Source organism: Vibrio sp. Hep-1b-8, from assembly GCF_006124995.1.
Classification (GTDB): domain Bacteria; phylum Pseudomonadota; class Gammaproteobacteria; order Enterobacterales; family Vibrionaceae; genus Vibrio.
In genome coordinates this window covers 57,672-115,342 of the sequence record NZ_QEWN01000129.1, presented here as the reverse complement: position 1 = coordinate 115,342, position 57,671 = coordinate 57,672, and the positions used below count along the sequence as shown (strand labels likewise).

Annotated in this window: 47 protein-coding genes and 1 pseudogene (2 of these 48 cut by a window edge); 25 read left to right on the top strand and 23 right to left on the bottom strand. The window is 45.6% G+C overall.

The window, feature by feature from the left end:
- Together lrp and DA100_RS17700 are read left to right on the top strand one after the other, a co-directional pair.
- Window positions 1-84, top strand: partial view of a leucine-responsive transcriptional regulator Lrp gene (gene lrp, locus DA100_RS17705; RefSeq protein ID WP_004414493.1) — the end only. 411 nt of this gene lie to the left of the window's left edge; the window shows 84 of its 495 coding nt (coding positions 412-495); its start codon lies beyond the left edge, outside the window; its stop codon occupies window positions 82-84.
- A gap of 181 nt (window positions 85-265) precedes the next feature.
- Window positions 266-3,175: a DNA translocase FtsK gene (locus DA100_RS17700; RefSeq protein WP_138973339.1), complete on the top strand. Its 2,910-nt coding sequence runs from the start codon at window positions 266-268 to the stop codon at window positions 3,173-3,175.
- Window positions 3,176-3,579: 404 nt separating this feature from the next.
- On the opposite strand, the gene dsbB is transcribed toward DA100_RS17700, so the two are convergent.
- Together dsbB and nhaB are read right to left on the bottom strand one after the other, a co-directional pair.
- Window positions 3,580-4,101 (bottom strand): disulfide bond formation protein DsbB, encoded by a 522-nt coding sequence (dsbB, locus tag DA100_RS17695; protein WP_138973338.1) that lies wholly within the window; start codon window positions 4,099-4,101, stop codon window positions 3,580-3,582.
- A gap of 95 nt (window positions 4,102-4,196) precedes the next feature.
- On the bottom strand, window positions 4,197-5,786 hold the full coding sequence (gene nhaB / locus DA100_RS17690; protein ID WP_138973337.1) for a Na(+)/H(+) antiporter NhaB: 1,590 nt from the start codon (window positions 5,784-5,786) through the stop codon (window positions 4,197-4,199).
- Window positions 5,787-6,471: 685 nt separating this feature from the next.
- On the opposite strand from nhaB, the gene fadR reads away from it, so the two are divergent.
- The gene (gene fadR, locus DA100_RS17685) at window positions 6,472-7,311 is read left to right on the top strand and encodes a fatty acid metabolism transcriptional regulator FadR (protein ID WP_138973336.1); all 840 of its coding nucleotides are present in this window, start codon (window positions 6,472-6,474) and stop codon (window positions 7,309-7,311) included.
- A 62-nt stretch (window positions 7,312-7,373) separates the two neighbouring features.
- Here the strand turns inward: fadR and DA100_RS17680 are convergent, their stop codons facing one another.
- Both DA100_RS17680 and DA100_RS17675 read right to left on the bottom strand, forming a co-directional pair.
- On the bottom strand, window positions 7,374-8,546 hold the full coding sequence (locus DA100_RS17680) for a DUF1887 family protein (RefSeq protein ID WP_138973335.1): 1,173 nt from the start codon (window positions 8,544-8,546) through the stop codon (window positions 7,374-7,376).
- 144 nt (window positions 8,547-8,690) lie between these two features.
- Entirely contained in the window at window positions 8,691-10,682 is a 1,992-nt protein-coding gene (locus DA100_RS17675; RefSeq protein WP_138973334.1) for a methyl-accepting chemotaxis protein, read from the bottom strand.
- A gap of 223 nt (window positions 10,683-10,905) precedes the next feature.
- On the opposite strand from DA100_RS17675, the gene hinT reads away from it, so the two are divergent.
- The 7 genes from hinT (at window position 10,906) to DA100_RS17640 (ending at window position 16,976) form a co-directional block, all read left to right on the top strand.
- Window positions 10,906-11,256, top strand: coding sequence for a purine nucleoside phosphoramidase (gene hinT / locus DA100_RS17670; RefSeq protein ID WP_138973333.1), 351 nt, complete (start codon window positions 10,906-10,908; stop codon window positions 11,254-11,256).
- Window positions 11,257-11,366: 110 nt separating this feature from the next.
- A complete protein-coding gene (locus DA100_RS17665; RefSeq protein ID WP_138973332.1) occupies window positions 11,367-12,761 on the top strand; it encodes a hypothetical protein in 1,395 nt (464 codons plus the stop codon).
- A complete protein-coding gene (locus DA100_RS17660; RefSeq protein WP_138973331.1) occupies window positions 12,758-13,147 on the top strand; it encodes a YcfL family protein in 390 nt (129 codons plus the stop codon). Before DA100_RS17665 ends, DA100_RS17660 begins: the two co-directional genes overlap by 4 nt.
- 37 nt (window positions 13,148-13,184) lie before the next feature.
- Window positions 13,185-13,775: a penicillin-binding protein activator LpoB gene (gene lpoB / locus DA100_RS17655; protein WP_138973330.1), complete on the top strand. Its 591-nt coding sequence runs from the start codon at window positions 13,185-13,187 to the stop codon at window positions 13,773-13,775.
- Between the two features lie 27 nt (window positions 13,776-13,802).
- Window positions 13,803-14,657, top strand: a complete 855-nt coding sequence (locus DA100_RS17650; RefSeq protein ID WP_138973329.1) for a phosphotransferase — start codon at window positions 13,803-13,805, stop codon at window positions 14,655-14,657.
- Between the two features lie 100 nt (window positions 14,658-14,757).
- Window positions 14,758-15,297, top strand: a complete 540-nt coding sequence (gene ycfP / locus DA100_RS17645) for an alpha/beta hydrolase YcfP (RefSeq protein ID WP_138973328.1) — start codon at window positions 14,758-14,760, stop codon at window positions 15,295-15,297.
- A gap of 389 nt (window positions 15,298-15,686) precedes the next feature.
- On the top strand, window positions 15,687-16,976 hold the full coding sequence (locus DA100_RS17640; RefSeq protein WP_138973327.1) for an NAD(P)/FAD-dependent oxidoreductase: 1,290 nt from the start codon (window positions 15,687-15,689) through the stop codon (window positions 16,974-16,976).
- Between the two features lie 54 nt (window positions 16,977-17,030).
- Here DA100_RS17640 and DA100_RS17635 read toward each other — a convergent pair whose 3' ends face one another.
- The 4 genes from DA100_RS17635 to DA100_RS17620 are packed head-to-tail and all read right to left on the bottom strand — an operon-like array spanning window position 17,031 to window position 22,461.
- Window positions 17,031-17,567, bottom strand: coding sequence for a GNAT family protein (locus DA100_RS17635; protein WP_138973326.1), 537 nt, complete (start codon window positions 17,565-17,567; stop codon window positions 17,031-17,033).
- A 36-nt stretch (window positions 17,568-17,603) separates the two neighbouring features.
- Window positions 17,604-18,371, bottom strand: coding sequence for a peptidoglycan binding protein CsiV (locus DA100_RS17630; protein ID WP_138973325.1), 768 nt, complete (start codon window positions 18,369-18,371; stop codon window positions 17,604-17,606).
- A 50-nt stretch (window positions 18,372-18,421) separates the two neighbouring features.
- Entirely contained in the window at window positions 18,422-21,883 is a 3,462-nt protein-coding gene (gene mfd / locus DA100_RS17625; protein WP_138973324.1) for a transcription-repair coupling factor, read from the bottom strand.
- 11 nt (window positions 21,884-21,894) lie between these two features.
- Window positions 21,895-22,461, bottom strand: coding sequence for a PilZ domain-containing protein (locus DA100_RS17620; RefSeq protein ID WP_138973323.1), 567 nt, complete (start codon window positions 22,459-22,461; stop codon window positions 21,895-21,897).
- A 181-nt stretch (window positions 22,462-22,642) separates the two neighbouring features.
- On the opposite strand from DA100_RS17620, the gene lolC reads away from it, so the two are divergent.
- From lolC to lolE, 3 genes are read left to right on the top strand one after another with little or no spacing between them, the layout of a single operon-like run.
- Window positions 22,643-23,851, top strand: coding sequence for a lipoprotein-releasing ABC transporter permease subunit LolC (lolC, locus tag DA100_RS17615; protein ID WP_171052251.1), 1,209 nt, complete (start codon window positions 22,643-22,645; stop codon window positions 23,849-23,851).
- On the top strand, window positions 23,844-24,530 hold the full coding sequence (gene lolD / locus DA100_RS17610; protein WP_138973321.1) for a lipoprotein-releasing ABC transporter ATP-binding protein LolD: 687 nt from the start codon (window positions 23,844-23,846) through the stop codon (window positions 24,528-24,530). The genes lolC and lolD overlap by 8 nt, the downstream gene beginning before the upstream one ends.
- Complete coding sequence (gene lolE / locus DA100_RS17605) at window positions 24,531-25,775, top strand: lipoprotein-releasing ABC transporter permease subunit LolE (protein WP_138973320.1); 1,245 nt, start codon at window positions 24,531-24,533, stop codon at window positions 25,773-25,775.
- A gap of 109 nt (window positions 25,776-25,884) precedes the next feature.
- Here lolE and DA100_RS17600 read toward each other — a convergent pair whose 3' ends face one another.
- Entirely contained in the window at window positions 25,885-26,415 is a 531-nt protein-coding gene (locus DA100_RS17600) for a DUF2062 domain-containing protein (RefSeq protein ID WP_138973319.1), read from the bottom strand.
- 8 nt (window positions 26,416-26,423) lie between these two features.
- Here DA100_RS17600 and DA100_RS17595 point away from each other — a divergent pair, with 8 nt between their 5' ends.
- The 5 genes from DA100_RS17595 to kdsB are packed head-to-tail and all read left to right on the top strand — an operon-like array spanning window position 26,424 to window position 32,371.
- Entirely contained in the window at window positions 26,424-28,664 is a 2,241-nt protein-coding gene (locus DA100_RS17595; RefSeq protein ID WP_138973318.1) for a DNA internalization-related competence protein ComEC/Rec2, read from the top strand.
- 33 nt (window positions 28,665-28,697) lie between these two features.
- Window positions 28,698-30,446, top strand: coding sequence for a lipid A ABC transporter ATP-binding protein/permease MsbA (msbA, locus tag DA100_RS17590; protein WP_138973317.1), 1,749 nt, complete (start codon window positions 28,698-28,700; stop codon window positions 30,444-30,446).
- A gap of 2 nt (window positions 30,447-30,448) precedes the next feature.
- Complete coding sequence (lpxK, locus tag DA100_RS17585) at window positions 30,449-31,459, top strand: tetraacyldisaccharide 4'-kinase (RefSeq protein WP_138973316.1); 1,011 nt, start codon at window positions 30,449-30,451, stop codon at window positions 31,457-31,459.
- Complete coding sequence (locus DA100_RS17580; protein ID WP_138973315.1) at window positions 31,440-31,619, top strand: Trm112 family protein; 180 nt, start codon at window positions 31,440-31,442, stop codon at window positions 31,617-31,619. The genes lpxK and DA100_RS17580 overlap by 20 nt, the downstream gene beginning before the upstream one ends.
- On the top strand, window positions 31,619-32,371 hold the full coding sequence (gene kdsB / locus DA100_RS17575; protein ID WP_138973314.1) for a 3-deoxy-manno-octulosonate cytidylyltransferase: 753 nt from the start codon (window positions 31,619-31,621) through the stop codon (window positions 32,369-32,371). Before DA100_RS17580 ends, kdsB begins: the two co-directional genes overlap by 1 nt.
- A gap of 31 nt (window positions 32,372-32,402) precedes the next feature.
- On the opposite strand, the gene DA100_RS17570 is transcribed toward kdsB, so the two are convergent.
- The 3 genes from DA100_RS17570 to DA100_RS17560 form a co-directional block, all read right to left on the bottom strand.
- Entirely contained in the window at window positions 32,403-33,941 is a 1,539-nt protein-coding gene (locus tag DA100_RS17570; RefSeq protein WP_138973313.1) for a SpoVR family protein, read from the bottom strand.
- A 9-nt stretch (window positions 33,942-33,950) separates the two neighbouring features.
- A complete protein-coding gene (locus DA100_RS17565) occupies window positions 33,951-35,222 on the bottom strand; it encodes a YeaH/YhbH family protein (protein WP_138973312.1) in 1,272 nt (423 codons plus the stop codon).
- A 113-nt stretch (window positions 35,223-35,335) separates the two neighbouring features.
- On the bottom strand, window positions 35,336-37,270 hold the full coding sequence (locus tag DA100_RS17560; protein WP_138973311.1) for a PrkA family serine protein kinase: 1,935 nt from the start codon (window positions 37,268-37,270) through the stop codon (window positions 35,336-35,338).
- Between the two features lie 201 nt (window positions 37,271-37,471).
- Here DA100_RS17560 and DA100_RS21415 point away from each other — a divergent pair.
- Window positions 37,472-37,549, top strand: a pseudogene (locus DA100_RS21415) (MipA/OmpV family protein); the annotation flags it as partial.
- 56 nt (window positions 37,550-37,605) lie between these two features.
- On the opposite strand, the gene DA100_RS17550 reads toward DA100_RS21415, so the two are convergent.
- The 3 genes from DA100_RS17550 to pflA form a co-directional block, all read right to left on the bottom strand.
- The gene (locus DA100_RS17550) at window positions 37,606-38,106 is read right to left on the bottom strand and encodes a YfbU family protein (RefSeq protein ID WP_138973310.1); all 501 of its coding nucleotides are present in this window, start codon (window positions 38,104-38,106) and stop codon (window positions 37,606-37,608) included.
- A gap of 122 nt (window positions 38,107-38,228) precedes the next feature.
- Window positions 38,229-38,828: an energy-coupling factor ABC transporter permease gene (locus tag DA100_RS17545; RefSeq protein ID WP_240800955.1), complete on the bottom strand. Its 600-nt coding sequence runs from the start codon at window positions 38,826-38,828 to the stop codon at window positions 38,229-38,231.
- A 138-nt stretch (window positions 38,829-38,966) separates the two neighbouring features.
- Window positions 38,967-39,707, bottom strand: coding sequence for a pyruvate formate lyase 1-activating protein (pflA, locus tag DA100_RS17540; RefSeq protein WP_138973308.1), 741 nt, complete (start codon window positions 39,705-39,707; stop codon window positions 38,967-38,969).
- A gap of 225 nt (window positions 39,708-39,932) precedes the next feature.
- Here pflA and DA100_RS17535 point away from each other — a divergent pair, with 225 nt between their 5' ends.
- Window positions 39,933-41,813, top strand: a complete 1,881-nt coding sequence (locus DA100_RS17535; RefSeq protein WP_138973307.1) for a methyl-accepting chemotaxis protein — start codon at window positions 39,933-39,935, stop codon at window positions 41,811-41,813.
- Window positions 41,814-41,819: 6 nt separating this feature from the next.
- On the opposite strand, the gene DA100_RS17530 is transcribed toward DA100_RS17535, so the two are convergent.
- The 3 genes from DA100_RS17530 to DA100_RS17520 form a co-directional block, all read right to left on the bottom strand.
- Window positions 41,820-42,827: a lipid A-modifier LpxR family protein gene (locus DA100_RS17530; protein WP_138973306.1), complete on the bottom strand. Its 1,008-nt coding sequence runs from the start codon at window positions 42,825-42,827 to the stop codon at window positions 41,820-41,822.
- 179 nt (window positions 42,828-43,006) lie between these two features.
- Window positions 43,007-45,283 (bottom strand): formate C-acetyltransferase, encoded by a 2,277-nt coding sequence (gene pflB, locus DA100_RS17525; RefSeq protein ID WP_138973305.1) that lies wholly within the window; start codon window positions 45,281-45,283, stop codon window positions 43,007-43,009.
- Between the two features lie 324 nt (window positions 45,284-45,607).
- Window positions 45,608-47,155 carry a DUF3360 family protein gene (locus DA100_RS17520; protein WP_138973304.1) on the bottom strand — a complete coding sequence of 516 codons (1,548 nt, stop codon included), beginning with the start codon at window positions 47,153-47,155 and terminating at the stop codon, window positions 45,608-45,610.
- A gap of 671 nt (window positions 47,156-47,826) precedes the next feature.
- On the opposite strand from DA100_RS17520, the gene DA100_RS17515 reads away from it, so the two are divergent.
- From DA100_RS17515 to DA100_RS17500, 4 genes are all read left to right on the top strand, one after another.
- Complete coding sequence (locus DA100_RS17515; RefSeq protein ID WP_138973303.1) at window positions 47,827-48,597, top strand: ABC transporter ATP-binding protein; 771 nt, start codon at window positions 47,827-47,829, stop codon at window positions 48,595-48,597.
- A 67-nt stretch (window positions 48,598-48,664) separates the two neighbouring features.
- On the top strand, window positions 48,665-49,435 hold the full coding sequence (locus DA100_RS17510; protein ID WP_171052250.1) for an ABC transporter substrate-binding protein: 771 nt from the start codon (window positions 48,665-48,667) through the stop codon (window positions 49,433-49,435).
- Window positions 49,436-49,522: 87 nt separating this feature from the next.
- Window positions 49,523-50,263, top strand: coding sequence for an ABC transporter permease (locus DA100_RS17505; protein ID WP_138973301.1), 741 nt, complete (start codon window positions 49,523-49,525; stop codon window positions 50,261-50,263).
- 3 nt (window positions 50,264-50,266) lie between these two features.
- Window positions 50,267-50,944, top strand: coding sequence for an ABC transporter permease (locus tag DA100_RS17500; RefSeq protein ID WP_138973300.1), 678 nt, complete (start codon window positions 50,267-50,269; stop codon window positions 50,942-50,944).
- 82 nt (window positions 50,945-51,026) lie between these two features.
- Here DA100_RS17500 and DA100_RS17495 read toward each other — a convergent pair whose 3' ends face one another.
- Together DA100_RS17495 and DA100_RS17490 are read right to left on the bottom strand one after the other, a co-directional pair.
- Window positions 51,027-52,709: an aspartate:alanine antiporter gene (locus DA100_RS17495; RefSeq protein ID WP_138973299.1), complete on the bottom strand. Its 1,683-nt coding sequence runs from the start codon at window positions 52,707-52,709 to the stop codon at window positions 51,027-51,029.
- A gap of 188 nt (window positions 52,710-52,897) precedes the next feature.
- Window positions 52,898-53,164 carry a GrxA family glutaredoxin gene (locus DA100_RS17490; protein WP_138973298.1) on the bottom strand — a complete coding sequence of 89 codons (267 nt, stop codon included), beginning with the start codon at window positions 53,162-53,164 and terminating at the stop codon, window positions 52,898-52,900.
- 266 nt (window positions 53,165-53,430) lie between these two features.
- Between DA100_RS17490 and DA100_RS17485 the strand changes: the two genes are divergently transcribed.
- On the top strand, window positions 53,431-54,684 hold the full coding sequence (locus DA100_RS17485) for an iron-containing alcohol dehydrogenase (RefSeq protein WP_138973297.1): 1,254 nt from the start codon (window positions 53,431-53,433) through the stop codon (window positions 54,682-54,684).
- A 33-nt stretch (window positions 54,685-54,717) separates the two neighbouring features.
- Here the strand turns inward: DA100_RS17485 and DA100_RS17480 are convergent, their stop codons facing one another.
- The 3 genes from DA100_RS17480 to DA100_RS17470 form a co-directional block, all read right to left on the bottom strand.
- Window positions 54,718-55,572 carry a MurR/RpiR family transcriptional regulator gene (locus DA100_RS17480; RefSeq protein ID WP_010320194.1) on the bottom strand — a complete coding sequence of 285 codons (855 nt, stop codon included), beginning with the start codon at window positions 55,570-55,572 and terminating at the stop codon, window positions 54,718-54,720.
- A 285-nt stretch (window positions 55,573-55,857) separates the two neighbouring features.
- Complete coding sequence (gene panP, locus DA100_RS17475; RefSeq protein WP_138973296.1) at window positions 55,858-57,510, bottom strand: pyridoxal-dependent aspartate 1-decarboxylase PanP; 1,653 nt, start codon at window positions 57,508-57,510, stop codon at window positions 55,858-55,860.
- 144 nt (window positions 57,511-57,654) lie between these two features.
- Window positions 57,655-57,671, bottom strand: partial view of a hypothetical protein gene (locus DA100_RS17470; protein ID WP_138973295.1) — the 3' end only. 496 nt of this gene lie beyond the right edge of the window; only the last 17 of its 513 coding nucleotides appear in the window; its start codon lies beyond the right edge, outside the window; the stop codon is at window positions 57,655-57,657.

The following is a 57,671-nucleotide window of genomic DNA, read 5'->3' as shown; positions in this document are numbered from 1 at the left end:
TTACCAGGTGTTAACGACACACGAACATACGTGGTAATGGAAGAAGTCAAACAAACCAACCAGTTGGTGATCAAAACTCGATAGTTCTGACATGATCTCAAGCCTAAAGTCCTAATAGCTTTCGATATTCTGACTTTAAGCAATTGGGTTTTTGCGCCTGATATGGTTAAATCGATAGTCCGAGTAGCGTTGCTGCTCGGACTATTTTTTTCTTACCGATCAGAGCCTCTTCGCTCATTGGTGTTTCACATAGATAAAGTTGGTTATGTTTAAAGAAACCAAAAATAAAGTACATACGATCATTAAGACGGGTGAGGAATCACCGACGTCCCGCCTCAGCGGTCCACAACGCCTTCAGGAATGTAGCTTGATCGTGATTGTTTTAATTTCGATATTCCTATCAGTGGCACTGACGACCTTTAGTGCCGCCGATCCTTCGTGGTCGCAAACCGCATGGGGGGGAGAGATAGATAACGCTGGTGGGCTCGTGGGAGCTTGGTTGGCGGATACGCTGTTTTTTGTTTTTGGTTCTTTAGCTTATGTGATTCCATTTGTGGTGACGGCAACGGCCTGGGTCATGTTACGCAAACGCGAAGAAGGTGAAACGCTCGACCTCATGCTTTGGGGGGCTCGATTGTTAGGTCTCACGGTCATCATTTTGACCAGCTGTGGTTTGGCGGATATCAACTTCGATGATATCTGGTATTTCTCCTCTGGCGGGGTGATCGGTGATGTCTTGACCAGTCTTGCCCTTCCGACACTGAATGTTTTAGGTACCACTTTGGTCTTTCTTTTCCTGTGGGGGGCAGGGTTTACCTTGCTCACGGGTATTTCATGGCTGTCGATAGTTGATTGGCTCGGAGAGAAAACCATCCAACTCATTACTCTGTTGGTTAACAAGATGAGAGGTCGTCAGGATGAAATTCTCGAAGCGGAACTCAATCATTACGAAAGTGCCGATTCTCTATCTATTGACCCTGAAGAAGCCCAACCACAAGCCCAGCCAGCAACGCAAAGTGAAAGACGCTTTAATATCCATATGCCAGAGATGGCAACGGTCAAAACCGTAGAACCTGCGCCTCAACCTCAGGTTCGTGAGACAGCAGAACCAGAGTGGCAAACGGCGGTTGAACCATCGATGGAATTCTCCGCAATGACCAATCATGCGGAGGTAGAACCGATCGACCCAGCACCAACGTTTGAAAGAACCAAGCAACTTGGTGCTACGATTGAAGAGTTAGAAAATGCTGCGCGTAGCGTTGATGATCTTGCGCCAAGCCCAGAGGTTACCGCGAGTGTGGAAGAGCAACTCAGTGTTGTTTCCGCACAAGAGTCAGCACCATTACCGTCAGAATCATCGAATCAAGAGAGGGTTGATCTGCCTTGGCACACTGACTTGGTTGAAGAAGAGATTATTCAGCCTTCAATTAGCGATTCTGACTTGGCACAAATCTCTTCTGAAATTACCCCTGACGAAGAGTATCAGGAACCTGTTATTTCATCCTTTGATGTCGTTGAAGATTCTGCGGCTGAAATGGTTCATCCAATAGAGGCAGAAGACATTGCTGATAAAGACGCGGCGGCTCTGCACAACCTAGTTGAAGAAGCGAAAGCAAAAGTGGTTGCACAGCAGAATCCATTTTTGGTTCAGCACGAGCCAAATCTGCCAAAACCTCTTGAGCCGATGCCAACTCTTGAGCTGTTGTATCATCCAGAAAAACGAGAAAACTTTATTGATCGCGAAGCGCTGGAGAATATCGCTCGTCTGGTAGAAGCCAAACTGGCAGACTACAAGATTCAGGCAACCGTTGTTGATATCTTCCCAGGCCCTGTCATTACAAGATTCGAACTCGATCTCGCACCGGGTGTGAAAGTAAGCCGAATCTCTAGTTTGTCGATGGACTTAGCTCGTTCGCTATCTGCGATGGCGGTTCGTGTTGTCGAAGTGATTCCAGGCAAACCTTATGTTGGTTTAGAGCTACCCAACATGAGTAGACAGACGGTTTTCTTCTCGGATGTGGTTGGCAGCCAGCAGTTTATTGAAGCCAAGTCTCCAACGACGGTTGTACTTGGTCAGGACATTGCCGGAGAGGCCGTGGTTGCCGATCTGTCTAAAATGCCACACGTTCTGGTGGCGGGTACCACAGGTTCCGGTAAGTCCGTGGGTGTCAACGTCATGATTCTCAGCATGCTATATAAAGCCACACCTGAAGAGGTTCGCTTTATCATGATTGACCCTAAAATGCTGGAATTATCCGTGTATGAAGGGATCCCGCACCTCCTTTCAGAAGTTGTTACCGACATGAAAGACGCATCCAACGCACTCCGCTGGTGTGTGGGTGAGATGGAACGACGCTATAAGCTGATGTCGTTACTCGGAGTACGTAACATTAAAGGTTTCAACGATAAGCTAAAAATGGCAGCAGAAGCGGGGCATCCGATTCACGATCCGCTTTGGCAGCCGGGCGACAGTATGGATGAACATGCTCCGCTATTAGAAAAGCTACCATATATTGTTGTTATCGTTGATGAATTTGCTGATCTTATGATGGTAGTCGGCAAGAAGGTTGAAGAACTGATTGCTCGACTTGCTCAGAAAGCCCGTGCAGCCGGTATTCACTTGATTCTGGCGACACAGCGTCCTTCCGTTGACGTTATCACCGGCTTAATTAAGGCCAACATACCAACACGTGTGGCATTCACCGTTTCGACTAAGACGGACTCTCGTACCATCTTGGATCAGGGTGGCGCAGAGTCGCTACTTGGCATGGGTGATATGCTCTACTTGCCTCCAGGTTCTAGTCACACTGTACGTGTTCACGGCGCATTCGCCTCGGATGATGATGTTCATGCGGTAGTGAACAACTGGAAAGCGCGCGGTAAACCAAACTACATTGATGAAATCACTAATGGCGATCAAGGGCCTGACGCGCTGTTGCCGGGTGAGAAATTGGAAGATGATGAAGAGATGGATCCACTGTTTGACCAAGTCGTCGAACACGTGGTTCAGTCACGTCGTGGCTCAGTTTCAGGGGTGCAGCGCCGCTTTAAGATTGGCTATAACCGAGCGGCTCGAATTGTCGAACAACTTGAGGCACAAGGTATCGTCAGTGCGCCAGGTCACAACGGCAACCGTGAAGTGTTGGCACCAGCTCCCGGTAGGGAAATGAACTAGCGGGCGTCGCCCGCTGTTTAGAGAAGGCGAGAACGCTTCGCTCCGAGAGTTTAGAACGGGCTACGCCCTTCGAGAACACTTCGTTTCGAGAATCGAGATCGGACTCCGTCCTGCGAGAGGTTGGGGTTGGTAGAACGGTGAAAGAACCGTTAGTACAAAGGTGTTGACAGGACTTGTTCCCTGGAAGGGATAATAATCCAGCTCTCCAAATAAAAAGGGTTGACGCTCTCACGCCAACCCTCCAAACTTTCTCTAGTTCTCTAGTTCTCTAGTTCTCTAGTTCTCTAGTTCTCTAGTTCTCTAGTTCTCTAGTTCTCTAGTTCTCTAGTTCTCTAGTTCTCTAGTTCTCTAGTTCTCTAGTTCTCTAGTTCTCTAGTTCTCTAGTTCTCTAGTTCTCTAGTTCTCTAGTCTATATTCTTCGCCAATTGCGCAACCACTACAACAGCCAACGCCACTAAGTTTGCAGCAAAAATCACCACTAGCCACTGTGGCATTGATAGAGTCAGGAATTGCCACACCACCTTGCTGCAGTCACCGTAAGCTTCAAACATCCATGGAACCCACTTGTTGAGCGGTGCCCAGTCTGGGAAGGTCACAAACAGGTCACAGGTAGCGAATGGTGATGGATTAAATTGGTAATCAACGTGCTGTAATGCCAAAGTCAGACCTTTGTATGAGCTCGCGCCCCATGTTGCAAGGCCTAGCCAACGAATAACAGGGTTGTTTGGGGCAATTAAACCAACTAATGCTGCTCCACCAATGCCGAGCATTGCAACTCGCTCATAGATACACATCACACAAGGTGAAAGCATCATCACATGTTGAAAGAAGAGGGCGCATGCTTCAAAGAAAACAACGAAGAGTAACAGCAACAACCAAGACAGTCGTCTTTGTGAAAATGTTTTGATACTGGAAAGAATGTTCACACAAATATCCTGTAGTAATAAAAAAGCTCTGAGTTATCAGAGCTTTTTATCGCGGAAAAGTTTCTCTATCAACAAAAACTTTTACTATTTAGTGATTAGTGTCCAGAAGATACTGCTGGAGCAATATCACCCACGTGAGGCATAATCCAACCAGCGTCGTAGAACCAAGCGGTCATTGGTTCTACCAAGAACACAATACCTGCTAAACCAACCAGTGCTAGCACTAGGGTATAAGGCAGTGCCATCAGCACCATACGGCCATATGAAAGGCGGACTAGAGGAGCTAATGCAGACGTCAGCAAGAACAGGAATGCTGCCTGACCGTTAGGGGTAGCAACTGATGGTAAGTTCGTACCTGTGTTGATTGCAACCGCTAGTAAATCAAACTGCTCGCGAGTAATAACACCTTCGATAAGAGCCGTCTTAACTTCGTTGATGTACACCGTACCAACGAATACGTTGTCTGATACCATCGACAGCAAACCGTTCGCCACGTAGAACAGAGCCAACTGAGCTCCCTTGTCTTCAACATGAAGTACCGCGTCAATCACTGGCTTGAATAGTTGCTGGTCAATGATTACCGCTACGACAGCGAAGAATACCGCGAGTAGTGCTGTGAACGGCAGAGCCTCTTCGAACGCTTTACCCATAGAATGTTCTTCAATTACGCCCGTAAACGCAGTTGCGAGGATAATCACCGAAAGACCGATCAAACCTACTGCTGCTAAGTGAAGCGCTAGACCTACAATCAACCAGACAGCGATGATGCCTTGGATCCATAGTTTGGCAATATCTTGGTTTGTACGTTTTTTGCGCTCTTCGTTGTCGAAGTCGACTAGGATCTGACGTACGTTTTCAGGCAAGCGTGCGCCGTAGCCAAAAACTTTGAGCTTCTCGACTAATACACAAGTCACCATACCGCAGATGAAAACCGGCGCCGTCACTGGCAGCATGCGAATGATGAACTCACCAAATTGCCAGCCTGCTTGGTCGGCAATGATTAGGTTTTGCGGTTCGCCAACCATGGTCATTACACCACCAAGTGCCGTACCGACACCTGCGTGCATAAGCAGTGAGCGAAGGAAAGCGCGGTAGTTTTCTAAGTCATCACGAGTTAGCTCGGAGAGGTGATCATCTTGAGTATGGTCGTGTGATGCATGCGGGCCTTGTCCTGATGCGACTTTGTGGTAGATAGCGTAGAAACCCACTGCAACGCTGATAACAACAGCGATAACGGTCAAAGCATCAAGGAATGCCGATAAGAAAGCCGCCGCGAAACAGAAGGCTAGCGATAGCATGCTCTTAGAGCGAATACCAAGCAGTATCTTAGTAAAGATAAACAGCAGTAGCTGCTTCATGAAATAGATACCTGCAACCATGAAGACCAGCAGCAACAGTACTTCGATGTTGGCGACAAGTTCGTGCTTAACCTGCTCTGCGCTCGTCATACCGATAGCAACCGCCTCGATTGCCAACAAGCCACCAGGCTGAAGTGGGTAACACTTTAATGCCATGGCAAGCGTGAAGATAAACTCAGCGACGAGTAACCAACCAGCGACAAATGGGTCGACGAAGAAGAAAACGAGAGGGTTAATGATTAAGAATGAAATGATGGCAATTTTATACCAATCTGGGGCTTTACCAAGAAAGTTCTTAATAAATGCATTTCCGAGTGACATCGGCATGATTCAAATACTCTTATATGTTGTTATGAATAGACACTGCACGTGCTTGTATCTATTAACCAGCAGGCTACTTGTTCTGTCTAGAGGGGGAAATACCCCTAAATAGGAACCAACCTGATTCAACAGTGACTTAGAAAAACAACATCGAGATCACGTTCATGTGGTCTTGCCAAGTCACTCCCTGAGAAAAACAAGCACTCCTTTACTTTGGTCGCCACTGTACTCTTCGAAGAAATTTAGTCAATGGGAAAAATAACGCTAGCGTTTTTATCAACAAACTTTTGTTTAAAAACGCGATCAAAGTGGCGTAAACACAGGATGAGAGTTGTGAAAAACAAGGTTTAATGAGAGCTGACGTATGAAAGCTTAGAATAAGAAAGAATATGTAATAATAATGAATGAAAATTACCTGTAAAGATTGCAATTATTAAATCTTAAATTTTGCGGATGGAGGCGGATATATAAGGGGTGATCAATGTTTATAATATGTTAAAATTGAAAATTCCGCTATTTCGTTGACCAATGTTTGTCAATGAATTCTGTATATATTTAGAGCTATAGCTCTATTGTGGTTTTGACGCACGTTTACTGAGTGTTTACAGAGTGATGGTTTCCGATATGTTAGAACTAGTGGTATGATGAGTTTCATTAGACCCATAAAAATACAAGATTGGATAAGTTATAAATGGTCATTAAGGCAAAGAGCCCAGCAGGATTCGCAGAAAAATACATTATTGAGAGTATTTGGAAAGGGCGTTTCCCTCCAGGTTCTATTCTACCAGCCGAACGTGAGCTCTCTGAACTGATTGGTGTTACACGCACTACTTTACGTGAAGTACTGCAACGCCTTGCACGTGATGGCTGGTTAACCATTCAACACGGTAAACCGACACGTGTAAATCAATTCATGGAAACGTCAGGCTTGCACATCCTCGATACGTTAATGACGTTGGATGCAGATAATGCGACCTCGATTGTTGAAGACTTGCTTGCAGCACGGACAAATATCAGTCCAATCTTTATGCGCTATGCATTCAAAGCGAATAAAGAGAGCGCGGAAAAAACCATCTCCAACGTAATCAATTCATGTGAAGCACTGGTTGCCGCGGAATCTTGGGATGTGTTTATGGAATCATCTCCATACGCAGATAAAATCCGTCAACATGTAAAAGACGATGGCGAAAAGGATGAAGCGAAACGTCAGGCAACTTTAATTGCTAAAACGTTCAACTTCTATGATTACATGTTGTTCCAACGCTTGGCGTTCCATTCAGGTAACCAGATTTATGGTCTGATTTTCAATGGCTTGAAAAAACTGTATGACCGAGTGGGCAGCTACTACTTCTCAAACCCAGAAGCACGTGAACTTGCACTGCAATTCTACCGTGATTTGCTCGAAGTCTGTGAAACAGGCAATCGCGAGCAGATTTTAGTTGTTGTTCGTCACTATGGTATTGAAAGTGCGCAAATCTGGAATCAGATGAAGACCACCTTACCAACGAACTTCACAGAAGATGATTGCTAATTCAGTTGTTTTCGACAAAATTGAAAAAACCGCCTAAAAGGCGGTTTTTTGTTTTTGTGGCTCTAGCAGTCAGAGCACTGATCGTCGCTACCACCCGCTTCGGTAAACCACTCAGTCAGGTGACGTTTTAGATCTTTTAGCTCGTCTGGACCAATCAGAGCTAAACCAAGATCCTCAGCGCGAGTAATGTCATTATGTCTTAGTGGACGGAAGCTAACCAGCATGGCGCGAGCTTGTAACCCGCCCAATAAATCACGCAATGATTCAAGTTTGTAAAGAGTGTCATCACCATCGTCACGCATTCCCTTCGTCTTACATTCGATGATGTGTAGCTTGTTATTCACTACCGACGCGACATCGAGCTCATTACGTACTTCTCTATCGCCGAGCTGACGATAAACCTGTACGTTCAGTGAATGGTCTTGGATAGTAGGCATATCTTGCTGAATCTGACGAACGGTACTGTGTACTAAGGTTTCTAGCCATTCACCATTAGAGAAACGACGGGCATCCTCATTGGCAAACGTTAAGACGCCGTTGTCATAAGTGGCAATTTCTGCCGCGACAAGATCAGAAAGAAGCATATTGAGCTCACGATAACCTTGCTGTTTTTCCGATAGCTCCACATCTAAACGTTGCTCTTTACGACAGGTCGTCGCGAGGTAGTTAAGCGTCGCGAGACCAGGACCAAGTTCTAAAGCGTTGCTAGCCCATTTCTCACCAAGCTGATAAAGCTTTTGGTCAAGCTGTTCCGGTAGATGGTGGTCGTTGAATTCTCCACGAGCGCCAAAAACAGTGAGGTAATCATCAATGGTAATTCGATCTTGAACTTGGTTGTCGTCGAGCCCGTCAGGATATAGCCAGCACAAGCGATCGCTGTTTGGTTCTACAACAAAAATTGGCCAGTGATAAGTACGGAAAATTTCGTAGACAGAGAGTAGGCGATGACGTAATCCACAACTGGCATTGAGCTTAACCTGCTCACCACGAGCTTTGAGGTTTTCGGCTAACTGAGTGATGGACTGTTTTATCTTGGAGGTGTTTGCAACATTTGGAATTTCAAAAAACTCAGAGGTAATGTTACGTTTTCCCAGCACGCTATGAAGGCGGTGATACATATCTTGTTGGGCTTTGATGCCAATAAAAACGATGTGGTCACTGATGGTGCGATGGTCTAGAAGTGGGGTCACCAGACGGATAGGATCTTGGTCTATGATGCCAACATGAACTGCCATATATATTCCTCATGTTAGGCTTGCGAAAAGGTAAATGAAAAGTGGACAAGCCTTACTAACCATATAATGACATGGGGTATAAAAAACAAGAGCGACTAAGGAAAATAGTCGCCCAAACTCAATAAATTACACTGAGCTGACTTACTAGAGCTTAAATCGGTGCACCAGTTCGCCTTGCTGGTTAGCCAGAGTGGAGAGGTTCTGACTGGTCGCGGCTATCTCGGCCATTGCTTGGTAGCTCGAATCGGCGATAGCGTTTATCTGTTCGATGTTTCGAGCAATATCATGGGTGGTTTCGCTTTGCTCGTTGGCGGCTTGAGCAATGTGACCACTCATCTGACTGATTTCCATGATCAAGCCTTGAATCTCTTCCATTGCGCTATTGGCGCTGGATGCTTGTTCAACCGACAACACCATATCATCCATACAGCTCTGAATAACTTTGTTCGCCGAGCTTGAACTGCCTTGAAGGTTGCTGATCATGTTTTCTATTTCAGAGGTCGACTCTGTTGTTCGTTGAGCCAACACACGGACTTCGTCTGCTACCACGGCAAAGCCACGTCCTTGCTCACCCGCTCGCGCCGCTTCAATCGCAGCGTTGAGAGCCAATAAGTTGGTTTGTTCAGCAATATTGCGAATAACATCGAGGATGCTACCAATTTTACCGCTCATGGTTTGTAGATCTTTCACGGCATCCACTGACTGATTCAATTTGGTTTCAAGCTGATTAATCGTAGTGATATTGCTGCCCATGATTTGGCGACCAGATTCTGCGGAAATCTCTACTTTCTCAACCATTTGTTGTGAGTTTTGCGCACTTTGAGCGACTTCTTGGACAGAATGCGCCATTTCAGTCATCGCTGTCGCAACATTGGCTGTTTGCTCACGCTGTTGGCTGAGTTGACTTTGTGCTTGTGTCGAAGTGGTTTGGTTTGTCTCTGCGGTCTGGGTCAGATCATTAGAGGCATCATTAAGTCGAACGAGGATGCCATGCAGGTTCTCAGCCAGTGAATTGATATGGCTACTAACCTTGCTGAACTCATTATTGTAGCGGGTGTCGATTCGCTGCGTCATATCGCCTTGGGTCAATGACTCAAGTGTGACAAGAATTCGCGTAAGAGGCTGACGTACACTTTGGGCGATGTGATAACCGATACCAATTGCCATTACAATAACCACGGCGCCAATCGAAATTGAACGTAATACGCCTTGTTCATAGACTTGACCCGCTTCCTCAAGTGAGGCGGTTAAACCTTGTTGAGCAATTTCGGCGAAAGAGGTCAGTAAGGCCATGGTAGCGTCGACTTGTTCTGTCAGATTGGTAATGTTGGCATAAAGTGCATCTTTGGCTATTAGGTAGGTACTGTGTTGATCAAGTACCCCGCCTTTTTGACCCACGTCGCGAGTAAATTGTTGTACAGACTCGTCGAAGGCATTTTTAATCTCAGGCATCTGAGCAGTCAGGCCTCGATATGCATAATTGAGGTGAGTGACGGCTTTCTTGTTTTTTGCCACAGCTTGGTTAACCAACTCGGTATCACTGCTGGCTAACGCGTCTGATGTCGTGAGCTCGGCATCCTTGAGTTTGGTGAAGTAGCTCTTAGCCATGACTTTTACGGAGATACTACTTTGGTCATCAACGTACTCCTTCATGCCAAGAGTTAATTCCGAATGTAAACGTTGGAATTGGCGAGTGGACTTTTGAACTTGGGCTTGCGCTTCAAACATCGCGCGGTAGTTAGCCATTGCTTGTTCGGCTTCGGCGAAGTAACCCTGTTCCATCTCTCTCAACTGAACGAGCGATTGCTCCAATTCAGTCTGACCGCTACTTACTTTTTGTAACGCGTCGAGTTGTTCGCTGTAGGCCTGTTTGGTCGCGACAAATTGTTCAGCCAACTGATCCATACGTTCGAAGCTTTGAGTCGTCAAAAAGTCCTTGAAAAGTTTGTCAGCAGACAACAGAGCGACGCTAGTATTGTTGGCTTGTGAGACCAAGGGTAAAGAAGTGTTGGACACCTCTTCGAAATTTTTATGAATTTGCTGCATTCCCCGCATCATCATTAACGTGGTAATGATGAACAAAACAATGATCAATGCAAAGCCCGCGTACATACGCCTAATTACTGAGCCTTTCATAGACCTCTCCCTAAATTAATAAAGTCTTAAAAAAGTAACAAAAAGGAGGGCATTGTATTGATTACGAGACGCGCATTTTATGACGCACAATACAAAATTAGATACGGTAGTTTATCCGTACGCCGTTTAAGAGAAGTGAACACTGTTTTTTATTGTGATCTTGCGAAGCTTGACGCATACTCGAAAGCATTCATTTAATAACACCATAAAGATGGAGTGCTTCATGGCTGAAGAAACCATTTTCAGTAAAATCATCCGCAAGGAAATTCCAGCAGACGTCGTTTATCAAGATGATTTAGTCACTGCGTTTCGTGATATTAACCCACGTGCGCCAAGTCATATCCTTATCATTCCAAACAAGCTTATTGCGACAGTGAATGACGTCGCAGATGAAGATGAATTGGTAATGGGGCGCATGTTTACGGTCGCGCGTAAGCTTGCAAAAGAAGAAGGTATTGCCGAGAACGGTTATCGTCTCATCGTAAACTGTAACGCACACGGTGGTCAGGAAGTTTATCATATCCACATGCATCTAGTCGGCGGTCGCCCGCTAGGCCCAATGCTGATGAGCTAATACCGTCATTGACGATTCCGAACCAAAACGGACTGTTGTTGTCCTAGAACTACATCAAATTAAAGCATGGCCGGTGTAACCATGCTTTTAGCATAACTTTGGGGTACGAAGTGCATAACCACATTCGACTCGCGTTCATTTTGGGGTGCTCATTAGCGCTCTCTGCTTGCGCAAACTTATCTGCAGGTAATCTCTTTAGTCATTACAGTGCACAAAATGGCGAGTTACATCAGTTAGTAAAAAGCGGTGATTACCAACAAGCGGAGGCGGCTCTGCCTGACTACGTCGCAGGCGATATTCTGGATAATTTTGAAAGTGGTCGAGTCTACTTTCTGAACCAGCAATATCCTGAGAGTAAGGAAGCGCTTGGGCTAAGTGATAGAGCTGTTCGAGTTCAGCAAGATCAAGCGACTGTGTCAGTCACTCAAAGTGCGATGAGCCTGAGTGCGTTGGCGGTCAATGATAATCTCAACACCTACCAACCTGCTGACTACGAACTTGGCTTTCTCCATCTCTATCTAGGATTAAACTACCTGAAGCAAAATGACTTGGAGGGGGCTTTGATTGAGATGAGACGAGCCAACCAAGTTCAGGAGCAAGCGCGTAAGGATCGAGAAAAAGATCTCGAGTCAGCCCAGAATCAGATGGAGCAACAGGGTTTAACGCCAAACTTAGGCTCTGTATTGTCGAACTACCCAGACGCAGGCAAAACCCTTCAGGCGGTACAAAGTGGTTATTTACTTTATTTATCGGCTTTACTATATGAAGCTGACAATGATTTGAACAGTGCTTATGTTGATTACCGCCGAGCGTTGGCCGTAATGCCGGATAATCAGCAAGTCATAGATGGCACCAAACGAGTGGCAAAGCGTCTCGGCATGAGAGAAGACTTGGTAAAACTCGAACAACGTTACGGCAAGGCCAGTTACTTAGAGAGCGGCAAAGGAAGGGTCATCGTCATTGATGAACGCGGTGTTGTTGAGGCATTGCAGGGCTGGAAACAAGCTTTGCCGTTATATGACAGTCGCGGAGATGGCGCGTGGTATTCTATAGCCTTGCCATATTATCCTCAGGTGCAGAGTGAGGCTTTTTCACCAATAACCTTGAACAATGACCATCTTAGTGGAAGTCTGTTGACGGATGTTAACTTGATGGCACAACGCGACTTGTCTGAACGTATGCCGTCGATCGTGATTCGACAGGCGTTGCGAGTTTGGGCTAAGGATCAACTGAGGAAAGAAGCGGCTAAAGGTGATGATGTCGGCAATCTGCTGTTCAATGTTTGGAACACGTTAACAGAACAACCCGACACACGTAGTTGGCTTACTCTGCCTGGTGAGATATACAGCGCTAGCGCTGTCGTTGAACCGGGTGAGCAAAAAATCAAGATTAATGGTCAGGACTACACCTTTAATGTCGAAGCTGGTCGAACCGCGTTAGTTTGGCTGTCTCGTCAAGGTGAGAGTTCAACCATCTGGCATAAACAGTTAGGGAACATACGATGAAAAAATGGCTTATTTCAGCAGTGATGGCATTAACTCTGCTAGGTTGTGCAGAGAATACCGCTGGGCTTCGTATTGATGGAGCGTCACAAACCGTTTTATTTGGTGACAATGTACTTGCAAGTCGCTTAACCATAGACGATATATCGACCACTCAGGTGGATGGTAGAGCGCGAGGCGTAGTGCGATTAATCAGTCAGTACACTGGTGACCAGTATGTCCAATACCGTTTTTACTGGTATGACGATCAAGGTTTAGAAGTTAACAACAAGCAAGGACCATGGCGTCAGGCAGTGATTCGTGGTACTGAAGAGATTTCAATTTCTGAGGTATCTGTCAATCCAAACGGAACCCAGTTCCGAGTACAGATTCGTCAACTTAATAATTAACAATAGAACTAAACTTTAGAGATTTAAGGAACCAACAATGAAGAAAAGTGTTATTGCATTACTTGGTTTAGCTGTCGTTTTGGGTGGTTGTTCAAACCAAGTAAGCTACGGAGACGCTCAAGCCGTTGAAACAACAACGATTGACTTTGGTTCAACTGACCTACAGAAAATCGCTGGTGAAATGGTCGACAGCATGATGATGTCTGGTTCTGTTTCCGCTATTACACGAGATTCGCGTCCTATCGTGTTTGTCGAGCGTATCAAAAACAAAACCAGTGAGCATATTGATACTGAATCCATCACCGATACCATCAGTACTAAGATGTTGAATTCTGGTAAATTCCGCTTCGTCGATATGGATCGAGTGGAATCTGTTCGTGAACAATTGAACTTCCAGAATAACGATGAACTCGTCAATCAAAGTACCGCTATTCAGTTTGGTAAGATGGTTGGCGCTCAGTACATGCTTTACGGAAACCTATCTAGCATCGCGAAAAATGCAGGTAGCGACAAAGACGTTTACTACAAGATGACAATGCGTCTGATGGATCTTGAAACTGGCTTGATTGAGTGGGCGGACGAAACAGAAATCCGTAAACAAGAATCGAAAAGCTTTTTAGGTCTGTAATGGCTCTCTAAGCGGAAGGAGTGAACTATGGCGCGTATGTCTTGGAATGAAGCATGTTCTCTGGACCGTTCATTGTCGTCGTTAGATCACTTCTTCGCTATGCCCCCTGATTATGCCCAAACGCTAACCGGGGGGCTGACAAATCGTTGTTGGAAGGTAGTGACCAGCGACGGTCAAGACTATGTATGGCGACCCACTACCCATATTACCCAAGCCTTTTCGATATCTCGTTTTCAAGAGTATCAAATCCTCTCCGCTATTGAATCCAGCCATTTGGCTCCGAAAGCCATTCATATCAACGATCAAGGACTACTGGTTGATTGGATTGAGGGACAACCCTTGACCAATGAACTCACTTTTGACTCGTTATTAAAGACAATGGTGAAAGTTCATGAAGTCGATATTAAGCGCATTCCCGTAGCGCCTTTTAATTATACGGCGCGAGTGGATCACTATTGGATGTTGCTTAATGATGAATACAAAGTGGATCCTTATTTTGCTATCTATACTCAGTGGCGTTCGGCACCGAGTCTTGCCGATGTAGGGCATACCTTGTGTCATTTTGATTTAGCTGGCTACAACATGGTCAAGACAGAGCAGGGTAATAAGGTTATCGACTGGGAGTATGCGGCAATTGCCGATCCGCGTCTTGATCTGACGTTGAGTATTGACGTCATGGAAGAGAAGCCCCTTGAAGCTGTGTATCGTTACTGTCAGTTACGTGGAGTTGAAGGTGTTGATGACTGGGTTGAAGGTGTTATGGCTTGGAAGCCGAGAGCAACCATGATGGCCATGCTATGGTATTTACTGGCATACCAGTTATGGGGCGATGAACAATATTTAACCCAAGCGCGTGTACTGAAAGAGACGTTTTGTTGCTAAGATCACTGTTTAGTGTATTCGGTCAGCGAATCTCATAATGACGACTTTTAAACCTTAGTTTTCATGGTAGATTTAAACCACAAGGATCGGGGGATATACAATGATTATTTATTTACATGGTTTTGATTCGACCAGCCCAGGCAACCACGAAAAAGTACTGCAACTGCAGTTCATCGACGATGACGTGCGTTTTATCAACTACAGTACTCTCCATCCAAAGCACGATATGCAGCACTTACTCAAAGAAGTACACAAAGTTATCGAGCAAGCAGGTGATACTCAGCCGGTGATATGTGGTGTGGGTCTTGGTGCTTACTGGTCAGAACGAATTGGCTTCTTGTGTGGTATTAAGCAAGTCATGTTTAATCCGAATCTTCATCCTGAGCTAACCATGCAGGGGCGAATTGACCGTCCTGAAGAGTACGAAGATATTGCGACTAAGTGCGTCTCTGAGTTCAGAACCAAGAACAAAGGCCGCTGCCTAGTGATTTTATCGAAAGAGGATGAAGTACACGACAATCGTAAAACCGCAGCTGAGTTAGAAGATTACTACGACATCATCTGGGATGAAACGCAGTCTCATAAGTTTAAGAAGATCTCTCAGCACCTCAAAACGATAGAGGCATTCAAAAAGAGTTAAACACCACTATTTTGTTTAAAGCGGCATGAAATCACTAGTGCCGCTTTTTTTTGTTCTAAATCTATGCTGAGAATATAAATATCGCTGAGATAAGTGCAATCTTTGGTTGCGTGTCCTATTAAGCTAGATATAATGAGCTAATTACAAATTTTTTGATAAATATCAAAAAAAATTGAGAGCGGATGGAAAATCTGCCCATCAACGAGTGATTGTTTTAACAATTGGCTCGGAGTTTAATGACTCTTTATCCATTAGCATGTCACATTTTATGTCCCTCTAGGTCGGAACCTCTGATGGGTTAAAACCCTAGGTGTCCCAAAAATACAGAATTCCATCGAGGCGGAATACCGACTCGATTAAGTTTTATTATAATTTTGAGGAGAGATGCTGTGACACGAATTATCGTAGTAGGCGGCGGTGCAGGTGGTCTTGAGCTTGTGACTAAACTTGGTCGCACATTAGGCCGCAAAGGACGAGCAAAAGTCACCTTGGTTGACCGCAAGGCAAGCCATTTATGGAAACCACTTTTGCATGAAGTTGCGACAGGCTCATTGGATGAAGGCGTTGACGCGTTAAGCTATCGCGCACACGCAAAAAACCACCACTTTGACTTTCAAATGGGCGGTCTGCAAGATATCGACCGTGAGCGTAAGGTCATTAAGCTTTGCGAACTGAAAGACGAGCACGGTGAACTTTTGATCCCGAGCCGCGAGCTAGAATATGACATTCTAGTGATGGCGATTGGCTCCACTTCAAACGACTTTAACACTCCTGGTGTGCGTGAACACTGTATCTTCCTTGATAGCCCTGAACAGGCTCATCGTTTCCGTACAGAAATGAACAATGAGTTCCTTAAACTCCATGCTAAGAACGGTAACGGTACGGTTGATATTGCCATCGTCGGTGCGGGTGCAACGGGGGTAGAGCTTTCTGCTGAATTACACAATGCTGTCAAAGAGCTGAGAACGTATGGTTTTGGCGATCTAGATTCAAGCAAGCTGAATGTCAATCTTGTCGAAGCGGGCGAACGTATTCTTCCTGCTTTGCCTCCACGTATCTCTTCAGCAGCACATCAAGAGCTGACTAAATTGGGGGTGAATGTTCGCACCGCGACCATGGTAACCCAAGCTGATGAAGATGGTCTTACGACAAAAGATGGAGATAAGATCCCAGCTCAGATCATGGTGTGGGCTGCGGGTATTAAAGCACCAGATTTCATCAAAGATATTGCAGGTCTTGAGACTAACCGCATCAACCAGTTAGTGGTTAAAGATACACTACAAACCACTCGTGATGATGACATTTTCGTTATTGGTGATTTGGCTCAGTGTACCCAAGCCGATGGTTCATTTGTGCCACCACGCGCTCAGGCTGCACACCAGATGGCAACCCGAGCTTTCTACAATATCGTCGCGAAGCTGAACGGTCGTGAGCTAAAACCTTATGTTTACAAAGACAAGGGTTCATTGGTGTCACTGAGCCGTTTCTCTACGGTAGGTAGTTTGATGGGGAACTTGACCAAAGGCTCAATGATGGTTGAAGGTCGCATTGCTCGTGTGGTTTACATTTCACTATATCGCCTCCACCAGATGGCGTTGCACGGTCTATTTAAGACGGCACTGATCATCTTGATGGGTCGTATTAACCGAGTTCTACGACCAAATTTAAAGCTTCACTAATAAGCTTCATGTGTAAAAAAGAGCGCTTAGCGCTCTTTTTATGTGTGGAATTGGTTACGGAATGATCGAGTAAACCAAGCCATCTTGAGCAAGACCATCAAATATAAACCGATTTCTCGCACGAGTTTCAAATAGCCCACCACATTTCTCGATCAGCTTTTGACTGGCTAGGTTCTCAGGGGCACAAACCACTTCTATACGCGTGACTTTTAGCTGTGAAAAGCAAAACTCAATGAGGGCGTTGACTGCAGCAGTACCGAGCCCTTGCCCTTGATAATCGTCAGCAATCCAGTAGCCAATGCTCGCCATTTTAAAGGTGTGATAGAGTTCGTTGATCGCCACCATTCCAATGAGCGCATCGCTTTTTCGGCAGAAAACACCAAACCCGTAGGCTTCGGATTTTACCCAATTCAGTCTGGTTGCGAGGATAAAACGCTCTGCATCATCATTGGTGAAATCTGCATGGCACCAATCAACCCATCGATGAAGGGTGGGGGAACGCGAGATACAAGACTGCAACTTATCGCTGTCTGAACTTTCGATAAGGCGCAAGATTAGTCTGGGTGTAATGATTTGGTAATCTGGGCTCATAAAAGAATAGCCCTCAGTAGAGGGCTAAAAGCAAGATTAGTTAACACGGCGAACCTGAATGATCATGCCCATAAGTGGGTGATCGAGGAAGTGTGTTTCACTGCTGCGCATACGGCGCTTCTGATCGAGTCGGTAGCTCTTGAGGTACTCTTCTTTGTGAACGATGGGAGTGACATCCTCCATCAGTCCGATCTGAACAACCTGATTTTCGTCGCTGCTCTGATCACTCAGTGATTCTGGTTGATGCTCTTCTAACGTGACTTCACGTACGCTTGGCGCTTTAAGGTCGAGTTCAACGTCAGCATACAGATAATGTTCTACGTAAATCTGGAGTTTTCCGTCTAGTTGATAGATGGCTTTAGGAATAGATTGCTCTGTGACGCCCTCTAACACCTGTTGGCCAGTCGTGCCGATCATTGAGCCGTCAGTATTAAACTTGCCTGAAAAGTCATAGCCAGCTTGAATGTGGAAGGTCGGGGCAGACAGTCTTCCCTGATCACCTTGACGCCATGCTTTATGCATCAACACTTCAAAACCAGCGTGCTGCTTAAGCTTTTGCACTTCATCGGTTAGCGCATACTCTGAATAAGGGAGCATTTGCACCCCTTTTTTTGCACGATAGCTCGCATCCGCAAATGTTCCAGCTCGTTCTAAATCGATTTTTGGCAGGTTAGCCGGCCATGATTCAGCGGTTTGCTCCGCATCAACGGCACGTTTAAAAATGATCACTTCGATATCGAATTGACGCTGCGCCATTGACGGCATTGCTACAAGCATTAGCAACAGCGGGATCAGTTTCTTCATTGCAACTCCATGAAAAGGTGCATGGCACCTTAATTTAATTTTGTAAACACTCAAGCCTTAGGTAATAGATTCTGCTGGAACTCGCCCAGCATGTCATTAACAAATTGAATGCGTTTGCGTCTATCCACTAATGGTATCGTAAACTTGAACTTAGTTGGTCCATCCATTGCGAATTTTTGTGGCTGAGATTGCAATAGTTTAACCAAATACATAGGGTTAATGTCAGCATCCGGATAGAATTCAATAAAGCCCCCTTTATCGTGAGCCTCAATCTTCTTCACTTTTAGTGATGCTGCTTTCAGTTTAAGTTGTGCGACTGAGAGTAGATTTTGAGTTGCTTCAGGCAACAGACCAAAACGGTCAATCAGTTCAATCTTCAGTTCGCCTAACTCATCGTCAGTACTGACACTCGCTATCTGTTTGTACATAGAGAGGCGAGTATTGACGTCTGGTATATAGTCGTCAGGCAACAGTGCTGGTAGACGCATCTCGACTTCAGTTTGTTCACGCAGCAATTCATCAAGTGACGGTTCTTTGCCTTCCTTGAGTGCTTCTACTGCTTGTTCCAGCATCTCCATGTACAAGGTAAAACCGACAGACTGAATCTGACCACTTTGTTCATCTCCAAGTAGTTCACCCGCACCGCGGATTTCTAAGTCATGGGTGGCGAGGGTAAAGCCAGCGCCCAAATCCTCGAGCGAAGCGATCGCCTCCAAACGTTTGACCGCATCTTTTGTCATCGCTTTGGGATGTGGCGTGAGGAGATAAGCATACGCCTGATGATGAGAGCGACCAACGCGTCCACGTAACTGATGAAGTTGAGCCAAACCAAGGTTATCGGCACGATCCATGATGATGGTATTGGCGGTTGGAACGTCAATACCCGTTTCAATAATCGTGGTACACACCAACAAGTTGAAACGCTGGTGGTAGAAATCGTTCATGATTCGCTCGAGTTCGCGTTCTCGCATTTGTCCATGTGCGACGGTGACACGGGCCTCTGGAACCAGTTTTTCTAAGTCAGCAGCCACCTTTTCAATGGTCTCGACCTGATTGTGAAGGAAGTACACTTGACCGCCGCGCATAATCTCACGCAGTACCGCCTCTCTCACCACCGCATCATCACTTTGGCGGACGAAGGTTTTGATTGCGAGGCGCCTTGCAGGTGGCGTCGCGATAATGGACAGATCACGCATACCACTCATCGCCATGTTGAGGGTACGTGGAATCGGTGTGGCGGTCAGAGTTAAGATATCAACGTCAGCGCGCATCGCCTTCATTTTCTCTTTCTGACGAACACCAAATCGGTGCTCTTCATCAACGATTAGCAGACCAAGATCCTTAAACTTAATATCGTTGGAGAGCAGTTTATGGGTACCGACCACTAGGTCGACTTTACCGTCCTCGATATCCTGCAATACGAGTTTCTGCTCTTTTGCGGTTTTAAAGCGAGACAGTACTTCAACACGTATTGGCAGATTTGCGAAGCGGTCACGGAAGTTTTCAAAGTGTTGCTGAGCGAGTAGAGTGGTTGGAACCAAGACTGCCACTTGCTTTCCGTTGTCCGTAGCGACAAAGGCGGCGCGCATGGCAACTTCAGTTTTGCCGAAACCTACGTCGCCACACACTAGGCGATCCATGGCTTTTGCCTGGCACATATCCGAAAGTACCGCATTAATTGCCATCGATTGATCATCCGTTTCTTCAAACGGAAAGCCAGCTTTGAAAGTGGCGTATTGACCACGGTCTAAGGCAAACTTATAGCCCGGCTTGAGCTCACGTTTTGCATAGACGTCAAGCAACTCCGCAGCGACATCACGTACTTTCTCTGCGGCTTTACGACGCGCTTTAGCCCACGCTTCACCACCCAGCTTGTGTAGTGGGGCACTCTCTTCTGCACCGCCTGAATAGCGGCTAATTAGGTTGAGTGATGCCACTGGCACATATAGCTTAGCTTCATTTTGATATTCAAGGGTAACGTACTCGGTCGTCATCCCTCCTGCCTCGAGGGTTTGCAAGCCTATATAGCGCCCAATACCGTGGTCGATATGCACGACAGGTTGACCTGTTTGTAGTTCCGCAAGGTTGCGAATGACCGCATCGCTATTGGTGACTTTGCGATCTTTGCGGCGACGTTGAATGACACGGTCACCGAGCAAATCGCTTTCACAGATTAAGGCGAGTTGATCATCACCATAGACAAACCCGTGTTCTGAGGAACCGAGGATAAAACTGAATTTGGCTTGGCTACTCAGTGCCAGCTCAAAATTCTCAGCTGGTTCTGGGCGTAATTTTATCCGTTGTAATAGCTCAAGTAGGGCTTCACGGCGACCTTCGGATTCGACAGAGAAGACGACTTTTCCTTTGAAGGACTCGCTAAACTGGCGAAGGGCAGCCATGGGTTCTTTGTTGTGATGCTGAACCGCTAATTCAGGTAAGGGTGCGATGTTAGGATTGAATCGTCCTTGTTTTTCACTGACAGGATCAACAAACAGTTTGGCTTGTGGTAACTGTTTGAATTGACTAAAGAGCTCATCCTTTTGCAGCCAAAGCTCTTGCGGTGGTAACAGTGGGCGCAGTGGATCGATTTTGCGCTGATCGTAACGATAGTCAACATCGGTCAAAAAGGTATCAATAGCCGATTCTAAGTCACCGACGGTGACTAGTAAGCTATCTTCAGGTATGTAATCAAACAGAGTTTCGCTGTGTTCGAAGAACAGTGGCTGCCAATATTCGATGCCCGCAGGCCATGTGCCTTTCGAAACCTGCATGTAGACGGACTCGGGTTCGCGGCGCGCTTCGAAGCGTTGACGCCAGCGAATACGAAAGTCTTCAATTGCAGATTCAGAGGTCGGAAATTCGTGAGCAGGTAACAGGCGGATTTCCTTAGTATCTTCAATCGAACGTTGATTTTCAGGATCGAACGTTCGAATCGTATCGATTTCATTATCAAAGAAATCGATACGATATGGGTCACTTGAGCCCATAGGGAATAGATCGAGAATCGACCCTCGGCTTGCGTATTCACCAGGACCAAAGACTTGGTCGACATTACGGTAACCGGATTTTTCCAACTGAAGTCTCAGCTTCTCTAAGGAGAACAAATCGCCTACTTTAACCATTAAGGTATGCTGCAAGAGAAACTCTCGTGGAGACTGACGTTGCAGCAGCGTGCTGACAGGCACAATGGTGATACCGGATGTCTGTGTCGGTAATTGATACAAACGGGAAATTCGGTCAGAGATGATTTCCTGATGAGGCGAAAAACTGTCGTAAGGCAGCGTTTCCCAGTCAGGGAAGAGGGCAACTTCATGACGAGAGAATTGTTCAATCTCTTGTTGTAGTTTGAGAGCCGTTTGAGGATCCGGTACCGCCAGCAGTGTGTGGGCACCATGACGTTCAGCTAGCTCTGCAATGGCGAGCGCTAAACTGGCACCACGCAGATTTCCGAACTGTTTTTTGTCTCCTGCACCATCTGGGCATGCGAGATTAAGTAAAGATGAGTTAGACATAATGAAAGTCGTTATTTGTCGCGGTTTAGTGAACGCTGGCGAAGTAGTTTCTGCTGTTGGTATAGCGCGGCTTTAATCAGTAGGTCTTGGTCAATGTCTCTGAGTCGACCGTACTTAACAGTGATTAAGTGGGTATCGCTATTGGTCTCAATGTTGGCAACATGGCCATAGCAATAAATTGCCGCAGCAGGATGATCGAGAAACATTTTTATACGCAGCGTTGTGCCAAGCTTAATCACGGAGTCTGACATATAGGTAAACTGACTCGCACCAAATGAATGGGTGTGATGACGCAGCGTGGCATCATCTTGCTGTGACAACATGAAGGTAAGGAGTAAATTCAGCTTAGAGTTTTGAGTATCAAGCAGTTGAATGACATGTTTGAATTCGCTGTTCTTAAGTTCACCACGTGCATTGTCATTGAGTAAGTCGAGATTGCTGAACTCACTGGCGACGATGAAAGGCGCGGGGATTTCCGCTTCAAATTTTTCTGCGCTTGGCAACGATTCGTTGTCTGCCAATGGCTCAATATTAACGGTGATGGTGTGATTAACGGTAAAGAACTCTTGGTCAGACATGCTCGATTCCTTATGCTTTAGAGCATTGATTATCGTTATACCTGACAACTAATCAAGGTATCCCTTTGTTTATTACATATTTTAACGACTAATTGGCAATTAAACACTACAACCGACCTCAATTAATCGGTAGAGTAAACGACAATTACTAGGTCCCTAGACTCTAACTTTGGTTTCTACTATGTTTCATCCAGTCTCTACCTTTATCGGGTTACGCTATCTGCGCGGGCGATCCGGTGACAGGTTTAGTCGATTTGTCTCCTATATGTCGACCGCAGGCATCACTATTGGTGTGATGTCTTTGGTTACCGTTTTATCGGTAATGAATGGCTTCGAAGCCCAGCTCAAAGGGCGCATTTTAGGCGTGTTGCCACAAGCGATAGTCTCGCAAACGGCTGGCGCGACGGAGTACAGCTCGACGCCGCCAGAATTTGTCTCCAAGCTCTCCGATGCAGGGCACCCAGAACCGATAGTAAAAAGTGAAGCGGTGATACAAAGTGTCAGTCAATTGAGCGCTGGGTTACTGATAGGCATTAAACCCTTTGAACATGATCCGATCGAACAGCACCTTATTGCGGGGCGACTAGCCAATTTGCAAGCGGGGAAATATCAGCTGTTCATTGGACACACATTAGCGAGATCTTTGGACGTGACGATCGGCGATAAGGTGCGCCTAATGGTGACAAGTGCCAGTCAGTTTACGCCTCTTGGACGTATACCTAGTCAGAGATTGTTTACTGTCGCAGGCATCTATAACACAGGCTCCGACGTTGATGGCCAGTTGATGCTGACCCACATCCAAGACGCGGGTAAGTTGATGCGTCTAAATGACGATGCTATGACCGGTTGGCGTTTGTTTTTTAATGACCCTTTTGTGGTCGCAGATATAGCAGAACAGCCAATGCCTCAAGGTTGGAAGTGGCAGGATTGGCGAGACCAACGCGGTGAGCTATTCCAAGCAGTTCGCATGGAAAAAAACATGATGGGCTTGATGTTGGGACTGATCATAGGTGTCGCGGCCTTCAATATTATTTCTGCCTTGATTATGGTGGTGATGGAAAAACAGGCGGAAGTGGCAATCCTCAAAACTCAGGGTATGACTGACCGTCAGGTGCTCGCCATTTTTATGGTTCAAGGTGCAAGTAGTGGTGTGATTGGCGCTTTGATCGGTGGGGCGTTTGGTATCGCTCTGGCCAGTAATCTCAACCAGATCCTTGATAGCGCAGGAGTGGCTCTTTTCTCTATTGGAGGGGAGTTGCCCATATTAATTAATCCGACTCAGATTGTCGTTGTTGTGGTGTTGGCCATCGCGCTAAGCCTTGCCGCAACCTTGTTTCCTTCCTACCGCGCATCTTCTGTAAAACCAGCTGAGGCTTTAAGATATGAGTAACCTTCTCAAGTGCCACAATGTGTGTAAAACCTATCATGAGGGAGCGTTTGATACTCAAGTATTAAAGGGTGTCAGCTTTGAATTAGCGAAAGGAGAGCTAGCTTCAATTATCGGTACGTCCGGTTCGGGTAAGAGTACTCTGTTACACATTCTTGGTGCGCTCGACGATGCGACACAAGGGCACGTTACCTTTCTTGACTATGATCTCGCTACGCTTAGCTCCAACCACCAAGCCAAACTGCGCAATCAGCACTTAGGATTTGTGTATCAGTTTCATCATTTGTTGTCTGATTTTAGTGCGATTGAAAATGTTGCGATGCCTTTATTGATTGGTGGCGTAAAAGTCAGCCAAGCAAAACTGGCTGCTAAAGCATTGCTTGATAAAGTTGGCTTGAGTCACCGATTAGAGCATCGTCCCGCTGAACTGTCAGGAGGCGAGCGCCAACGCGTAGCGATTGCTCGTGCCCTGGTGAACCGCCCTGCGTTGGTGTTGGCTGATGAGCCGACTGGTAACTTGGATCATTCGACGGCGTTAGCAATTTACGATTTGATGCGCGAATTGAATCAAGAATCAGAGACGGCTTTCCTAGTCGTCACTCATGATGGTGAACTTGCGGCCAAAATGGATCGCCAGCTACACATGCAAGATGGCCTGCTACTCAACCTAGAGGGGGTCTAAGTGTTTTCATCATTATCGTTATTTATCGGTGGGAGATTCAGTCGAGCCAAACAGCGAAATAAAATGGTTTCTTTTATTTCACTGTCGTCGACCATTGGTATCGCTGTCGGAGTCGCCGTTATTATCATTGGCCTTTCGGCGATGAATGGTTTTGAACGAGAGCTCAATAACCGGGTCTTGTCGGTGATCTCACATGGTGAATTCGAAGGGGTAAAAGGCCCGCTAAGTAATTGGCACAATGTGGTCACACAAGCTGAAAAACATCCAAAAATTGAAGCTGCCGCTCCTTACGTTAAGCTGACTGCTCTTGCCGAGAAAGGAACGCAACTAAAGGCGATAGAGGTCCGAGGGATTGACCCTCAACAAGAGAGTAAAGTCTCCAATCTCAATGCGTTTATCGATGCCCAAGTTTGGCAAGCATTCAAGCCTAACCAGCAACAGGTAATTTTAGGTCAAGGTGTCGCGGACTTGTTGCAAGTCAAACAAGGGGATTATCTGACGCTAATGATCCCCACAAGCGGTGTGACAACGAAGGTTCAGGCTCCAAAGCGTGTGCGCGTTAAGGTCGCTGGACTGTTAAAGTTAAATGGTCAAATCGATCACAATTTGGCATTGATCCCACTCGAAGATGCACAGGCGTACGCCAAATTGGGTGACGGCGTTAGTGGTGTTTCAGTCCGTGTCACCGATGTATTGCAAGCAACGCAAATTGTAAGAGAAGCAGGCAATACCTTAGATGTATATGTTTATCTGCGCAGTTGGCAACAGAAATATGGTTTCTTGTATCGAGACATTCAACTGGTCAGAACCATCATGTATTTGGTGATGGTGTTGGTCATTGGTGTTGCCAGCTTTAATATCGTCTCTACATTAATGATGGCGGTTAAAGATCGTGCTGCTGAGATTGCTATTTTGCGTACCATGGGGGCGAGCGATGGTCTGGTTAAACGTATATTTGTCTGGCAAGGTGTCTTTTCTGGTGTTCTCGGCAGTGTGGCTGGTAGTGCCATTGGTGTTCTAGTTGCGCTTAATTTGACGCCAATGATTACGGCATTGGAGGCGTTGATTGGCCATCAATTCTTGTCTGGTGATATCTACTTTGTCGACTTTCTTCCTTCACAGGTCAATGTCTCAGATGTGGCATTGGTGTCGTTGACGGCGGTCGTGCTGAGTTTGCTGGCGACTTGGTATCCAGCCTCTCGAGCGAGTAAGCTTAATCCTGCGGCGGTACTGAGCTCAAAGTAACGCTCAATCAAAACAATAAAAAAGGACCTACTGGTCCTTTTTTTTATTCCATTCGACATCTCAATTACATGTCTGGCAAATCTGTCCTGCGCAATTGCACATCGCAAGTTTACTTCTTCAACAAGCCACTTATTCTGATTTTTCGTTTTTGCCAGCTGCGTACAACCGAATAACGCCAAAGGGCTTTGATGCCAAAGTAGCCGGCCATTGCTGAGGCTATGCCACAGATCATGCAGCCTAGTAGGAATGGAGGGCCAATAGTGGTCATCTGGTGGAGAATAAACTCCCAAGAAAGCTCAAAATGAAAGTCTTGAGGTGGGACGTGCATTACCCACGCGCCAATCTTATACGCGAAGTAGAACAAAACGGGCATGGTTACAGGGTTACTGACCCAAACGAGTGCAACAGAGAGGGGTAAGTTCACGCCACACATGATCGCGAGACCTGCTGACATGATCATCTGACTTGGCAGAGGAACAAACGCCATAAATAACCCTACTGCAAAGGCACCGGCGGCTGAACGACGGTTAAGACACCATAGGTTAGGGTTGTAAAGCACGTTGCCAAAAATCTTTAGTGCCTTTTGACGCTTAATTACTTCGTGGTCAGGCATAAAGCGTTTAATAAATTTTCTTGGCATAGGGGAATATGACTCTCTACTTAAATTATTGGACGCTAATTTCGTTCTCTTTGTTAATCACGACTAGCCCTTACTGGTTCAGCATGCCCAGTTGGCATTATATGCTGCTTCCTCTGGCTGTGTTGCTTGCTTCCTTCAAGTATAGAAAAGCCAGATATTGTTCAGGAATAGCCTTAGCGTGTGTCGTCATCCTATTGCACGGCAACTTACTGCGATATCAAACAGAGATGCTTTTTCAAGCAGGTCAGGATATTACCATAATTGCTGATGTTGATAGCCTTTTTAAACCAATAAACTACGGCTTTCAAGGCATAGTTATAGTTAGATCAATCAATGGCCAAGCTTTGACCAGTTTAGCGTGCCCGAAAGTGAGGTTAAAGGGGCCGATCAAGCTAAAACCGAGAGATGTGATTTCAGCCAGTGTAAAAGTGAGTGCAATTTATGGACTGATGAACTCAGTTGGGTTTGATGCTGAGAAATATGCGCTTGAGCAATCGATAGTGGCGTCACTGTCGATAAACAGTAAGCGCAGTTACTATGCCATCACCCGTGAATCACTAAGAACTCGGCTGCTAGATAAAGTCAGCCGCCATCTAGCTAGCCGCGAATTTAGAGGCATGATCTTAGCCGTGATCTTTGGTGTACGTGATGAGATTTCTGCTCAAACCTGGCAGCAACTTAAACAAAGTGGTTTAAGTCACCTGATTTCAATCTCTGGCCTTCATATCGCGATTGTATTTACTTTTGGTTGGTCACTTGGGCTGGTAGCGATGCGAGTGAGCGCTGCGTTACGCTGGACCCCGGTTTTTTTGGGGTTGCTGCTTGCATGGTGCTACGCGTGGTTAGCGGGTTTCTCTATTCCCACTCAACGTGCTTGGTTGATGTGCTGTTTAGTGAGTGTGACGCACTATCGAGCGGGTAGTTTGCCCAGCAGTTATCGTTGGCTTCTTGTATTCGCTTTTCTGGTCGCGATGGAACCATTCTCAGTGTTAAGTCGGAGCTTGTGGATGTCTATGTATGCTGTCGCCATTATCATGCTAAATCGTTCTCTGATAAGGGAGAAGCTAAGCTGGCTCGAGGGTTTATTGAGACTCCAGTTGCTGCTTGTCATTGCTATGGCACCATTAGTGGTTTACCTATATCAGGGACTCAGTATTGGCTCGGTGATTTATAACCTGTTGTTTGTGCCTTGGTTTAGTTTTGTCGTGATGCCTTTAGCCTTTCTCGCTTTGCTTGGCTCGTTGTTGGCAGATAGCACGTCATGGCTATGGTGGGCAGTCGATGGCAGCCTTTTCCCGGTGAGTTGGATGATTGCTAACGCTCATTGGGGATGGCTGGACCTATCAGATACACAGCTAAAGTGGATAATGGTGACGGTGGTGGTAGCGCCTGTGATCATTCTAGTAAGGCGGCGAAACCGTCTGCTAGTATTCGGTGTTATTACCTTGGGTGTCACCGATTGGTCGCCAGCGCCAACATGGAAGTTGACCGCTTTGGATGTTGGCCATGGGCTAGCTATTGTGGTGCAACAAGGGCAGAGTGTGCTTGTTTACGATACGGGAGCGGCCTGGAACAACTCAAGTTTTGCCGAGCAAATTGTCTCTCCTCATATCAGGTATAGTGGTATTGAGAACGTCGATTTTTTGATTCTCAGCCATTTCGATAATGACCATGCCGGTGGTTGGATGGAAATACAAGGTTCTTGGCAACCGGAAAACCTCATCAGTAGTCAACGTCTTGCTGCTGGACAAGAATGCATCGCTGGGAACAAGTGGCAATGGCAAGAGATCGAAATTGAAGCACTGTGGCCGCCAAAGAGTGTCGAGCGTGCCTTTAATGCTCACTCTTGTGTAGTGAGGCTGACGCATACAATACAAGGGCAAAGTGTGCTGCTTACGGGGGATATTGTTTCGGTAACCGAATGGTTGTTGCTACGTCAGGTCGACAATCTTAACGCGGATATTATTGTTGTCCCTCATCATGGCAGCATTACTTCTTCGACTTTGCCGTTTATCAATGCGGTGTCAGCGGACGTTGCGATTGCCTCTGTCGGTAAAAAGGGACGGTGGAATTTGCCTAGTCAGCAAGTTGTCCACCGATATGAAAATGCAGGCGCAACATGGCTAGATACCGCCAATGATGGTCAAATTACGGTCGAATTTTATCCAAATCACACCCAGACAAGCGCACTTAGGTGGTTGAAAGGGGGGACTTGGTATAGGCAGATGCTGCGTAAGGGAGTAGAATAACCGCAATATTGTAAAAGAAAAATAAGCATTTCTATGTCTCTGAATCAAGACGAAACTACTTGGCAAACCTTTAAACGCTTGTGGACTTATATTCGCCTATACAAGGCAGGTCTAGCGGTTGCCGTTGTCGCATTGGTCATTAATGCGGTTGCTGATACTTACATGGTCTCTCTGCTTAAACCCCTTCTAGATGAAGGTTTTGGTAACGCAGAATCTAATTTCTTACGCATATTGCCACTGATCATTTTTGGCATGATGGTGATACGCGGTCTAAGTGGCTTTGTCTCGACCTACTGTCTGAGCTGGGTTTCTGGCAATGTGGTGATGGAGATGAGACGTGCGATCTTCAATCAGTTTATGCACATGCCCGTGACCTACTTTGATAAAGAGTCGGCTGGTGGTCTTCTTTCTCGAATTACCTACGACTCTGAACAAGTAGCCGGTGCAACTAGCCGTGCATTGGTCAGTATTGTTCGTGAAGGTGCGAGTATTATTGGTCTCTTGGTCCTGATGTTCTGGAACAGTTGGCAGTTGTCACTGGTGCTATTTGTTGTTGCTCCGCTGGTGGCTTGGGGGATTGGTGTCGTTTCGAAGCGTTTCCGTAAGATCTCAAAGAATATGCAGGATGCAATGGGACATGTCACTTCGTCAGCTGAACAGATGCTAAAAGGTCACAAAGTCGTATTGAGCTATGGTGGTCAGAAAATCGAAAGCGAGCGCTTTGATGCTGTAAGTAATCAGATGCGCCAGCAGTCGATGAAGTTAGTCGCCGCTCAAGCCATCGCGAACCCAGTGATACAGCTTATCGCTTCAATTGCACTTGTTGTTGTCCTGTTTCTTGCAAGTGTCGATTCTATTCGCTCTGACCTGACTCCAGGCACATTTACCGTAGTCTTTTCTGCTATGTTTGGTCTGATGCGTCCTCTCAAAGCACTGACAAACGTAACGTCTGACTTTCAACGTGGTATGGCAGCCAGCCAGACCTTATTTGCATTAATGGATCTTGAAACCGAGCAAGATAATGGCAAATATCAGGTTGAGCGTGCCCGCGGTGATATTGAAGTGAAGGAAGTCACCTTTACTTACGAAGGCAAAGAAAAACCTGCGTTAGTCGATGTCAGCTTTAAAATTCCTCGAGGAAAAACGGTCGCCTTGGTCGGTCGTTCAGGTTCAGGCAAGAGTACTATCGCAAGCCTGTTTACCCGTTTCTACGATGTTGACTCTGGTAGCATCTGCCTCGATGAGCATGATATTCGTGATTATCAACTTAGTAATCTGCGTTCACACTTCGCGTTAGTTTCGCAAAACGTACACCTGTTTAACGACACTATTGCCAATAACATCGCCTATGCGGCAACAGAGAAATACAGCCGTGAACAGATAGAGCACGCAGCCAAATTGGCTTATGCGATGGACTTTATTGACAAAATGGATGATGGCTTAGATACGGTTATTGGTGAAAATGGTGCCAGCCTATCGGGTGGTCAACGTCAGCGTATCGCGATCGCCCGAGCATTGTTACGTGATGCGCCAGTACTGATTCTAGATGAGGCAACGTCAGCGTTGGATACCGAGTCTGAGAAGGCTATCCAGTCTGCGCTTGATGAACTGCAAAAAGATAAAACGGTATTGGTTATCGCCCACCGACTGTCTACGATCGAAAGCGCAGATGAAATTCTCGTTGTTGATGAAGGTGAGATTGTTGAACGTGGTAGTCATCAAGACTTAATCGAGAAAAACGGTGCTTACGCGCAACTGCATCGTATTCAGTTTGGTGCGTAATCTTGATTGAGAAAATCTGGTTCGAAAACCACCCCGTCAAATATCTCCTATGGCCACTTTTGTGGCCATTAAGCCAGTTGTTTGGGGTTATAAGCCGTTCCCGTCGCATCAAATATCAGTCTAATGTTAAACCAAGCTACCGAGCTCCTGTGCCTGTGGTCGTGGTTGGCAACATCACGGCAGGGGGAAATGGTAAAACTCCGGTCGTGATTTGGTTGGTGGAACAACTACAAGCGTTAGGTTATAAGCCAGGTGTGGTTTCTCGTGGCTATGGTGCAAAAGCGCCCTCATACCCATTGGTTGTTGGCGATGATACCCCAACTCAACATTGTGGTGATGAGCCGAAGTTGATTTCTAAGCGAACCGGAGCGCCGGTTGCCGTCTCCCCCAAACGCAGTGAAGCGGTAAACGCCTTGCTTCCTATGGGTGTCGATATCATCATTACTGATGATGGTTTGCAGCATTACGCTCTTGAGAGAGACATTGAAATCGTGGTAGTGGATGGCGTTAGGCGATTTGGCAATGAGTCACTACTGCCTTTGGGGCCATTAAGAGAATCCGTCGCACGTTTGGCTGAAGTCGACCTCATCATCACGAATGGTGGTAAAGCGTTACAAGGCGAAGCGGCCATGACGCTTAAACCAGACCAAGTGATAAACTTAAAAACGGGTCAACGAGCGAATATTTCTTCTATTCGAGAGCAGTTAGTCGCAATGGCAGGAATCGGTCATCCACCAAGGTTTTTTAAGACGTTAGAAAGTTTAGGAGCAAAGCCTACCTACCAACAGGGTTTTGTTGACCATAAAGATTTTGAACCGTCAGAATTAGAGCAACTTACCAATAAAGGTAAACATCTGATTATGACGGAGAAAGATGCAGTAAAATGCGCGAGCTACGCGAAAGATAATTGGTGGTATCTGCCCGTTAGCGCAGTGTTTAGTTCAAGTGATGAAGCGCGTATTTTAAATATGATTAAAGAGGTTAAGGAAAAATATGGATCACCGTCTGCTTGAGATTGTTGCCTGTCCGGTATGTAAAGGTAAGCTTGCGTTCGATAAGGAAAAGCAAGAGTTAGTGTGTAAACTGGATCGTTTAGCCTATCCGATCAAAGAGGGAATCCCTGTGCTTCTTGAACCTGAAGCACGCAATATCTCAATGGACGAGGGCAGATAATGTCATTTACGGTTGTTATCCCTGCACGTTATCAATCGACACGCCTGCCAGGTAAACCTCTGGCAGACATTGGCGGTAAGCCGATGATTCAATGGGTGTATGAGCAAGCGATCCAAGCTGGTGCAGATAAGGTGATTGTCGCGACAGACGATAGCCGGGTTGAGCACGTTGTTAAAGCGTTTGGTGGTGAAGTATGCATGACTTCGCCAGACCATGAATCGGGTACAGAGCGTCTTGCTGAAGTCGTTGAAAAAATGGCAATTCCTGACGATCACATTATTGTCAATGTTCAGGGTGATGAGCCATTAATCCCACCAAGTATTATCGCTCAAGTTGCACGCAACTTAGCCAGTAATGAAGCGCCAATGGCGACGCTAGCGGTAGAAATCGACCATGAGTCGGAAGTGTTCAATCCAAACGCGGTAAAAGTGGTGACGGATAAAGACGGGTATGCGATGTACTTTAGCCGTGCAACGATTCCATGGGATCGTGACAATTTTGCTAATGACTCAAAGAGTATCGCGCAACCTTTAATGCGTCATATTGGTATCTATGCTTACCGTGCTGGATTTATCAATACTTACATCAATTGGCAACCTACCGTGCTTGAGAAAATTGAGTGTTTAGAGCAGCTACGAGTGCTTTGGTACGGTGAAAAAATCCATGTGGAAGTTGCTAAAGACGCGCCATCTGCGGGTGTAGATACACCAGAAGATCTTGAAGTGGTGAGAAAAATCATCGCTAACCGATAAAAGAAAAGGCCCGAGGGGCCTTTTTTAACATCTATATTTTCGCGTCATAATCATTTCGTTTTGGACAAGCGCCTAGTATCTCTCTGCGACCACTGTCTTTTAGTTCCTCCAGTCTGACGTCAAATCCCCACAAACGGTACAAGTGTTTTAACACTTCCTCATAGCTGTCATCTAAAGGGATACGATCGTGTGGAACGTATTGTAGAGTGAGTGAACGATCACCACGAACATCTACGTTAAATACCTGAATATTGGGTTCCAGGTTAGACAGATTGTACTGAGCGGCGAGCTTTTCTCTTATCGCTTGATAACCACTGTCATTATGAATGGCGCTCACCTCGATATAATTTTTTCGGTCATCATCGACGATGGCAAAAAGCTTAAAGTCGCGCATCAACTTTGGTGAAAGATACTGACTAATAAAGCTTTCATCTTTAAAGTTTTTCATCGCAAAGTGAACCGCTTCTAGCCAATCTGTTCCGGCAAGATCTGGGAACCACTCGCGATCTTCATCGGTCGGCTCTTCGCAAATTCTACGGATGTCGCGGAACATAGCGAATCCGAGTGCGTAGGGGTTAATACCACTGAAATAGGGGCTATTGTATGGCGGTTGTGCGACGACACCGGTATGACTATGCAAGAACTCAAGAATAAAACGGTCGGTGACTAATCCTTCGTCATAGAGATGATTGAGGATCGTATAGTGCCAAAATGTTGCCCACCCTTCATTCATCACTTGGGTTTGTTTCTGTGGGTAGAAGTACTGACTGATCTTACGCACAATGCGCACGATTTCACGTTGCCACGACTCAAGGAGTGGCGCGTGTTTCTCTATGAAGTACAGGATGTTTTCCTGAGGCTCAGAGGGGAAACGCGCCTTTTCGTTGTCAGGTTCTACCTTTGATTTAGGAACGGTACGCCACAAGTCGTTGACTTGGGATTGTAGGTAGGCTTCGCGCTCTTCTTGGCGAGACTTCTCTTCCGCGATGGAAATTTTCTCAGGGCGCTTGTAGCGGTCAACACCGAAGTTCATCAGCGCATGACAGGAATCCAATAGCGCTTCGACTTCCTTAACTCCATATTTTTGCTCACACTCAGCGATGTAGTTCTTAGCGAACAACAGATAATCGATGATAGAACTTGCGTCCGTCCAAGTCTGGAATAAGTAATTTCCTTTGAAAAACGAGTTGTGACCATAGCAGGCGTGTGCCATGACCAAAGCCTGCATAGTGACGGTATTTTCTTCCATCAAATAGGCAATACAGGGGTTTGAATTAATGACGATTTCGTAAGCAAGGCCCATTTGGCCATGTTTATAGCCTTGCTCGGTTTGAATAAATTTCTTACCAAATGACCAGTGATTATAGTTGATGGGCATACCAATGCTTGAGTAGGCATCCATCATCTGTTCTGAAGTGATCACTTCGATCTGGTTAGGGTAGGCGTCAAGCTTGTAGTGGTCAGCCACTCGCTTAATTTCAACATGGTATTGCTCAAGCAAATCGAACGTCCAGTCTGGACCATCCGGCAATGCTTTGCTTTTCGTTGGCTTTTTAGTTTTTGTTGTCATACGGCCTCCCTAAGCAGTCTCTTTTCTGAAAAGCTCTCTAAACACTGGGAAAATGTCCTCTACGCTGCGAATATTTTTCATCGCAAAGTTAGGGAAGCTCCCTTCGAGTTTTTCGTACTCATGCCACAAGGTTTGATGTGAACGACGAGTAATTTCGATATAAGAATAATACTGGCAGTGTGGCAGCAAATGTTTGGTTAGTAGTTCGCGACAACGCGGTGAGTCATCGGCCCAGTTATCACCGTCTGAAGCCTGCGCAGCATAGATATTCCATTCACCAACAGGGTAACGTTCAGCGACAATTTCATTCATCAGTTTTAATGCACTTGAAACAATGGTTCCCCCAGTTTCTTGGGAATAGAAAAACTCATGTTCGTCGACCTCTTTAGCCTGAGTATGATGGCGTATAAACACCACATCGACGTTTTCATATGTGCGCGTTAGAAAGAGATAGAGCAAGACATAAAAACGTTTCGCGATGTCTTTCGTCGCTTGGTCCATTGAGCCGGACACGTCCATCAGGCAGAACATCACAGCCTGACTTGAAGGAATAGGGCGGCGTTCGTAGTTTTTAAAGCGTAAGTCGAAGGTATCGATAAAGGGCACAGTTTCAATTCGACGACGCAGATCTTTGATTTCGTTCTGTCTACGCTGTTCTTCGAGCATCTGAGCTGGCTCAGACATTTTTACGCGGTCGAGCTCTTCCTCTAACTCACGTAGCATCCTTTTTTTGCCTGCTGTCATGGCGGTGCGTCGCGCGAGAGATTGCTGTAGAGATTTGACCACCGCGATATTGGCGGGAACCCCAGCCGTTTGATAACCGGCACGGTGGGGTTTCCATTCTGTGATTTTATTAATCTGATTTTTTTCTAAGTTTGGCAGTTCAAGATCTTCAAATAGGATGTCTAAGTATTCATCTTTAGAAATCTGGAAAACAAAATCATCTTGGCCTTCACCGTCCGCGCTGGCATCACCTTCTCCGGAACCGCCCCCTTGTCCCCCCCCTTTAGGGCGTTCAATTTTGTCCCCGGTGATAAATTGGTCATTACCCGGATGCACGCGTTCTTTTAGGCCGCCTTTGCCTTGATGAAATACAGGCTCTTTGATGTCCTTGTGCGGAATAGCGACATCTTCACCAGTTTCGGTGTTGGTGATTGAACGGCGATTTACTGCATCCGCCACAGACTCTTTAATCTGATCTTTATGGCGGCGCAAAAAGCGCTGGCGGTTTACAGCACTTTTATTTTTGCCGTTCAGTCGTCGGTCAATAAATTGCGCCATGAGTCACCCCTTATCTCATACAAGCCCTGCAACGAGGGCTGGATCAATCTTGCACCTAACACCTGCCAGAATAAAATAGACTGGCAGGTGAAGTACGGGCTAAAACACTGCTGCTATGATGATTTACGTACGCGTAGATACCATTCAGATAGCAAGCGAACTTGCTTCTCTGTGTAGCCCTTTTCCATCATACGGGCGACAAAATCATCGTGTTTCTTCTGATCATCAGAAGAGGTTTTAGTGTTAAAGGAGATAACTGGTAACAGTTCCTCGGTATTAGAGAACATTTTTTTCTCAATCACAGTGCGAAGTTTTTCGTAACTCGTCCAAACTGGATTGGTTCCGTTATTGTTTGCTCGTGCACGAAGCACGAAGTTAACGATTTCATTTCGGAAATCTTTTGGATTACTAATGCCGGCTGTTTTCTCGATTTTTTCTAGCTCATTGTTCAATGCTGATCGATCAAACAATTGCCCTGTCTCTGGATCGCGATACTCTTGGTCTTGAATCCAGAAATCGGCGTAAGTGACATATCGATCGAAGATGTTTTGTCCGTATTCGGAGTAAGACTCTAAGTAAGCGGTCTGAATCTCTTTGCCGATAAACTCGACGTAACGTGGCACTAGATAACCTTTTAAGAACTCGAGGTATCGCTCTGCCGTCTCTTGAGGGAACTGTTCACGCTCGATCTGTTGCTCGATGACATAGAAGAGGTGAACGGGGTTTGCCGCCACTTCGGTCTGATCGAAGTTAAAGACACGCGATAGAATTTTAAAGGCGAAACGGGTTGAAAGACCTGACATGCCTTCATCGACACCTGCGAAATCTCGGTATTCTTGGTAACTTTTCGCTTTTGGATCGGTGTCTTTAAGAGTTTCACCATCGTAAACGCGCATCTTAGAGAAGATGGACGAGTTTTCAGGCTCTTTTAGACGCGACAGAATACTGAACTGAGAAAGTAACTCTAAGGTACTTGGTGAACATGGTGCTTTTGACAGTTCCGAGTGGTCGAGTAGTTTTTGGTAAATCTTGACCTCTTCCGATACACGCAGACAGTAAGGCACTTTAACGATGTAAACACGGTCAAGGAATGCTTCATTGTTTTTGTTATTACGGAATGTTTGCCACTCGGATTCGTTTGAGTGAGCGAGTATCATGCCGTCAAATGGTAATGCGGAAAGCCCCTCGGTACCGTTGTAGTTTCCTTCTTGAGTCGCGGTTAAAAGAGGGTGTAGCACCTTGATTGGTGCTTTGAACATCTCGACAAATTCCATCAGGCCTTGGTTAGCACGACACAGTGCACCTGAGTAGCTATAAGCATCAGGGTCATCTTGAGAGAAGTGCTCTAACTGGCGGATATCGACTTTACCCACCAAAGATGAAATATCTTGGTTGTTTTCGTCGCCAGGTTCGGTTTTCGCGATGGCGCGCTGATCTAAAATCGACGGTCTCACTTTAACCACTTTGAACTTAGAAATGTCACCGCCAAATTCGTGTAAACGCTTCGCTGCCCAAGGTGACATAATCGAGCGGACATAACGCTTCTCAATGCCATACTCTTGTTTAAGTAATTCGCCATCCTCGGTGACATCGAATAAACAGAACGGATGGTCATTGACAGGGCTGCGCACACCGTTAGCGGAAAGTACGTAAATCGGCATTTGCTGCATTAATGATTTTAGTTTTTCGGCCAGTGATGATTTACCACCACCTACAGGACCGAGTAAGTACAAAATCTGTTTACGTTCTTCCAAGCCTTGAGCGGCATGTTTTAGGTAGGAAACTATTTGCTCAATGGCATCTTCCATACCGTAGAAATCTTTAAAGGTCTCGTAACGTGAAATGACCCTATTCGAGAAAATACGACTGAGTTGAGGATTCTGCGCAGTATCAATGACTTGTGGCTCACCGATGGCCATCAATAATCGTTCTGCTGCATTGGCGTAAGCACTTTTATCGTCTTTGCAAAGGCTTAGAAAGTCTTGTAGCGATAGTTCCTCATCCTTGGAGGCTTCGTAGCGTGCTTGGAAATGGTCGAAAATACTCATGGTGAATTCCCCTCTGAACCTGTCAAACCTGACAATAAACCCGCATAGAAAAGCAAATCCTTTCTTTATTAATCCTAGTTGGTTTTTAGAATTTTGCTTAAAAAATATGTGTTTAATTCCAATATGTTTTATCAATATAAAATTTGATTACTATGCAAAAACCATCGTGGTTAAAAAGCTTTTGTTACACCAATATAGAGGGGGGACATAGAGGGTAGTCCATTGATAGAGAGCGGAGTCACTACCTCTGCGAATATTGGGGTTGCCTACGTGTTCTAAGGGGTATCTCAATCACATGTAGAAAGGGCCGTTGCTTAGCAACGGCCCTTTTTAAATCAAGCGTTAAAGATTTGCTTTAGTTCATTTGCACACAAGTGGTACTGACGAGGGCAGTTGCGCCAGGTGTTTAGCATTCGACGGTATTTGTCCAGCATAGGCATTTGCGCGTTAAAATGATGTTCTCCCTTGCTGAACTGAGGGTATAGCCCTTCAGAATCAACTAGGAAGCGAACGTAGTTAACCAACTGTGCTTCCGATGCTGCATCAAAACCTAAGAAAGTTAGACGACGCTGGTCAACAAGCTTTTGCTCATCTTCAGAGAGCATTTTGTTTGATTCTTGCATCGCATGGTACATTTCCATGATGTCGATAATTTCGCGACACTCTGCGTCAACCAAACAGCCAAAGTCCTTATTGAGTTCGCGCATTTGTAGCTCGTATCCACGTTCCACTATCGTTTGCAAACGTTGATATTTAGCTGCGTTTTCAGGATCCATTTGTGACATCAAATAGTACTGATTCGATAGGATCAAACGTTGAGCGTTGGTCATTTCCATGGTGGCCTCACTAAAATAATCTAATACATTTTTAATGTGCTTAGGTTATCTGTTCCGGATTAACTGAAACATGATCTCAACACATATTTAATATCAAAAGTACAAAGATTGAGTAAGATTTTTTACTTGTCTTGGTGATAGTGATTATAGATATAGTCTCTATCCGAGAAGACGCGCAATAGTTCTGGTTTGAAAACCGTCAACATCGTCACAGTCATCCCATTAAGTAGACCTTCAGGAAAAGCGAGCAGAGGGGTAAACACGAGGTAGTTATCGTAAATCGTGACCCAATCATAGTCAGTTACTGCAAGCAGACAATAGGCATTGATGAGTAGATGGGCTGTGCCAGTCACGCATCCATTGAGAAAGCCAGCGATAAAGATAAACACAAAAATGTTACGCGGGAGGAAACGGTAACTAGCCAGAAATAATAGACAGCTAGTAAGAATTGGAAGTAAACAAGACAACAGTATGAACTGTGGTAGCTGGTAAATGGATAGTTCGCCAAACAGCGCCATTAATGCACAAACGACCATAGAGATTGCGTAGGCACTGCGCCAGCCATACATTAGAGTCAGAACGGTCAGTCCGAGAAAATGAATAGAGAGACCTTCTTTTATTCCTGCGTCGGCAGACCAAAGAAGGTAAAAAGCAAACACAACGCCGAACGTGACGTGCTGAAAGGTTCGTTCGCTAGTTAGCTTCGGCACCAATACTTGCACGACATCTCTCCAGACAAAAAAGCAGGAAAACAGTACTAGCGAAAGAGCAAACAGTTGATTCAGCGCCACGGAAACCTCAAAAAAAATACCAACCTTATGTAAGGTTGATATTTTTTACGAATTTCTTAACGAGTGGTATCAGTATTTAACGTTTGAGTGATACTGCTCAAGGATTGATACTATCTTGTCCATCGTCTCTTTTGAAGGAGGGTTAGTTCCTTCCAACGGGTATTCAATACCAAGGGCTTCCCATTTATGAGCGCCAAGCTTGTGATACGGCAGTAACTCAACCTTTTCGATGTTGTCCATATCTTTAATGAAATCGCCCAGCATATGTGCGGCTTCTTCGTCATCGGTATAACCAGGAACCACTACATAGCGAATCCACGTTTTCTGTCCAATTTTATGCAGGTAGCGCGCAAAATCTAATGTACGTTTGTTAGATACGCCGATGAAGTCATGATGGATTTCATCTTTCATATGCTTAAGGTCAAGCATAACCAAGTCAGTCGCATCCAACACTTCATCAATAACTTCAGTATGTTTGCGGATATAACCATTGGTATCGAGACAAGTGTGGATACCCTCTGCTTTGGCAGCGCGGAAGAAATCTCGCACGAATTCAGGTTGTAGCATGGCTTCGCCACCTGAACAGGTCACACCACCGCCGGAAGCATTCATAAAGTGTCGGTATGACTTCGCCTCGTTGATGATCTCCTCAACGGTCACTTCTTTACCGTCGTGAGTATCCCAAGTGTCGCGGTTGTGACAGTACATACAACGCATTAAGCAACCTTGCAGAAAAACGATAAAACGAATTCCTGGTCCATCTACTGTTCCGCAAGATTCAAAAGAATGAATACGACCGATTGTTGACATGAGCTCATCTCGTATTAGTAATTTGGCCGTTATTTTATTACAAATGGTAGGGATAAAATAGGTTTTCCGAACCTAGCTAACAAGAAAAGCTGAAATAAGAAAAAAACCGTTTCTTTGCTAAGATTTATGTTGTAGAAATGTTATTGGTAACAATTAAATCAATAATAACTAATAACAACAGTCAGGCAAAGTATTTTACATCTGTTTGATGTTAAGGGATTTTATATGGATATGCTTGCGCTCTCTCAAAAACAGAAAGTCACACTGTTTTTGATTGTTTTAACGATCGGATTCGCTTTTCTAGCCTTTTTTACTTCAGAAAGATTGTCGAAAATGAAGAGTCAATATCAAAGCAGTGCAGATATTGGTTCGGGGTCTCTGGCCATTTATCAGACCCAAAGTCGTATTCTTACGCTTGGTGGAACACTGGATAGCATGACGGGTGACAAGGTTGCAACGACCAAGACCCGTATTGAAGATATCGTTATGGCAATCAGCGATAACGCCAAGTTCCTCAAACAAGTTGGGCTGGTATCACAAGGTGATGAATTAACCCAAAGTGTCATGGACTTTAAAAGTGCCGTTACGCCTTGGTTAACATTGAAGCAAGAGTTGGGATTCAATATTGACGAAGGCAAGCTGGGGCAGATGAAGCAGACTGCGACCATCATCGAACAAAAAATCGCAGAAACCGGCATGGTGACGCTTAACTCTGATTTTCAGGCGATGGTAAAAGCGCAACAAAACTACTTATTGCAACCCTCTGAAGATAATTTGAAATTGTTCAATCGAGCAATGGCGAGCTTCGAAAGCATGTCCAATGTTTACGCGATGCTTGATCTTTATGAAAAAGAAATTGAACAGTACAAACAGGCTTTTGTGAGAGTGAGTGAGTTATCTCAACAGCTTGGCTCGGTTGAGAAGCAGCTTGATGCTGCAAAAGCCAAAATGACACGTTTGATTGGTGAGATTACCAATGAGCTGGGCGGCATTGGTGCTCGTTATCAAAACGTAGCAGAAACGACGTCGGCACAAACCTTGTGGTCTATTTTGGTTGCGTGTGTTGTGTTAGCGATCTTTACCATTGCAATTTTTGCCATGCAGAGTGCGTCTATGTCACGCTCATTGAATCGTACCAAAGAGATACTCAATAGCGTTTCTAAGGGCGACTTTTCCCAGCGAATGATTCTTTCCAAAAATCCAAACGATGAATTTAATCAGTTAGCATCAAGCATCAACCAGAGCTGTACAAATTTGGGTGAACTGGTTTCAGGCGTTCAAAGCAGCAGTTTGGCGCTATCGGGCAACGCTGCTGAACTTAATCAAGGATTAGACCTGCTTGCGCATCACCAGTCTGAGGTGCTCGGTCAGACTCAATTGCTGGCTTCGGCGACTGAAGAGGTGAGCGTGACCACCCAAGAAGTCTCCAACTCACTTGAGTTTGTTGCGGATATTAGCCGATCTTCAACCGATGCAGCGGAAGAAGGCGCTAAGGTTATCAGCGCTGCGATAGGTTCGATTGAAGAAGTAGGTGCCATAATGACGGCGGCTGCCGGACACATTCAGCAGTTGGAAGAGGCGTCAGCAAAAGTTGACTCAGTGATGGATATCATCAATGGCATTGCCGAACAAACCAATCTACTGGCGCTTAATGCGGCGATTGAGGCTGCGAGGGCAGGGGAACAAGGGCGAGGGTTTGCCGTTGTTGCGGATGAGGTGCGTAGTCTGGCTGTGCGAACGGTTGATGCGGTCTCTGAAATTTCAGGCACCATTGACACGATGAAGAAAGAGAGTGCGGAAGTGATTCAATACATAGGTCAGTCTGAATCCTCAATGATCGCAGGTCGTGAGCGAGGTCAGGAAGCCATGAACGCGCTGAAAATGATCACTGACAAAACCAACGAGGCGTCGCATCAAACGGAAGTTATTTTTGCTTCAATTAGAGAGTTGGCTACAACCAGTCAGTCGATGGCGGATAACATGACGCAAATCTCAGCGGCGATGAAAGAGCTTGAACAAAATAACGATCAGCTAAGAAAAGTCAGTGGGGTTGTTGAAGAGCGATCAGGCAGCCTCAATCAAGACTGCCTCAAGTTTACGATCTAATCGCGTTTAGAAGAACGCGTAGAGTGAAAGGGCGCCGGTTCCGTATATCGATTCCGGCGCCTCTTTGTAATCGGGAGTTTTCACGGTTGCAGTTAAGCTCGCGCCGAAACTTTGGTTATACCAAGCGAAGCCTGCGACTGCTGTTGCTTGATTGTTTTCCAGTGTAACGTCGTAGATATTCGGATTCTTACCATTTTTAACTACGTATTCAGTCACACCTGAACGCTCGCCTTCAATCGTAATGTCATTGAATCGGTAGCGTGCTTCGATACCCGTGAAGACAAACCAGCCACCCTGTGAACCACCAATCATACCGGCACGGAACGGGTTCTCGTTGTCAATGTTTGCCGCCCCCATGTTGCCGCCTAAATCTGAGCCCCAACGGAACATGAATCCTGTGGAAACATCACTGCGGAAGTTACCTGCATTGACTTCAGAGACATTGGAAATTTCGAAGTCTGTATTGGCAATTGCTCGCTGACGCCATAAGTTGAAGTGCGACAGATACCCGACGCTACCAACGAATTTATCGTCAACCTGATATGCCCAACCTCTTGGTTGATCTGAGCCGGTGATGCCGTGAACGATATCTTGTGCTTGATCGGCCAGAGAGCTCTCGCCAGTGGTACCGAGTGTGAGGTTAAAACGCTGAGCTTGTTGAGGGTGCAAACTAATATAGTTGAACTCAGTGTGCAGAAACCCTGCGTACGGTCGGTCATTGACCATAGGCGCTGTCGCTTCAATATCCGAAGGCGTGTACATCTTATGACCAAGGGTGAATTCAAACTTGTCGAGTGAAGCACCGCCCCAGAAAGAGAGACTCAAAGGGCTGAAGATAGGATAAGGCGTAATGCCCCCTGTTGTGTAGCTCAGAAACAGACCGTTGGTGTAGTCTTGGTCGACACCGAAGATACCATCGTTGTCGATAGAGAATGAAAGGGTCGATCTGTCAGAGGCGATACTACTTGCAGAAGCCAGTAGCAGAGGCAGAAAAATTATGCGGTTTAACTTCATGTGTCTGTGCTTAACTCAATTAGATGTCTGATAATACAAGATTAATCGATACAAATGTTAGCAATTAACATACCAGAGAGATGAACTGTGCACCGTATCGCTGATTTATCGGTGATAAATTGACAGAAAAAATAAAGCCCCGCTATTTAGCGGGGCTTCGTCAATCATTTAGCTGAGAATTATAGAGACTCAGTAAATGTACGTGCGATTACGTCTTGTTGCTGCTCTGTAGTTAGAGAGTTGAAACGTACAGCGTAACCAGATACACGGATTGTCAACTGAGGGTATTTCTCAGGGTGCTTAACTGCGTCTTCTAGAGTTTCACGGTTAAGTACGTTCACGTTTAGGTGCTGACCGCCTTCGATGCCTGCTTCATGGTGGAAGTAACCATCCATTAGACCTGCTAGGTTAGCACGTTGTGATGTTTCTTCTTTACCTAGTGCGTTTGGCACGATAGAGAAGGTGTAAGAGATACCGTCTTTTGCGTGAGCAAATGGTAGTTTACCTACAGATGTTAGAGACGCTACCGCACCTTTCTCATCACGACCGTGCATTGGGTTTGCACCTGGAGCAAATGGAGCACCTGCGCGACGACCATCTGGAGTGTTACCCGTCTTCTTACCGTATACCACGTTTGAAGTGATAGTCAGGATAGACTGAGTTGGGATTGCATCACGGTAAGTCTTAAGCTTACGGATCTTGTTCATGAACACTTCTACTAGTTCACAAGCAATGTCATCTACGCGAGCATCGTTGTTACCAAATTTAGGGTAGTCGCCTTCAATTTCGAAGTCGATTGCTACGCCATCTTCATCACGGATAGGTTTAACTCTCGCGTGTTTAATTGCAGATAGTGAGTCAGCTGCAACAGATAGACCAGCGATACCACAAGCCATAGTACGACGAACGTCACGGTCATGTAGAGCCATTAGTGCAGCTTCGTAGCTGTACTTGTCGTGCATGAAGTGGATAGAGTTCAGTGCAGTCACGTACTGCTTAGCTAGCCAATCCATGAAGTGGTCAAGTTTGCCCCATACGTCGTCGAAGTCTAGAACTTCGTCAGTGATCTTAGGCATTGCTGGACCAACTTGGATCTTCAGCTTCTCATCCACACCACCGTTGATTACGTATAGTAGTGTCTTAGCAAGGTTTGCACGAGCACCGAAGAACTGCATGTGTTTACCAATGATCATTGGTGATACACAACATGCGATAGCGTAGTCATCAGATTCGAAATCTGGACGCATTAGATCGTCGTTTTCGTACTGGATAGAAGAAGTGTCGATAGAAACTTTCGCACAGAACTTCTTGAAGCCATCAGGTAGTTTCTCAGACCAAAGTACAGTGATGTTTGGCTCTGGAGAAGGCCCCATAGTGTATAGAGAGTTTAGGAAACGGAAGTTAGTACGTGTAACTAGTGTACGACCGTCAAGCCCCATACCACCCATAGACTCAGTAGCCCAGATTGGGTCGCCAGAGAATAGGTCATCGTACTCAGGAGTACGTAGGAAACGAACCATACGTAGCTTCATTACGAAGTGGTCGATCATTTCCTGAGCTTCAACTTCAGTGATCTTACCTTCAGCGATGTCACGCTCGATGTAGATGTCTAGGAACGTAGAAGTACGACCCAGGGACATAGCAGCACCGTTTTGTGATTTAACTGCAGCTAGGTAACCGAAGTAAGTCCACTGGATAGCTTCTTGAGCTGTTTCAGCAGGACGAGAAATGTCGAAACCGTATTTCTCAGCCATCACTTTCATTTGGCCAAGTGCACGGTGCTGCTCAGCGATCTCTTCGCGAAGCTGCATTGTCATTTGAAGATCTTCGCCGTTCTCAAAACGCTCTTGTAGAGACTTGAATTGAGCCAGTTTGTCCTTCATTAAGTAGTCGATACCGTATAGAGCAACACGACGGTAGTCACCGATGATACGACCACGACCGTAAGCATCAGGCAGACCAGTTAGAACACCTGACTTACGACAAGCTAGGATGTCTGGAGTGTAGATATCAAATACACCAGCGTTGTGTGTTTTACGGTACTCAGTGTAGATTTTAGAGATTGCTGGATCTAGCTCGCGGTCGTACGCTTTGCAAGAACCTTCAACCATACGGATACCACCGTTAGGGATGATAGCACGTTTAAGAGGGGCATCAGTTTGAAGACCAACGATAGTTTCTAGGTCTTTCTCGATGTAGCCTGCATCGTGAGCAGTGATGGTAGAGATAAGGTCAGTATCGAAATCAACAGGTGCGTGAGTTGAGTTCTCAATCTTGATACCTTCCATTACCTTAGCCCAAAGCTTGTTTGTTGCTTCAGTACCTTCAGAAACTAGGAAAGATTCGTCGCCTTCATACGGTGCGTAGTTCTTTTGAATAAAATCGCGAACGTTTACTTCGTTTTGCCAATCACCTGCAGCAAAACCTTCCCAAGCTTTAGCAAATTGCTCTGCCATGACATACCTACCTTTTTAGTAGAAAAAACACGTACCTATCAAACCGTTGAGCCAGTTTGAGTCCCAAAAATGGGATGGTACACTCTTATGAATAACAATATGTATAGTCTTTAAAGTTAATTACCGAAAGGGCATAAAACTATAAATATTGTCACTACTTTTTACATGGTGTCTTATTAACTTGGTTTCAAGGATAAACTAAAAAAAATTTGCAAACCTTAAACTAAATCAATAAATGCTCGTTTGTTTAAATTATTTTTTAAAAAATAACTTGTCACTAAAAAAAAGTTGAGAGCCGAGGCCGGCTCTCAACATCTGTTTGCGTTATAGGAACGCTGCGATGCCGTATTGGCCTTCAAGCATACCTACTGCAAGCATAGCGATCAGACAGATAACCAGTACGCCTACTGGGATCACGATCTTATCGACGAACGATAGACGAGCTGCGCGTTCTTTATCACCAATCAGACCGTTGTTATCAAGCAGCATGGTTAGTGCCCAAGCTAATACAGGGTTCACAACAGCCGAGCCGAAGATACAGATACCTGCAGCTTGAGAGTCCTTAGAATCTTTAACCATTTGCATACCCGCTTCAAGTAGCGGAAGTGAGACACCGACAAGAAGAGCAACACGCATTACTGGAGGCCATACAGCGATATCCATAGGGAAACCAAGAATCGCAATGATCATAACCAACAAACCTAGCAGAATCGCACCAGCAGGAATAGGGCGCTTAGCGATGGCAGCTGGGATCATGTAAGTACCCCAAGATGATGTGATGTTACCACCACCCACTGCTGTACCTACCATCTGACGAATTGAACACATTGTCATAGTGTCATCTACGTCCATCAGTACTTTTTCAGTCTTTTTAGGGTAGTTCAGTTCTTGGAAGATACGGTGACCTAGGAAGTCAGGTGACCACATAGCAACCGCTAGAATGGCGAACGGAAGTGATGCAATAAAGTGTTCCATGTTTGGTAGACCAAGCATCCAACCTTGCTCTGTGCTGCCCCACCAGTAAACTGGGTTTAGGTTTGGCAGACCAGTTTCAGTCACGAACTTAATATCGAAGCCAGCACCAAGTACAAGCGCAATCACTAGACCAGTAAATGCACAAACAGGGATAGCCAACCAACGCTTGTTCACTTTAGCTAGGAAAGCATACAGCGCAATAGTGACGGCAAGTACGATAAGGCCAACATAGCCCATGCTACCAGCGGCAACCGTGTCAGACTGAAGACCCACAGCCCATGTCTGAATAGAGTTGATTTGGCTCATAGTACCGGTCAGACCGAGGAAGATCAGTAGGCCACCGGCCGTACCTTCTGAAGTCAGGTTGACCAACTTGGAGCCACCTTTTAGGAAACTCAGAAGTAAGCCAAAGATACCAATTAGGATAGCCAATGCAAGAGGGTGCGCACCTGCTAATGCGATGGTGCCGATAAGAGGGATCATTGGGCCGTGGTTACCGGCAAGGTTTGCTTTCGGGTTGATGAAACCAGAAGCGAGAACACAGAACAGTAATGCTGGGATCAGCATTTCTACTCGAGCCACTTCGATAGCAAACTCTTTACCAAGGTTAACGTGGTCCCAAGCAGCGGTTAGACCTTCAGCCCAAGACATCATTACCGCAGAGTACATCGCGATAATACCAATAGTACCGGCTAGAGCGGGTACCAAGTCTTCAAGTTCAAAGCGGAAATCACGACCAGGCAGGTTTAATCCGAAGCGGCGTGGCTTCATGATTTGCAGTTCGTGGTCTAGGTAGTCTGAACGGCTTTCAAACTCAGAAGCTGGGCGGTGCAGCTCTTGATAGCTCTTGTTTTCGATATCCGAATCAGAGTGCGGTTTATTGACTGCGTCTGACATAGATTCCTCATATTCTGAATAGTTAGTAAATCTGCGAAGAGGGACCAGATTATTGTTCTGAGACGGTCCGCTCTGTAAAAACCTGGTTTAGCTTCCTGCAATTTAATCCCGGCCTACCTCGCTGTAGCTCATGCTTGATGTGCTAAAGCATAGAGGATTTATTGCGAAAAGTACCTATATTGAGACTTTTAGCATTGAGGCGAGTTTAACTTGCTAACCCTAAAGAGTGATTGATTTAGATCACTTTATGAAAGGTTGTGAAAGAAAACTACACAAGCTGCAATTAGTTGCGAGCTTGTAATCAGTTTCACTGAAATAAAATTTCATAACGTAAGGTTTACTAGCGACCTCAACCCTTTACGAGTTGAAGGCGAATGGGGTAAAGATCGTTTATTGAGTTAGATCTTGTTTTTATAAAAATGTTAATACTGACGATTTGGATATTATCTGTGTTGTCGGGCGTTTTATGCGAAATATGGAGCGCTTTTAACTATTAAATGCATTATTAATCATATAAAGTGGCTATATATTGCTGATTTATAGGTTAATAATTTGTTGCAACTTGCTCGGGGGAGTGCTAGTTTGTATCGCAATGTGGGTGGAACCCAGCAGTCAACCAATCGTGATTACTATTAATGATTGGTCATAATAAAGACAGGGAGTATGAGCGCATGAAAGATGTACCAGCGCTGGATATAAAAGAACTGCACAAAACATTTGGACAGAATGAAGTTTTAAAGGGCATCTCATTGGAAGCCCACAAAGGGGACGTAATTTCCATTATCGGCTCATCCGGTTCAGGAAAAAGTACTTTTCTAAGATGTATCAATCTTCTTGAAACACCTACTGCTGGTGAAATTTGGGTTAACGGGGAATTAATCCAGATGAAAAACAATCGCCAAGGGGAGGCTGTTCCTGCCAATGAAAGACAGGTGCAACGAATTCGTTCCAGACTTGCTATGGTTTTCCAAGGGTTCAACCTTTGGTCACATATGACAGTCATGGAAAACGTTATTGAAGCTCCGGTTCACGTGTTAGGCGTGCCTAAAGCACAAGCGATCGAAAATGCAGAGCTGCTGCTTAAAAAAGTAGGGCTATATGAACGCAAAGATTATTATCCAGGTCATCTATCGGGCGGTCAGCAGCAGCGAGCAGCCATTGCACGCGCACTTGCCGTAGACCCAGAAGTGATGCTGTTCGATGAGCCGACATCGGCACTCGACCCTGAGTTAGTCGGTGAAGTTCTAGGCGTAATGCGCGACCTAGCAGAAGAGGGACGCACCATGCTAGTGGTCACTCATGAAATGGCGTTCGCGCGCGATGTTTCTAACCATGTGATGTTTTTGCATCAGGGATTGGTTGAGGAACAAGGCGACCCTGCGAAGCTATTTACAAACCCTGATTCTGAGCGTTTAAAGCAATTTATCTCATCAATTTACTAATAGCCGTTTAGCGGCAGACAAACACACATAAGTTACATATAAAAATCACAATCACAGGAGTATGGAAATGAAAAAGTGGTTATTAGCAGCAACACTGGCAGCTACCGCTGTGACTGGCACAGTACAAGCGAAAGAATGGAATGAAGTTCGCTTCGGTATTGAAGGTGCTTACCCTCCATTTAGCTGGACAGAAGCCGATGGTTCACTGAAAGGTTTTGACGTAGATATGGCAAACGCTCTATGTCAGGAAATGGCAGTGAAATGTAAGATCGTTGCTCAAGACTGGGATGGCATCATTCCTTCACTACTAGCACGTAAATACGACGCCATCATCGCAGCAATGTCTATTACTGAAGAGCGTAAGAAGAAAGTTGACTTCACTGGTAAATACGCACTTATCCCTAACAAGTTTATTGCTAAGAAAGGCGCTGGTCTTGATTTCGATAATCTGGATGGTCAGAAAATTGCTGTGCAGCGTGCAACAACTCACGACAAATACCTAACGGATAACTACGGCGACAAAGTAGAAATCGTTCGTTACGGTTCTTTCGATGAAGCTTACCTTGACCTTGCAAACGGTCGTGTAGTGGCAGTTCTTGGTGACGCTTCTGCTCTTGAAGAAGGTGTACTGAACAAAGCGGGTGGTGAAGGGTACGAATTCGTAGGCCCATCGCTAACTGACCCTAAATGGTTCGGTGAAGGTTTTGGTATCGCACTTCGCAAGCAAGATAAAGATCTGACCAAGAAGCTAGACCAAGCCATCCTATCTTTACGCGAGAAGGGGGTTTATCAAGAAATCGCGGCTAAATACTTCAACTACGACGTTTACGGTCAGTAATCGTTGCTAAGCGACCGTTGGTTCTTGTTCCTAGGAGTAGTAGCCAGCGGTCGATTTCTATAAAGTTTAGGGACCAGGAACTTACCTATGCTGGATTTACAAGGATATGAAGCCTCTATTATGAAAGGGGCCGTAGTGACCATAGAAGTCGCTCTGTTGTCATTATTGCTGGCTATGATTCTAGGTATGCTAGGTGCATTAGCCAAAATGGCCCCTTATCGCTGGGCACGAGCAATAGCCACTCTATACACCACGGTGATTCGTGGTATTCCCGACTTAGTTCTCATGATGTTGATTTTCTTTGGTGGACAAATTCTTCTCAACAACAGTTTGTACTCCATCAACGAAACACTAAACGAATGGTTTGCGGCAAGTGACCCAAGTCATGAGTGGACGTCATATTTACCAGATTACATTGATGTCAGCCCGTTTGTGGCAGGCGTCCTCACTATCGGATTCATTTTCGGCGCCTATATGGCAGAAACGTTCCGTGGTGCCATCATGGCAGTTGACTCCGGTGAACTTGAAGCTGCCAAAGCGTACGGTATGAGCTCTGTATTGGCTTTCCGTCGCATTCTTTTACCGCAGATGATTCGTCACGCCTTGCCAGGATTTGGTAACAACTGGCTCGTTTTGCTCAAGACAACGGCACTTGTGTCAATTATCGGTCTTGAGGATATGGTTCGGATGAGCTCACTGGCTGCTGGCTCGACAAAAATGCCATTTACCTTCTACATGGCGGTAGCGATTATTTTCTTATTCTTTACCAGTGTTTCAACAGGCTTCTTAAAGCTGGTAGAGCGCAAATTCAGTATTCATGCGAGGTAAAGAATGGATTTTTCACTGATTTTAGATAGTTTTCCCATCTATCTTGATGGATTAATGACCACCGCATGGCTGGTTGGTGTGGCTTTGATTATTGGATTGATTGTGGCGATTCCACTTGGGGTGGCACGCAACAGTCATAATGTGCTAATAAACGGACCGAGCTGGGCCTTCATCTATTTTTTCCGTGGCACACCGTTACTGGTTCAACTTTACCTAATTTACTATGGTATGGACCAATTTTTCCCAGTCAAAGACACCTTATGGGAGAACGCTTGGTTCTGTGCATTGGTCGCTTTTGTGCTTAATACTTCAGCATATACTGCTGAGATTATCCGCGGCGCAATCAATGGTCTGCCTAAGGGTGAAGTGGAAGCGGCTAAAGCTTATGGCATGAGTGCGTTTATGACTTATCGCCGCATCATTTTGCCAAGTGCTTTACGTCGTGCCCTTCCTGCCTATAGTAATGAAGTGATCTTTATGCTTCATGGTAGTGCCGTTGCTGGTATCGTGACGATCGTCGATTTAACTGGCGCAGCGCGTTTGGTTAACTCTCGCTACTATGCCCCGTTTGAATCTTTCCTCACAGCTGGAATGTTCTACATGGCGTTAACCTTTATTATCTTAGGCTGCTTTAAGTACGCTGAGAAACGCTTCTTAGCCTACTTGAGACCATTAAGCTAATGACAGAAAAACGGCACCGAAAGGTGCCGTTTTTATTTGAGTTCGGGTTTCGCCGTGATGTGCCGGCGTGTGACACATAACGTTAACTGAGAATGATCAGTATCGTACCAGCCAGAGTCATCAAAATATTGGCTATCGCATAAGTGCCGGCATAGCCTAAGGCAGGGATGGTTGATTTGGCATAATCATTAACGATATCCATCGCCGGTGCGCAGGTTCTGGCACCAATAATGGCACCAAACAGAAGTGCGCGGTTCATTTTCAGAATGTAGGCACCAACCAAATAAGCCAGTACAACGGGTACGACACTGACTAGGAAGGCGAGGCCAATTACTTGAACCCCAACCTGAGAAAGATGCTCGAACATCTTACCACCCGCACTCAGACCAATTCCGACCATAAAGAACATCAAGCCTAGGTCTTTAACCATATTTAGCGCACCTTGCGGTACGTAGCCAAATGTTGGATGGTTAGCGCGTAAGAAACCGAGTGTGATACCCGAAAGAAGCAATCCCACGGCATTACCGAGACCAAACGAGACTTGACCGAATGTCATGGTGATCAAACCAAACATAATGCCCAGAATGAAGAAGCTACAAAACGCGAGTAGATCCGCCATCTGGCTGTGGATTGAGATAAAACCGATTTTTTCCGCTAAGCCGTGGACACGACTTTTCTCACCACTGACCTGCAGCACATCACCTTTCGCCAAAACGATATCTAAATCCATCGGCATTTCAATCTGAGCACGAACCACGCGGTTGAGGAAACAGCCGTATTCGGAAAGATTCAAATCAGAAAGACGTTTACCGGCAATCGCATCACTTTTTACGACGATCTCTTCTTCGACGATACGCAAGTCTAGCAAGTTGCGATCGAAGACTTCTTTTCCGTTGCGGAAGCTAGGATCGAGACGGGCGTGACTATCTGGGAAGCCCACGAGAGCAATCTCATCCCCTTCTTGTAAAATAGCGTCACCATCAGGATGGGCGAGGATACCATTACGGCGAATACGCTCAATGTAGCAACCGGTTTGACGATAAATACCGAGTTCTCGTAAGTTCTTACCGTCAATCCAGTTAATCAACTCTTGACCAACGCGGTAAGCACGAATAATTGGCAAGTAAACTTTGCGCTGACCAGACCCCCCTAAACCGCGTTCTTGCGCAATTTGTTGTGCTGAGTCGGAAAGGTTCTGCTTTTGCAGTTTTGGCAGAAGCTTGGCAAACATGATCATACTGATTAAGCCGATCAGATAAGCCATCGCATAGCCGACAGACAGGTTCTCGATCACCTGAGCAAAGTCCATATTTCTTGGTGTGGTCGCTAAACCAGAATTGAGGGCGTCTTGGGCACCAACCAACACAGGCGTTGAAGTCAGGGCTCCCGCCATCATGCCTGCTGATAGACCGAAATCTAATCCCAGATGATGGCTGGCAAAATAGGTGATCGAAAGGGCTGTGGACAGCACCACCATACTCAAAATGAAGTAATGCTTACCGTCTCTGAAAAAAATACCGAAGAAGTTAGGGCCTGCTTCAATACCAACACAGTAGATAAACAACATAAATCCGATAGTTAATGCGTCAGCATTAAAGGTAAAACCGAGGTGTCCCATGATGAGCGATGTAATCAACACACCAATGGAGTTGCCCAATTGAAGGCTTCCAAAGCGGATTTTACCAATACCTAAGCCTATCGCTAGGACAACGAAAATAAGAAGAATGGGGTTCTGTTCGAGCAAGGTTACGACGTCAATGTTCACGGGCAATTCTTGTGTTGGTGCCGGGCAGTAAGTTATGTCAGCGAATTGTATCTGAATATTGCCAAAAGATAAGTGAAAATTTTGACAATTTATTGTTGAGTAGAGTTAAGAACAATATGACTGCGGTTGCAAACAGAATAGAAACAAAAAAAACCGCGTTAGACGCGGCTTTTTTAAAAACGGATTTATTACTCGGCGAATAGGCCTAGGTGTTCTTTAGCGTATGCTTCGAAGTCATCGCAACCACCGATGTGCTCTTGGTCGATGAAGATTTGTGGCACAGTCTCAACAGGTTTACCTACGGTTTTTTCTAGGTCTGCTTTAGAGATACCCTCTGCGTGGATATCAACGTAGCGGTAGTTGAAGTCATCGCGCTGTGCTTTTAGTGTTTCTGCGTGCTCTTTTGCGCGAACACAGTATGGGCAAGCTGGGCGACCAAAGATAACTACGAACATATTCTCTTTCTCCTGTAATTTGTTAACTGCAACTATGCCCGATCCAATGGCGGAAATAAAGTGGCATTTACCTGTTGTTTCAATAGGTGAAATCTATCGAACAAAAATTGAACCCAGTCAGTTATATTTAGCTATGAAACCTGTACTTTGTGTCGATAAAGCCATAAATTTTTTAAGGTTAATTGCTACAAATTGCACTTGGTCAAATTAATTAGTGGTAAATCGGTGCAATCTAATTGGGCCGGTGTGACAGGGAGAGGCAGAACATGTTTCAATTTATGACCTCCACGCGAATCATCTTTGGTGAAGGTGCACTGCAGTCATCATTGTCTGTACTGAATCAATATGGTTACAGCGTACTCTTAGTAACAAGTAAAAACCTCAGCAGAGCCTCTCCCGTTATTCAATATCTCAGTTCTCAAAACATGCGCTATCAGCATGTTGCTATCCGTGGTGAGCCCAACATTACAATGGTAGAAGAGACCGCATTAGTCGGTCGTAAATTTAGGCCAGACATGGTGGTCGCGATGGGCGGAGGGAGTGTTCTCGATATGGGCAAGGCACTTGCTGCTATCATTCCTAACCAAGGTGATGTGTATGACTATGTTGAGGTCGTGGGACGCAATGTTCCACTCAAGTCGAAGCCTATTCCTTTCATCGCGATACCAACTACCGCCAGTACCGGCTCTGAAGTGACGCGGAATGCAGTACTTCGATCAGGGCAAGACAAGGTTAAGGTAAGCTTAAGAAGCCCCGACATGTTAGCTGATGTGGCAATTGTCGACCCTACATTGACTTATGGTACCGATGTTGAGACATCAGCTCGGGGAGCAATGGACGCCTTCACTCATTTGATGGAAGCCTATGTATGTGGGCAGCCAAATCCGCTGACCGATATGATCTGTGAAGAGGGGTTGCGCAGATTAAGCAAATCTATCCTTGCTGCCTGCTTAAACGATCAACATTCCGCTCGGTCGGATCTTTCGTTTGCTGCAATGCTGGGCGGCATGGCGGTCACCAATGCCAAACTGGGTGCGGCACATGGATTGGCATCCGCTTTGGGCGGCAAACTCAATGCCCCTCATAGTATTATCACCGCCCGTCTCGCGCCCTACGTGATGTTGGAGAATATTCATGCCGCAGAACGTGCCGGACGAGATGATGTGTTGGATCGCTACGCTAAGATAGCGAGTATTGTCTCTGGGCGTGTCAATGCTTGCCGCGAAGATTCGGTATTATGGGTCAACATGATGCTTGATCGGTTAGGTTTACCAAAACTCGACCAGTTTGGAGTTTGTACAACATCATTCGAAAATGTTGCTGAAGATGCGTTAAAGTCAGTGGCAATAAGAGGTAATCCTCTTCCGCTGACCAAAGAACGTTTGACGCATATCCTACAACAGGTATGTCAGTGCGATGGTTCCTGCCAAGAGGAGATACCATTTGAACACCAGTGTGAAGCCAGTGTGGTCAGGCTAGGTGGAGATAAACTGGATGAGGGACGTTTGCAAAACAGCTAACTAGAAACGGAGCGTTAAACGCTCCGTTTCTAGTTAAAATTGTGACAGCTTGTCGTATCGAGAATCTTTCAATACGTCTTTAACGCGTTTGAGGTTTTCACGGAAACCAGAACCACGACGCAGTGTAAAACCTGTTGCCAAAACATCAATCACGGTCATTTGAACCACGCGGCTTGCCATTGGCATGTAGACATCGGTGTCTTCTGGGACATCTAGTGAAATAGACAAAGAGCTGGCTTTATCTAACGGCGAGTCTTTAGCCGTAATGGCGATTACCGTCGCCCCATTTTCACGTGCAAGGTTCGCGATCTCGACTTGGCTCTTAGTTCGACCAGTGTGAGAAATCAGAACGATCACATCATTGTCAGTGCAGTTAATACAGCTCATACGCTGCATAACGATATCTTCAAAACAGGTGATTGGGATATTGAAACGGATAAATTTGTTTTGAGCATCTTTTGCTACTGCTGATGATGCACCCAATCCGAAAAATGAAATGCGCTTCGCCTGAGTAAGAAGATCAACTGCACGGTTAATTTGCATTGGGTCAAGGCTGTTTTTGGCTACGTCTAAACACGCCATAGTAGATTCAAAAATCTTATGCGTGTAGGCGTCTGGACCATCATCTTCCTCAACATTGCGGTTTACATAAGGTGTTCCGTTAGCAAGGCTTTGCGCTAAATGAAGCTTAAAATCAGGGAAACCTTTAGTGTCCAAGCGACGACAAAAACGGTTAACCGTTGGCTCACTTACGTCAGCCATCTTAGCCAGTGTAGCAATACTAGAATGAATCGCAGTCTGAGGGGAAGCCATGATAACTTCGGCGACCTTACGCTCTGACTTACTAAAGTTTTCTAGATTTTTTTGAATTTTTTCTAATGTATTCATAGTGTTCACGAGGGTATAGAGAACAACTCACCAGATATACCCGTAATTAATGATAGGAAACAACCAGTTTCCCAAAAGGTAAGTGCAATCCGGCGCCATGCGACCAGTATAAACCTAAGCCAAAGGTTTACGGCAATATTTCTATCTGTCAATTGGCTATTATATGACAAGCCTCAAACTAAATTTTGTCTAAACTACAGAAATCATATCCTGAGCCAGAAAAAAACAAAATCTGAAGCCTGTGTTGATAGGGAAATTACACTTTTCCAGAAAGAAAGTTTCAGTTTAAGGCTGATGATTAACGATTTCTGTACATAGCTCATCAATCCTAGCCATCAAGTTAGGTACTTGAGTCGCGATAACTCTTTGCTCCTCAAGAACGGAACTAAGAATATCCCTTCCGGTGAGTGGGTTAGCGAGCACCACACGAAAAACGATCGTGTTAAGGTGATTCCACTGTTCAGGGTTAAGGCGTGTTCGTGAGACAAATGATTTACCTGTTTCACGTTGACGCTTCTGAATGAACATGGTCAATTCGTTGAGCAATTCATTGAGCTGCTCAGTTTGTTTACCCGTTGAGAGCTTGAGTGCAGCTTTGACATGCGCAGGTAAATATCGATAAGTAAGCAGACACAGTTCAGGCTCAGAAACAAGTTCGAAGTCCGGTTGCTGATGGATAAGGTCGGCAAAGTAGCGAGCTTTTTCGATACTTTGGTCAATGAGCAGCTCATAACCTGGGCGGCTGATAATATGCATTGCGGCATACACCAGCATCGCCATTCCGGAGCGAGAGCCTTCCAACGTATGGCTGCCAAGATCTTTTGAACCTTTACGCAAAATGTACTGTGCGTGGTGTTCAATAGACTTCATCGCATCAGGTTGTTTGAACAGAACCATGCCGGCGCCCATTGGGATGTATAGCTGTTTGTGTGCGTCGATGGTGACAGAGTCTGCTAATTCAACGCCATCCAATAAGTGTCTATGATTGTTAGACATCAATGTCGCCCCCCCCCACGCTGCATCAACGTGGAAGTGACACTCTTCTTTTTTACAGATCTCAGCGATGGCGCGTAATGGGTCGATGTTGCCAGTTTCAGTGGTTCCTGCGACCCCAATTACCGCAAACGGTTTGATGTTGTGCGCTTTAAGTTCGATGATCTTCTGTTGTAAGGCCGCTGGGCAAATTCGGTTGTTGCTGTCGGTTTTAACCGCAACCAATCCCTCTTGACCGATGCCCAATACATCCGCCGCTTTTTTCAGTGAGTAGTGACCGCGTTCAGACACCAAGACAGCAAGCCCTTCGTAGCCATAATGCTTCATGGCTTTGAATAGACCTTCTTTCTCAACGCCTTTGAAAGAGCCTTGCGCTCTTAGAGCGTTGTTACGTGCGACCCAAAGAGCGGTAATATTCGCTATTGTACCACCTGAACAAAACGCGCCCAGAGAGTGGTTTGCGCTATGCATCCATTGTGCGTAGAAGTGGTCATCTTGCCCGTAAATCAGACGATGCAACATGCCAAGGACTTGACGTTCCAGTGGCGTGAAGGCTTTTGAAGTCTCAATCTTTACCAAGTTTTGGTTGAGAGCAATCATGATTTTCGACAGTGGCATGAGAAAGTAGGGCAGTGCCGACGTCATATGACCAATAAAGCTAGGCGCCGAAGTATGGACAGAGTGGGAAACTAACGTATCCAGCAGGTGCTGGGTGTGGTCGGAGACAAATTCAGGTTGCTCAGGTATAGATGCTCGAGAGAAGTCTTTTTCGATGTCTCGCAGCGGTTTTTCTTCTGCTACGATATGTTCACGCAGAAACTTATTCAAGTTGCGTGAAAGCTCTTCGTCGATTTTGGTTAGCGTTGAGTCAGGCCCTTCAGGTACTGTGAAAATTCGGAGTAAGCTCTCGAAACTCACATCAGCCGTTTTTTGTTCCGGTATCATACAGCTTCATTGCTCTAATCGTTCTTGTTGCAAGCGGGACAATCTAAACGAAAACGGGAACAATGTCCCGTCTTAATTAAAGATTGTTGGTGTTTGGTGGGGATAAACACTGAGATGATGCCAAAGCCCCTGCAATAGCTGTGACTATTGGCAATTGATGG

Bases quoted from the DNA above. Each gene is read 5' to 3' on its own strand.
- pflA (WP_138973308.1), bottom strand. From the start codon at position 39,707: ATGTCAACAATCGGTCGTATTCATTCTTTTGAATCTTGCGGAACAGTA.
- DA100_RS17510 (WP_171052250.1), top strand. From the start codon at position 48,665: ATGAAAAAGTGGTTATTAGCAGCAACACTGGCAGCTACCGCTGTGACT.
- DA100_RS17595 (WP_138973318.1), top strand. From the start codon at position 26,424: ATGACTCTCTACTTAAATTATTGGACGCTAATTTCGTTCTCTTTGTTA.
- DA100_RS17675 (WP_138973334.1), bottom strand. From the start codon at position 10,682: ATGAAAGGCTCAGTAATTAGGCGTATGTACGCGGGCTTTGCATTGATC.
- nhaB (WP_138973337.1), bottom strand. From the start codon at position 5,786: ATGCCGATGTCACTCGGAAATGCATTTATTAAGAACTTTCTTGGTAAA.
- DA100_RS17485 (WP_138973297.1), top strand. From the start codon at position 53,431: ATGTTTCAATTTATGACCTCCACGCGAATCATCTTTGGTGAAGGTGCA.
- DA100_RS17600 (WP_138973319.1), bottom strand. From the start codon at position 26,415: ATGCCAAGAAAATTTATTAAACGCTTTATGCCTGACCACGAAGTAATT.
- ycfP (WP_138973328.1), top strand. From the start codon at position 14,758: ATGATTATTTATTTACATGGTTTTGATTCGACCAGCCCAGGCAACCAC.
- mfd (WP_138973324.1), bottom strand. From the start codon at position 21,883: ATGTCTAACTCATCTTTACTTAATCTCGCATGCCCAGATGGTGCAGGA.
- DA100_RS17630 (WP_138973325.1), bottom strand. From the start codon at position 18,371: ATGAAGAAACTGATCCCGCTGTTGCTAATGCTTGTAGCAATGCCGTCA.
- DA100_RS17660 (WP_138973331.1), top strand. From the start codon at position 12,758: ATGAAAAAATGGCTTATTTCAGCAGTGATGGCATTAACTCTGCTAGGT.
- msbA (WP_138973317.1), top strand. From the start codon at position 28,698: ATGTCTCTGAATCAAGACGAAACTACTTGGCAAACCTTTAAACGCTTG.
- DA100_RS17620 (WP_138973323.1), bottom strand. From the start codon at position 22,461: ATGTCTGACCAAGAGTTCTTTACCGTTAATCACACCATCACCGTTAAT.
- lpoB (WP_138973330.1), top strand. From the start codon at position 13,185: ATGAAGAAAAGTGTTATTGCATTACTTGGTTTAGCTGTCGTTTTGGGT.
- kdsB (WP_138973314.1), top strand. From the start codon at position 31,619: ATGTCATTTACGGTTGTTATCCCTGCACGTTATCAATCGACACGCCTG.
- DA100_RS17480 (WP_010320194.1), bottom strand. From the start codon at position 55,572: ATGAATACATTAGAAAAAATTCAAAAAAATCTAGAAAACTTTAGTAAG.
- DA100_RS17680 (WP_138973335.1), bottom strand. From the start codon at position 8,546: ATGGCAGTTCATGTTGGCATCATAGACCAAGATCCTATCCGTCTGGTG.
- pflB (WP_138973305.1), bottom strand. From the start codon at position 45,283: ATGGCAGAGCAATTTGCTAAAGCTTGGGAAGGTTTTGCTGCAGGTGAT.
- lolD (WP_138973321.1), top strand. From the start codon at position 23,844: ATGAGTAACCTTCTCAAGTGCCACAATGTGTGTAAAACCTATCATGAG.
- hinT (WP_138973333.1), top strand. From the start codon at position 10,906: ATGGCTGAAGAAACCATTTTCAGTAAAATCATCCGCAAGGAAATTCCA.
- lolC (WP_171052251.1), top strand. From the start codon at position 22,643: ATGTTTCATCCAGTCTCTACCTTTATCGGGTTACGCTATCTGCGCGGG.
- DA100_RS17515 (WP_138973303.1), top strand. From the start codon at position 47,827: ATGAAAGATGTACCAGCGCTGGATATAAAAGAACTGCACAAAACATTT.
- DA100_RS17530 (WP_138973306.1), bottom strand. From the start codon at position 42,827: ATGAAGTTAAACCGCATAATTTTTCTGCCTCTGCTACTGGCTTCTGCA.
- fadR (WP_138973336.1), top strand. From the start codon at position 6,472: ATGGTCATTAAGGCAAAGAGCCCAGCAGGATTCGCAGAAAAATACATT.
- DA100_RS17635 (WP_138973326.1), bottom strand. From the start codon at position 17,567: ATGAGCCCAGATTACCAAATCATTACACCCAGACTAATCTTGCGCCTT.
- DA100_RS17580 (WP_138973315.1), top strand. From the start codon at position 31,440: ATGGATCACCGTCTGCTTGAGATTGTTGCCTGTCCGGTATGTAAAGGT.
- DA100_RS17520 (WP_138973304.1), bottom strand. From the start codon at position 47,155: ATGTCAGACGCAGTCAATAAACCGCACTCTGATTCGGATATCGAAAAC.
- DA100_RS17535 (WP_138973307.1), top strand. From the start codon at position 39,933: ATGGATATGCTTGCGCTCTCTCAAAAACAGAAAGTCACACTGTTTTTG.
- DA100_RS17505 (WP_138973301.1), top strand. From the start codon at position 49,523: ATGCTGGATTTACAAGGATATGAAGCCTCTATTATGAAAGGGGCCGTA.
- DA100_RS17560 (WP_138973311.1), bottom strand. From the start codon at position 37,270: ATGAGTATTTTCGACCATTTCCAAGCACGCTACGAAGCCTCCAAGGAT.
- panP (WP_138973296.1), bottom strand. From the start codon at position 57,510: ATGATACCGGAACAAAAAACGGCTGATGTGAGTTTCGAGAGCTTACTC.
- DA100_RS17565 (WP_138973312.1), bottom strand. From the start codon at position 35,222: ATGGCGCAATTTATTGACCGACGACTGAACGGCAAAAATAAAAGTGCT.
- DA100_RS17700 (WP_138973339.1), top strand. From the start codon at position 266: ATGTTTAAAGAAACCAAAAATAAAGTACATACGATCATTAAGACGGGT.
- DA100_RS17550 (WP_138973310.1), bottom strand. From the start codon at position 38,106: ATGGAAATGACCAACGCTCAACGTTTGATCCTATCGAATCAGTACTAT.
- DA100_RS17500 (WP_138973300.1), top strand. From the start codon at position 50,267: ATGGATTTTTCACTGATTTTAGATAGTTTTCCCATCTATCTTGATGGA.
- DA100_RS17650 (WP_138973329.1), top strand. From the start codon at position 13,803: ATGGCGCGTATGTCTTGGAATGAAGCATGTTCTCTGGACCGTTCATTG.
- DA100_RS17490 (WP_138973298.1), bottom strand. From the start codon at position 53,164: ATGTTCGTAGTTATCTTTGGTCGCCCAGCTTGCCCATACTGTGTTCGC.
- DA100_RS17570 (WP_138973313.1), bottom strand. From the start codon at position 33,941: ATGACAACAAAAACTAAAAAGCCAACGAAAAGCAAAGCATTGCCGGAT.